The organism is Yersinia sp. 1252 StPb PI (assembly GCF_048593885.1).
GTDB lineage: Bacteria > Pseudomonadota > Gammaproteobacteria > Enterobacterales > Enterobacteriaceae > Yersinia > Yersinia enterocolitica_E.
Window position 1 is genome coordinate 1 of sequence record NZ_JAZGQE010000021.1, and the last position, 42,114, is coordinate 42,114.

Sequence of the window (42,114 nt, forward strand, 5' to 3'; positions counted from 1 at the left end):
GGTTATGAATTATAATGAGGTCTTTGTTATTGATTTGGTGAATGTGTTATTACCCCAATGCCACCAGCAAAGCACCGGCGGTAATCAGTGCGACGCCCAAACTCGCCACCAGCGAGATTTTTTCACCAAACAGGATAACCGCCAGAATCACCGCAAAAACTACACTGAGTTTATCAATCGGGGCCACTTGAGAGACATTGCCATGCTTGATAGCCATAAAGTAAAACAGCCAGGATAACGCACCTGCAACACCACTGAGAATAATGAATAGCAGGGCTTTTTTATCTGCCAATACCCCACCGATCAGATTGAATTTCCCTTGAGCTAGCACCACGCCGACCAGGAACAGCGCCATCACGACAGCACGAACGGCGGTCGCAGTATTGGCATCCAACTGCTGCAAGCCGATTTTACCGAAGATAGCGACCAGAGAGGCAGTGAAGGCAGATAACAGGGCGTAAATCAACCAAGTACTCATGAATAATAAGACCTATTAGCATTTAAAAGTTTGATGCTACGCCGCTGACAGCTATTTTCCTAGTATCAATGTAAATTTTTATATCACACAAGATGTTACGGGATAAAGCGATAGCCGACGCCGGTTTCAGTTAGCAGATGCTTAGGGCGGGTCGGGTCTGTTTCTAATTTCTGCCGTAAATGGCCCATATAAATACGCAGATAGTGGCTGTGTTCGACATAATTTGGCCCCCAGACTTGGCTTAATAACTGGCGCTGGGTAATGACTTTACCGGCATTCGTCAACAATGCAGAGAGCAGGCGAAACTCAATCGGTGTCAGGTGCAGATTTTCGCCGGCACGGGTAACCTGACGATTAATCAGATCAACGCTGATATCGGCAAAGCCCACCAGCGGGCTTTCCTGACTACCACCGCTATGGCGGCGCAAAGCAACCCGCACTCTAGCCAATAACTCACTGATTCCAAATGGTTTGCTTAGGTAGTCATCGGCTCCGGCATCCAACGCGGCCACTTTATCTTCTTCATTGTTACGAGCCGATAAGACGATAATAGGAATGGCACTCCACTGGCGCAGGTCTTGAATATAAGTCAGCCCATCGCCGTCTGGTAACCCCAGATCCAAAATAATCAGGTCCGGTTTGCGGGTACCGGCTTCAATTAGCCCCCGTTGCAAGGTATCACTCTCGAATACTCGCCAGCCCTCACTCTCCAGCGCAATACGAACAAAGCGCCGGATCTCTTTTTCATCTTCTACGATTAGAATGTTAGTCGGGGATATAGTCACTTCTCCTCATACCCGTCATACTTCAAGCTGCTTGCAGCGGCCCCGGTCACTGACTTATGTAAGCTCCCGGGGACTTACTCAGTTGCCGCCTTCCTGCAACACGAATTATTTAGGGTATATCATTTTTCAGCATCAAGGTGTTCACTATCAATGTTTTCACCATCAATATCTGGCGCGCGCTCTAGTGGTAGCGTGAAGCGGAAGCTAGCACCGCCATCTTTATTGTTCTCAACCCAGATGCGCCCACCGTGTACATCAATAATGGCACGACAAATGGCTAAACCCAAGCCGACACCGGGAATGGCTGACTCTTTGTTGCCTCGGGAGAATTTATCAAAGATTAGCTGTTCTTGCCCAAGGGTCACTCCTGGGCCATTATCCCATACTTCTACATTTAGCCACTCACCTTGTACTGCGGCCCGAATCCCCAGCAATGCCCCCTGACCGGCATATTTATGCGCATTTTCCAACAAATTGATAAATACCCGTTCCAGTAAGCTGCCGTCACAGTTGATCAACACCATTTCATCCGGTAACTCGACGTTGATGTGATGATGATTGAGGGCGGTTTCTAGCATATGCAGGGCGCTACCCACGATCTCTTCCAGTGATTGCCACTCTTTACGTAGATTAAACCCACCCGATTGAATACGCGCCATATCCAATAAGTTATTCACCAGTCGGGTGGTACTCAGCACTTGTTGGCGGATTTGATTGGCTTGCGGCGCATGGCGTGAACCTTCCGCTGCCAGATCCAGCGTCAAAATTTCGGCCTGACCGAATAGCACCGTCAATGGGGTACGTAAATCATGAGATAGTGCCGCCAGCAGTGAGTTACGCAGTTGCTCGCGTTCGGCATCCAGTTTTGCCAATTCGGCACTGCGGGCCAGATGTAGCCTTTCCAGAGCATTGGCGATCAGACTGGTAAAGGTTTGCAGCAAGCGCTGCTGCTCCGGCACCATTAATTGGCGCAGGTTGGCAGGTTCGATTGCCAGCACGCCAAAAGTTTGCCTGGAGGCGGTCAACGGTAATAACTGATAGGGGACACCGGGCAGGGTGTCGGTACCGGCACCTGCTGGTGCGCCTTTGTCAAAACTCCAGCGGGCAATAGCCACATCAACAGAAAGTGCGCCGCCTTCGTCAGTGGCGACTTGCTGCAAGCGTCCATCTTCTTGTGGCAGTAACAGGTCAGTTTTCGCTTGAAAACTGCTGGAGAGAAAATGACGACTGGTTTTGACAATATCCGCAGGCGTTAGGGCACGGCTTAATCCGCGCGACATCTCATACAAATGTCTGGCGCGCTGCTCGCGATAACGGGCAATTCTGGCTTGATAGCGCACCCCGGCGGTAAGATTACCCACCACGATACCGACAATCAGCATCACGCCAAACGTCACCAGATACTGCACATCAGTGACCGCCAGTGACCAATGTGGTTGAACAAAAAACAGATCGAAACTGGCGACATTAATCACTGCCGCCAAGACTGACGGCCAGCGGCCATAGAACAGTGCAATAATCACAACACCCAGTAAGTAGACCATCACCAGGTTGGCTTGATCGAAACCGGGGATGAGCCACTGCGATAACACCGTAATCAGGGCACACAAGCCGATGGCTGCCGCACAGCCACGCAGTTGCATCCGCCACTTTTCAGTAAAGGTACGAGAATCACTCTCTTTCACCACATTGGGGGGGGTATCGCCCTCCAGTGCAATAATCACCAAATCCAGATCTGGCCCCAGCTTGCCCAAGCGATCTGCAAAGCTACCACGCAGTTTCCACTGTTTTTCCGTGCGGCGACCAATGATGATTTTCCCCAGATTATGTTCTCGGGCGTAACGCAGGATGGCCTGTTCTTCACGGGGTTCTGACAGCGTAGCGGTTTCTGCTCCTAACTCTTGCGCCAATTTTAATGTGCGTAAAATGGCCCGGCGCTTCGCTTCTGGCAGGCCATGCAGACGGGGGGTTTCCACATAGACTGCATGCCAGATACACCCCAATCGGGCTGCCAGCCGGGCAGCAGTTCGGACCAGTTTTTCGTTACCGCTGTTATGACCAATACACAATAAGATGGCATCACGGGTATGCCAGACACGTTCGCGCCCCTGAGTGTCACGGAAAGCACGCATCTGATCATCAACCCGATCCGCGGTACGGCGCAGTGCCAGTTCGCGCAGGGCGATTAAATTGCCCTTACGGAAGAAGTGCTCGATGGCTCGCTCCGCCTGACCCGAAATATAGACTTTACCTTCATTCAGCCGCTGGCGCAGGTCATCGGGGGGGAGGTCGACCAAAACCACTTCAGTGGCTTCATCAAACATATGGTCGGGCACGGTTTCCCGCACCCGGATACCGGTCACGCCGCCGACCACATCATTCAGGCTTTCCAGATGCTGTACATTGACGGTGGTCAGCACATCAATGCCCGCATCCAGCAGTTCTTCAACATCCTGCCAGCGTTTCGGATGGCGCGAGCCATAGGCATTACTGTGCGCCAGCTCATCCATCAGGATCAGGGCCGGGTGGCGTGCCAGGGCCGCATCCAAATCAAATTCACGTACCTGACGATTGCGGTGATGAATTCGCTTTTGCGGTAGGATGGTCAGCCCTTCGAGCAGCGCTGCGGTTTCGCTACGCCCGTGTGTTTCCACTACACCAACCAATACATCCAGCCCTTGGGTCCGCAGGCGCTGAGCCTCTTGCAGCATGGCGTAAGTTTTGCCCACCCCCGCGCAGGCCCCGAAAAACACTTTCAGCCGGCCACGGGTCTTCTCATTGGCTGCTGCGAGCAGGCTGTCGGGGTCGGGGCGGGTTGGTTCTGCATCCACCATGTTATGTCCTTAAGATTTTGCCGGGTTGATCGGTACTTTTACCGGGCTTTGGGCATCCAACGCCATATTCAGATTCAGCACATTCACCACTGATTCACCGAAGAAGTTCGGTGTCGCTTTTTGCACACTACTATCAATCAACTGCTTCACTTCAGACAATGGCATCTGGCGCACGCTGGCGATGCGGGGAGCCTGATAATAGGCCGCTTCCAATGAAATACTGGGATCCAGACCACTGCCTGATGCTGTCACCAAATCAACCGGGACTGGGCCAGTTTGTGTCGGGTTAGCCTGACGCAGTAATGTTACTCGCTCACTGATAACCTGATCCAGTGCGGGATTGCTGATGGACAGATTACTCCCACCAGAGGCCATTGGATTATAAGGCATATCTGCTGTTACCGATGGGCGGCCGGCAAAATAGCCTGGCTGAGTAAAGTTTTGGCCTAGCAAGGTAGAACCGACAACTTCATCACCCAGCATCGCCAGTGAACCACGCGCTTGCTCGGCAAACATCAATTTTGCCAATCCGGTAGTCAGCAGAGGATAAGCTATCCCGGTGATAAGTGTCAGTAATATCAGTAGAACCAATGAAGGTCGCAGGTATGACATGGATATTGCCTCTCTATTCGGTCTTAATAGCGGCCACCAGCAAAACACGCCGTGGCCATTGCAAACATTAATTACTGAGTTTTCAGCCCATCATTAGGGCGGTCAGTACCAGATCGATCAGTTTGATACCGACAAACGGCACCAATAGGCCACCCAGCCCATAGATCCACAAGTTACGACGCAGCAGCGCCGCTGCACTCATCGCCTTGTAACTCACCCCTTTCAGTGCTAACGGGATCAGGAACATAATCACCAGCGCGTTAAAAATAACCGCCGACAGTATGGCCGACGCCGGGGAGTGCAACTGCATGACATTCAGGGCATTAAGCTGCGGATAGGTAGCTGCAAATGCAGCCGGGATAATGGCGAAATATTTAGCAACGTCGTTGGCGATACTGAAGGTGGTCAGCGAGCCACGGGTCATCAGCATCTGTTTACCGATATGCACCACCTCAATCAACTTGGTTGGGTTAGAATCCAAATCCACCATGTTGCCAGCTTCTTTCGCCGCTTGTGTTCCCGAGTTCATCGCCACGGCGACGTCAGCCTGCGCCAGTGCCGGGGCGTCGTTGGTACCGTCACCGGTCATTGCCACCAATCGGCCTTCGGCCTGATACTGGCGAATCAATGCCAGTTTGGCCTCTGGCGTGGCTTCCGCCAGAAAATCATCCACACCCGCTTCGGCGGCAATGGCGGCTGCTGTCAGGCGGTTATCACCGGTGATCATCACTGTTTTGATGCCCATTTTGCGCAACTCGGCAAAACGTTCTTTGATGCCACCTTTGACGATATCTTTCAGCGCCACTACACCCAGCACCCGTGGCCCATCGGCCACTACCAGTGGCGTACCACCGGTGCGGGCGACACTTTCCACCGCGTCTTCCACTGCCCGCGGGAAATGGCCCTGATTGGACTCGACATGGCGGCGAATAGCATCCACAGCACCTTTACGGATCATTCTGTCCTGCACGTTCACACCACTCATCCGTGTTTGTGCCGAGAAAGGCACAAAGGTGGCATTCAGACTGTGCAAGTCACGTTCGCGCAGGTTAAAGCGCTGTTTCGCTAACACTACGATACTGCGGCCTTCTGGCGTTTCATCCGCCAAAGACGAGAGCTGCGCGGCATCGGCCAGTTGTTGCTCGGTGACACCCGGTGCAGGTAAAAACTCAGACGCCTGGCGGTTACCCAGTGTGATAGTGCCGGTTTTATCCAACAACAGCACATCAACGTCACCGGCAGCTTCCACCGCGCGCCCGCTGGTGGCGATCACGTTAGCGCCCAGCATCCGGCTCATCCCGGCAACCCCGATGGCTGATAGCAGGCCACCGATGGTGGTTGGGATCAGACAAACCAGCAGCGCCACCAGTACCGTAATTGTCACCGGTGAACCGGCATGATTGGCCTCAACACTGAACACCGAGAACGGATAGAGAGTCGCCGTCGCCAGTAAGAAGACAATGGTCAGAGCCACCAGCAAAATGGTCAACGCCACTTCGTTAGGGGTTTTACGCCGTTTCGCGCCTTCAACCATGGCGATCATCCGGTCAAGGAAGGTTTCGCCGGGGTTAACGCTGCACTCAACTACCAACCAGTCGGACAACACGCGGGTACCGCCGGTCACGGAAGAGAAGTCACCACCGGATTCACGGATAACCGGAGCAGATTCGCCGGTAATGGCGCTTTCATCAACGGATGCACCACCTTCCAGCACTTCGCCGTCACAGGGCACGGTATCGCCAGCTTCAATTAACACCACATCGCCTTTGCGCAAGCTATCGGCGGAGACTTTCTCCTGTGGCGCATCAAAGCGGGCTTCTGACAGTTTTTTGGCCCAACTGGTTTTTTTCACCCCACGCAGACTTTCTGCCTGCGCTTTACTGCGCCCCTCGGCCAAAGCTTCGGCGAAGTTGGCAAACAGCACGGTAAACCACAGCCACAGAGCCACATTGCCGGTAAACATGGCACTACCGGTGGTTTGGCCGCTTAATATCGCCAGCCAAATCAGAGTGGTCAGCCAACTCCCCAGATAGACCACGAACATCACTGGGTTACGCCATTGGACGCGTGGGTCCAGTTTCTTCACGGCATCAATAAGCGCAGTACGAACCAGTGCTGGCTCAAAAATCGCGCGTTGTTTGCGTGTCATAGTAGTTCTCTCATCAATGTGCTAACCAAACTTGCAGATGCTCAGCAACCGGACCTAAGGCCAGCGCTGGGATAAAGGTCAATGCGCCGACCAACAGCACCGTACCTACCAGCAAACCGATAAATAGTGGTCCAGCGGTTGGCAGCGTGCCATTACCCGCGGGTTGCCGCTTCTTCGTCACCAATGAGCTGGCAATGGCCAATACCGGCAGAATCACGCCAAAGCGGCCGAAGAACATGGCGGCAGCCAGCAGCAGGTTATAAAACGGCGTATTGACACTCAGGCCAGCAAAGGCGCTGCCGTTATTGTTGGCCGCAGAGGAGAGGGCGTAGAGAACTTCGCTAAAACCATGCGCACCGGGGTTAAGAATCCCCGCCCGCCCGGCATCAGTGCAGAGTGCCAGTGCGGTACCCAGCAGCACGATAGCCGGGGTGACCAGAATGGCCAGCGCGGTCATTTTCATATCAAATACGTCAATTTTCTTGCCAAGATATTCAGGGGTACGACCAATCATCAACCCGGCAATAAAGACGGTCAGCAGCACGAATAGCAGCATGCCGTATAACCCAGAACCGACCCCACCAAACACCACCTCGCCAATCTGCATTAACCACATCGGTACCATGCCACCTAAGGCGGTAAAGGAGTCATGCATGGCGTTAACGGCCCCACAAGAGGCTGCGGTAGTGACCACGGCATACATACTGGTTGCCAGAATGCCGAAGCGGGATTCTTTACCTTCCATATTGATATTGCTGTCGGCACCTAACTGAGTTAAGTGCGGGTTACCGGCCAGTTCTGCATACATCACCACGACTACGGCCACCACAAAAATCAGTGACATAGCCCAGATCAGCGCATGGCCCTGACGGCTATCACCCACCACCTGACCGAAGGCAAAACAGAGTGAACAGGGTATGAGGAAAATCGCCAGCATCTGCACAAAGTTACTAAAAGCAGTTGGGTTTTCAAATGGATGTGCGGAGTTAGCGCCAAAGAAACCGCCGCCGTTGGTCCCCAACATTTTTATGGCTTCCTGCGAGGCTACCGGCCCCATTGGTAGGGTCTGTTTTACCCCTTCAAGGGTGGTGATATGCAGGTAGCCATCCAGGTTTTGTAATACCCCCTGACTGACGAAAATTAGTGCGATAATCAGCGCAATCGGCAGCAACACATATAAGGTGATGCGCACCAGATCGACCCAGGCATTTCCCAATGTGTGGGCCGAATGGCGGGCAAAGGCACGGATCAGAGCAAAAGCGACGGCAATGCCGGTTGCGGCAGAGAGGAAGTTTTGTACCGTCAGACCGGCCATTTGACTGAGATAACTGAGGGTGTTTTCGCCGCTATAGGCTTGCCAGTTGGTGTTAGTGACAAAGCTGACCGCGGTATTTAAGGCCAGATGCCATGACATACCCGGCATGTGTTCAGGATTTAGCGGTAACGAACCTTGCGCCATCAACAGCGTGAACAGCAAGGCAATACCCAGTAAGTTAAAGCAGAGAATGGCGAGCGCATATTGCCAGCCGTTCATCTCTTCATTTTTTACACCGCTACAACGCCATAAACCGGCCTCGACTTGGCGCAATGGCGCAAAGGGTTCGCCTTCGATTATGCGAGCCAAAAAGCTCCCCAACGGGCGGGACAGCACCAACAACACCAGCATGAAGCTGGCGATAAGCAGAAATCCTGACGCTGCCATTTAAAAATCCTCCGCATTAAACAAGGCATAAACCAGATAGCCAAGAAGCAGTAAGACCAACAGCGCACCACTAATGATGCTGAAACTCACGATACACCTCCACAACGCTTATTTTTGATAACAACAGCTTATGAAGTCGGGCGAAAAGTTCCTGATAAAAAATGGCCGTGAGGTGTAAAAAAAGTATAAAGACGGTCAAAAAACAGACATGAAATGGGTGTAAATTAACCAGTGGCAGCGCAGTATCGCCAATTCTGGCCCTTGAAGGGTTAGGCACTAAGTCAATACATATAATTTGCCAATTACTAAAGAGTACATAACTGTAATGTAACCAATGATTGGTTTTAAATTAACCTTACTGTAACAAAATTACAGAATTGACAATTTTTTTCGGCTTTTGATGCAATTGAGTGGTCGGATGAGTGGTAAAATTTCAACCGATACGGTAAAATTTTGTCCAGTTTCCAATTTTGTTTATTTTATTTTCAACGCCAAGTTGTAAATCGACTCTCTGTTTAACCGAGTTGGCTGTTACACAAAGGCGTTTTAAAGGAGGATCGTTATGACCATGTACAACGCATACCCATTGCATCAGGTTCTCTTGCGCCGGAGCGCAGTGATTCTGGTCGGTTTACTGGCACTGCCGGTGATGTTTTTCCGCAAAGACCGTGCCCGCTTTTACAGTTACCTGCACCGGGTTTGGGCTAAAACCAGTGATAAGCCGGTGTGGTTGGCACAGTCTGAATCGGCAATACAGGATTTTTACTGAGATAAATCAGTAAGTTGCTCGCAGATAAAAACGGCGTAAAATTAATGGCCCGTGGGTTAACACTCGCGGGCTTTTTACTGCCTGCGATATCTGCCCCAGATATAAAGGTATCAAGCAATAGCGTGGTTCTCGGGCAACAACTGTTATGCTGTGATGAGAAAAGCTGCCAAGGCCAAGGGAGAATAGAATGCTGGAGAGTAATCAGGTAACCCACAGTATTGAGTACTGCCATGCGCGAGACGAGCTTGATGCGTTATATGCAGCAGGCATAACGCGTGGCCAATTGATGGATTTTCATAGCCGGTATAAGTTAGTGCTGTTGGCGCATTCGCAGCCTGAATACCGCGAAATTGGTCCTTTTATTGCCTCAATGGATAGATGGTCATCATTAATTGAGTTTACTGATGAGTATCGCCAGCGTTTACTGCATTTGTTGTCTCATCAGCCAACGTCCGCCAATCACACCAACGTATTAATGCATGTACAGGGCTATTTTCGGCCTTACCTTACGTCAACACAACGTCAGGCATTGGCACAGCTTATCGAGCAGTATCGGGTAGGTGAGTTGCCTTTGAGTGTCCCTATCGGCCAAATAAATGCTTACTTGGTTGAATTCCCGAATGAGTATCTGGCCGGACAACGCTATTTTACATTTTACTCGGCACAAGGATAAGGCATGGCGACGCATCTGGTCTGGTTTCGTAATGATTTACGCGTAACGGATAATCTGGCGCTGCATGCCGCTTGTCAGGACCCACAAGCCACTGTGATTGCGCTATTTATCGCCACGCCGGCACAATGGGCGGCACATGATATGGCTCCCCGGCAGGCCACCTTCCTGCTGCAAAACCTACAACAGTTACAGCACGCACTGGCTATACGGGCGATACCGCTACACTATCATCAGTGTGATAATTTTCAGGATTCCATTATCTGGCTGGATGATTTTTGTCAGCAGCAGCAAGTGGATGCGCTATTTTATAACCAACAGTATGAGTTAAATGAACAACTGCGAGATGGGGCGCTAGTGACGCGGCTCAATCATCGGCAAGAAGCCGGTCACACCATTACCTGTCACCGTTTCGATGACAGTGTGTTATTGCCGCCGGGCAGTGTCCTGACGGGTAATAATGAGATGTACAAAGTATTTACCCCGTTTCGCCGCGCTTTTATTCAGCGTTTAATGATGAGTGAATGCCGCTGTGTCCCTGCGCCAAAAACGCGCGATAACGTGGTAGCTGCCATGCCATTACCACTGCTCCCGTTTGACTATCCGCAACAACCGGTAGATAGCCAATTATTTCCGGCAGGCGAAGAGGCGGCATTACACCGCCTGCGCAGTTTTTGTCGCGAGCAGGTTCAGGACTACCAGCAACAACGTGATTTGCCTGCTGTGGCAGGGACCAGTTGTTTGTCACCTTATCTGGCGTTGGGGATACTTTCGCCCCGTCAATGCTTTAACCGCTTGTTGGCAGAATGCCCCGCGTTGCTGGAAAACTCCGACGGTGGTGCTTTTACTTGGCTTAATGAGTTGATCTGGCGTGAATTTTATCGCCATTTGTTAGTGGCCTATCCGCGTTTATGCCAGCATCGTCCCTTTATTGACTGGGCTGATGGCGTAATATGGCATCACTCAGAACAGCAACTGCTTGCCTGGCAGCAGGGGCAAACAGGTTACCCTATTGTTGATGCAGCTATGCGGCAGTTGAATGAAACCGGCTGGATGCATAACCGCCTGCGGATGATCAGCGCCAGTTTTCTGGTTAAAGATCTGTTGATCGATTGGCGACACGGCGAACGCTATTTTATGTCCCAGCTATTGGATGGGGATTTGGCTGCCAATAATGGCGGCTGGCAGTGGGCTGCCTCCACGGGTACTGATGCTGCACCCTATTTTCGTATTTTTAATCCCACCACCCAGGGCGAGCGTTTTGACCCGAGCGGCGTTTTTATCCGCCGTTGGTTACCTGAGCTGGCGAGGGTGCCAGACAGTGATATCCATCAGCCATGGCGCTGGGCGCAGCGGCAACAGCAACATCTGGATTACCCACTACCGCTGGTGGATCATAAGCTGGCCAGATTGGCTACACTCGCGGCATTTGAAGCCGCTAAGCGGGATGGCCGCAAGGATCCCTAATCACCAGGAGCCTGCATGTTTTTGACATATATTTCGACTAAATTCTGTGTTTCAACTAAAACCCATGTTTTAACGAAACCCACGTTATGTACCAATAAGATAACCCACATGGTGCTTAACGCCGGGCTGATTTTATCGTTTAGCCTATATAGTTCGCTGGCAGCGGCCGGTTTTGAGGTGGTGGCACTGGGGGTGGATGGGGGTGTCAGCGATGGCAATCTGACATCTTATCTGATTCGTGATGATAGCCAGCCGGTCTATTTAGCTCTGGATGCCGGTTCGGTGTTACCGGGTATTGCCAAAGCTCTGGAGAAGGGCGCTTTCCCCGAGATTACCGATGAAACCGCCGCCCCGCTGACACGTCAGGGTTATATCTTCCGCCAGCGCATCAACAGCTATTTTCTTAGTCATGCCCATCTTGACCATGTTTCCGGCCTGATTATCGGTTCGCCGGAAGACAGCAAAAAGACCCTTTATGCCTCGGCAGACACGATTGATGTATTGCGAAACTACTATTTTAACTGGCGTGTCTGGCCTAACTTTACTGACAGCGGCAGCGGTACCCGGCTGGGAACCTATCGCATGCAGATGGTGCGGCCAAATCAACCTCTAAGCCTGGGCTTAACCCGTTTGACGGGGGAATTGTATCCACTGAGCCATGATAAGTCCCCCTCTGCTATGTTATTGATCAGCAGTAATAATCAGTCATTTGCCTATTTTGGTGATACTGGCCCGGATGAGATGGAAAAGTCGAAAAATCTGGATACGGTGTGGCGCAACCTGGCCGAAAAGGTTAAACAGCAGCAATTGAAAGGGATGATAATCGAAGTTTCTTTCCCCAATGACGTTGCTGATAGCAAGTTGTACGGCCATATGACGCCTAAGTGGTTGCTGAAGGAATTGAAAAATCTGGAGAAATACAGCGGTGAAGGCCAACCATTAAAGGGGCTACCGGTGGTTATCAGTCATATAAAACCTTCATTTAAACAGGGGCAAGATGTGCGTAAAACCATTGCCACTGAGTTGCAACAAGGCAATGATATGGGGGTTAATTTTATCCTGATGGAGCAAGGCGATAGCCAGCGTTTTTAACTACCCATTTATATTTTTTAAGGCTGATGAAATGCGCAATACCGAACTGGAAACTCTACTCAATAACCAACTGAATATCTCGGCTTTTCAAGACTATGCACCCAATGGTTTGCAAGTTGAGGGGCGCGAAGAGATCAAGCGCATTGTCACCGGCGTGACCGCCAGCCAGGCACTATTGGATGCTGCGGTTGGGCAACAGGCTGATGCTATTTTGGTTCATCACGGTTATTTCTGGAAAAATGAACCGGTCGTGGTGCGTGGAATGAAACGTAACCGGCTGAAAACATTGCTTACCAACGATATTAATTTGTATGGCTACCATTTGCCACTGGATGCTCATCCTGAATTAGGCAATAACGCGCAATTGGCTAAATTACTGGGTATTCGGGGGGTGGGTGAAATTGAATCTTTCTTACCTTATGGTGAGTTTGATGCACCGTTAAATGCGGTAATTTTACGTGAACGACTGGAAAAGTTGTTGGGCCGTGAGGTATTACATTGTGGTGATCGAGCGCCAGTAGATGTGCGTCGTCTTGCCTGGTGTACCGGCGGCGGGCAGGGTTTTATCCAACAAGCGGCTGATTTTGGTGTTGATGCATTTATCACTGGTGAAGTTTCAGAGCAAACAATTCATATTGCCCGGGAGATGGGCGTGAATTTTTATGCTGCGGGGCATCACGCCACTGAGCGCTACGGCATCAAGGCGTTAGGCGAATGGTTGGCTAGCAAGCATCAATTTGAAGTTATCTTTATCGATATCCCCAATCCCGCCTGACCATTATGCAACATTATGCACTGGTAATAAGTATCGGTGCATAACCTACTGTAGATATCTCCTTGTTTATGTGCAATTAAACCATACTTTAAAAAAGGTTTTATCCTCTCTCTGGCTATTTAAAATCACCATCTGGTCATAGTTGGATGATAAACCGACAGTTTTTAAGAATATTTGCTCTCTATAGCCTGATTCTAAATAAGAAAAGAATCGATTATTTACCTCTTTCCTTCGTAAAAAACTTCAAAATACGCGGTTTCCAGCGGTTAATTTCATTATTTACATTGAATCTAGTGATTGCTGATATCTATTGGTTGATTCAGTTCTATTGACAGCAGTTAGGTGCTAACGCATAAATATGTCCTTATAAAAGCTATTTATCTAATGAAAATAAAAACTATACATGTCTTAGGGGGACGGGAGTGCAAAGAGCACGATGCTATTTATTGGGAGAGAGTGCGGTGGTTCTGGAATTGGAACCGCCGGTAACATTAGCAAGCCAGCAACGGATCTGGGGCTTGGCTGATCGTCTGATTCATCATCCTGATGTCCTTGAAGCGATTCCGGGTATGAATAATCTGACTCTATTATTGTCAGATCCACAAAATACGGCGCTGGACGCCATTGAACGCCTCCAACGCTGGTGGGAAGAGAGCGAATCATTAGTGCCTGAATCACGTGATATCACCATTCCAGTGATTTATGGCGGTGAGGCAGGCCCAGACCTGGCTGAAGTGGCTCGTCACACCGGTATGACAGAGCGTCAGGTGGTGGAGTGCCACGCTGGCGCGAGCTATATCGTCTATTTTTTGGGGTTCCAGCCGGGCTTCTCATATCTGGGGGGGATGCCGGAAAAGCTCGCCACGCCACGGCGTGCTGAACCACGTTTAGTGGTAGCACCCGGTTCTGTCGGTATTGGCGGTAGCCAAACCGGTATCTATCCACTGGCAACGCCCGGTGGCTGGCAACTTATTGGCCGCACATCATTGGCACTGTTTAACCCGCTGGAGATGCCGCCAACCTTGTTACGGCCCGGCGATAATGTGCGCTTCCTGCCCTTAAAGGAGGGCGTATGCTGAATATTATTCGTTCAGGTATTTATACCACAGTCCAAGACAGTGGCCGTGGCGGTTTTCGCCGTTTGGGAATCAGTCAGGGGGGGGCACTCGATTTACCGGCGCTCAGCATGGCAAATATGCTGGTAGGTAATGAGCCTGATGCTGCCGGGCTGGAAATTACCCTGGGTCAGTTTACGGCACAATTTACGCAACCAGGCTGGATAGCGGTGACAGGAGCCGGTTGCGATGCCCGACTTGATAATCAGTTGCTGTGGACCGGCTGGCGTTATCCGGTCAAGCCGGGGCAGCAGCTAAAACTCAGTGTGCCACATCGGGGAATGCGCAGCTATTTAGCCATCTCTGGAGGGATTGCAGTACCGGAGATGTTGGGTTCACGCAGCACCGACCTGAAAGCCGGTTTTGGCGGTTATCAGGGGCGACTGATCAAAGATGGCGACACCCTGCCATTAGGCCAAGCTACGCGTTTACCACGTGAATCAGTCGGTATCAAACAACTGTTATTTGGTAACCGTGTCCGGGCTGTTCCTGGCCCGGAATATCATGAGTTCGACGATATCGCACAGGGTGCTTTTTGGCGTGAAGCCTGGCAACTCAGCCCACAGAGCAACCGTATGGGATATCGCCTGACCGGGCGCGAATTAGCGCGCACCACGGACCGCGAGATGTTATCCCACGGATTATTACCCGGCGTGGTGCAAGTGCCGCACAACGGCCAACCGATTGTGCTGATGGCTGACGCGCAAACAACCGGCGGTTATCCGCGCATTGCCTGTGTTATCGAAGCAGATCTTTACCATTTAGCTCAGCTTAGGCTCGGCGAACCGGTGCATTTTGTGCCATGCACAGTTGAGGAGGCGCTGCGGGCCAAAGCGGAGCAACAGCATTTCTTAAAACAGATCGCATGGGGTTTACAGCAAGGATTCGATGCGACGGAGGCCAAATGAAGATTGATTTAAACGCCGACTTAGGTGAAGGCTGCGCTAATGATCAAGCACTGCTGCAATTGGTCAGTTCAGCCAATATTGCCTGTGGCTTTCATGCCGGTGATGCGCAGACCATGCGCCAGTCGGTGCGCTGGGCTATGGAATATGGCGTTGCTATCGGTGCGCATCCGAGTTTCCCTGATCGCGAGAATTTTGGTCGAACCGCGATGCAGTTACCCCCTGAGACGGTGTATGCCCAAGTGGTTTATCAATTAGGTGCCTTGGCAGCCATCGTGAAGGCGGAGGGCGGCGTGATGCAACATGTGAAACCTCATGGCATGTTGTATAACCAGGCGGCGGTTGATCCTCTGCTGGCGGATGCAATAGCGAAAGCGGTGAAAGCCGTGGACACGTCGTTACGGCTGGTTGGATTGGCGGGAAGCGAATTGGTCCGTGCCGGTGAGCGCGCAGGTTTGGTGACCCGACAAGAGGTATTCGCTGATCGCCGCTATCAGCCTGATGGCACTCTAGTGCCGCGCAGCCAGCCAGATGCCTTAATTGAAAGTGACGAGTTGGCGTTGTCACAAACGTTGGCAATGGTGCAGCGTCAGCAGGTTCAGGCTCGTGATAGCAGTTGGGTAGCGGTACAGGCGGATACAGTATGCGTCCACGGTGATGGCGCCCATGCCTTGGATTTTGCCCGCCGTTTACGCCACAGTTTTCAGCAGCAAAATATCACGGTAACCGCGCAGTAAGATGGACGTTGGGCAGTAAAAATTATAACCGCCTGGCCCGGGTGGAATGGCTTCATCAATTAGATACATATCACACTTTATAACAACACTTTAGGACAGGAGAGTCACCTTGGAACAAACGGTAAACCTTTGGCCGCTAATTGGTATTGCGGCGATCGTAATTGGATTTTTACTGCGCATCAACGCAGTACTGGTGGTGATTACCGCCGGCATCATCACTGGTCTGGCGGCGCTAATGCCAATGGCCACTATTTTGGAAAAACTGGGTGAAGGTTTTCTCAATACCCGCAACCTACCTCTGATTCTGTTACTGCCACTGGCTGTTATCGGCTTGCTGGAGCGCCACGGCTTGAAAGAGCGAGCGCAGGCGTGGATTTCACAAATTAAAAGTGCCACCTCTGGCCGTTTATTGATTGTGTATCTGTTTGTGCGTGAAGCGACAGCCGCGCTGGGTTTAACCAGTCTGGGTGGTCATCCGCAAATGGTACGGCCATTACTGGCACCGATGGCAGAAGGGGCGGCTGAAACCCGTTATGGTGAGTTACCGGAGAAAGTGCGTTATCGCCTGCGTGCAATGTCTGCCGCGACCGATAACGTTGGGTTGTTCTTCGGTGAAGATATTTTTGTCGCTTTCGGTGCGATTATTTTTATGCACAACTTTATGCTGGAATCCGGTGGCATTCAGACCGAGCCGTTACACATTGCGTTGTGGGGTATCCCGACTGCGATTTGTGCTTTCCTGATCCACGCCTACCGTTTGCAACGTTTGGATAAACATCTCGCCGCTGAGTTAACCGCACTGAGTCAGTCTGCTTTGGCTACCAAGGGAGACGCAAAATGATTTTCCAACAACAATATCTTTATTGGCTGGCTGGCGTAGTGCTGTTGATTGTCGCGTTAATGTCATTTCGTGATAAGGCCAACCCACGTCGTATCACCACCGGCTTATTTTGGGGGTTATACGGGCTGATTTTCCTGGTGGGCGATTGGACCTATCGTCTGGCCAATACTTTGGCGGGCGAGGGGCCGGATGAGAAGCGCATTCTGAATATTACTGTCGGTGTGGTGGTGGTGATTATGGCGCTGATTGCCGGTTTTGGTGGGGTAAAACTGGGTAGCTATCATCAACGCACTCCAGAACAGCGCGAAGTGAGTGCCAAGCGTTTGGGGAATCGGCTGTTCATCCCGGCATTGGCTATCCCGGTGGTGACGGTTATTGGTGTGCTGCTGTTTAACAATATCCCCGCGCTGGATCAATGGCTGTTTGGTACCGGCAACCACGCCACCTTAGTCACCTTATTCTCGATGACTGTTGGTTGTGTTCTCGGTTTGATTATTGCGGTCGTCATGACCCACGAAACCGCGGCACAACCGGTGCAGGAAGCTCGGCGTTTGCTCGATTCCATCGGCTGGGCATTTATCTTGCCACAGATATTGGCCACCCTTGGCCTGCTGTTTACCACCGCCGGGGTCGGAACCGCTATTGCCCATCTGACACAGGAATATCTGGCAGTCGATCATCGCTTTGTCGCCGTGGCGGTCTATGCTATTGGCATGGCACTGTTAACCATGATCATGGGTAATGCCTTTGCTGCCTTCCCCATCGTTACTGCCGGTATCGGTATTCCAATTTTAGTATTGCAACACGGCGGTAATCCCGCAGTGATGGCAGCTATTGGTATGTTCTCAGGTTACTGCGGTACCTTAATGACCCCGATGGCAGCCAACTTTAATATCGTTCCTGCTGCGTTACTGGAGTTGCCGGATAAGAATGCGGTGATTAAAGCCCAGATTCCAACCGGGGTGACTCTTTTGATTGTTAACGTATTCTTGCTGTATTTCCTGATGTTCCTCTAGGAGTGGTGATGAGAAGTGTATTAATTACCGGGTTTGAGCCATTTGGTGGGGAGCGAGTAAATCCTTCTTGGGAAGTGGTCAAACAATTGAATGATTTAATGCTGGGTGGGGTCAGAGTGGTGGCTCGCCAGTTGCCTTGCGCCTTTGGTGAAGCATTAACTGCGTTGAATGCCGCGATAGATGAGATTCAGCCAGTATTGGTGTTGGCTGTCGGTCAGGCCGGGGGACGCGCCGATATTACTATCGAACGGGTAGCTATTAACGTTGATGATGCCCGTATTCCTGACAATTTGGGGAATCAACCGGTAGATCAGCCGATAGTTGAGGATGGCCCGGCGGCGTACTTTACCCGTTTGCCCATCAAGGCGATGGTGCAGGGTATCCGTGAGGCGGGCATTCCGGCCTCGGTCTCCCAGACGGCCGGAACCTATGTCTGTAACCATGTGATGTACGGGTTATTGCATCGATTAAATCAGCTCAATAGTGAGGTGAAGGGTGGTTTCATTCATATCCCTTATCTGCCGGAACAGGCGGTAGCTCACCCCGGAGCACCCAGTATGTCAACACATTCAGTGCTGGTAGCCTTAGAACTGGCTATCTCTATTGCCATGCAAATTGAACACGATCTGCACATATCAGGCGGCGCGATCCACTGATTTTCCTATAAAAAAACGCCACCTTCACAGGTGGCGCTCTCGTCATAAACAGCCTAACTACTCTGCTTATTTCTTCAGTTGACTATTGAAGTCACGTTCGGCATAACCGGTATAAAGCTGACGCGGACGGGCAATTTTAAGGCCCTCATCGTGCATTTCATTCCAGTGAGCAATCCAGCCAATGGTACGGGCTATCGCGAACATCACGGTAAACATTGAAGACGGGATCCCCATGGCTTTCAGGATGATACCTGAATAGAAGTCCACGTTTGGATATAGCTTTTTCTCAACGAAGTAGGGGTCTTCCAGTGCGATACGTTCCAGCTCTTTCGCGACAGCAAATAGGCTGTCATTTTCCAGTTTGAGTTCTTTCAATACCTCATCACAGGTTTCTTTCATCACCGTAGCGCGCGGATCGTAATTCTTATACACGCGGTGACCGAAGCCCATCAGGCGGAACGAGTCGTTTTTATCCTTCGCGCGTTTGATAAATTCTGGAATGTGCTCGACAGATTTAATCTCTTCCAGCATTTTCAGGCAGGCTTCGTTCGCGCCGCCGTGAGCTGGCCCCCACAGAGATGCTATCCCCGCGGCGATACAGGCAAACGGGTTAGCGCCCGAAGAACCGGCGGTGCGCACGGTAGAGGTAGAGGCGTTCTGTTCGTGGTCGGCATGTAGGATAAAAATACGATCCATCGCGCGTTCCAGCACCGGGTTGACTTCATACTCTTCGCACGGTGTGGAGAACATCATACGCAGGAAGTTACCGGCATAGGACAGGTCGTTACGTGGATAAACGAAGGGCTGGCCGATGGAATATTTGTAACACATGGCAGCCACTGTTGGCATTTTAGACAGCAGACGGAAGGCGGTAATTTCACGATGGCGCTCGTTGTTTACATCCAGTGCGTCATGGTAGAACGCGGCCAGTGCACCGGTCACTCCGCATAATACAGCCATCGGATGTGAGTCGCGACGGAACCCACGGAACAAGCTGGTGATTTGCTCGTGGATCATGGTGTGGCGGGTTACTGTCGCTTTGAAGGTTTCATACTCTTCTGTTGTGGGTGTTTCGCCGTACAGCAGAATGTAGCAAACTTCCAAATAAGTAGAGTTTTTTGCCAATTGATCAATAGGGTATCCACGATGCAGTAGGATCCCTTTATCACCATCGATAAACGTGATTTTTGATTCGCAGGACGCGGTAGAGGTAAACCCAGGGTCATAGGTAAAATACCCTTTAGAACCTAAAGTGCTGACGTCGATCACGTCAGTGCCGAGGGTTGGGGATAGAACCTTCAGTTCAATCGCAGCTTCGCCTGCCAGATTCAGCGTCGCTTTTTTATCAGCCATTTACAGTCTCCTTCGCGCTTATTTTAAAAACCGCTAACAACTGGAATGTCTTAGATGCCTGTAGGGCATTATCTTATCGGCACTGCTCTGTTTGATTCACGATTAAACGTTTTATTCACGATTAAAACATGATTTAGGGTACAGAGTGTCTTACCAATGCGGCCAGCGATCCGAGAGGCTGGATCGATAGCGACGTTACAAAGTTGTTAACGATTTGTCGGATGCTTATCGTTTATAGTTCATTGCCTACGATATCTATGGGGATATTCACTTAATACACTGTTGCATAACTTAGGCTTATGGGGAAGTGTATCCGCAGACCTTTAGTGCATCATAGGGCTTATTTCTACCCTAGTTGTAATGGAAATGTTTATTCTTTGTCAAATCAGATAATTAATTTTATATAAATTGTGTAAATCGTGATCCTAATCACTGTTCAGGGGAAATGTTACCAATCGGTTTGTGTGGGAATTGTAATAAGAATGTGAACCCCCTATACTGCCGCCAGGTCTCCGGATTACCCTGAAGTAGGAGCACCCAGCGTTATATAGAACACGTCATCTAGGCATGCAGGATGTTATGTTTAAATGTGCGATGTGAAGGGTTTCGGCTCTTAACGCTGTCTGATCCCAACAAGGCCCGGAGGAAGGAAAATAATAAGAGCTGTGTGGGCAAAACCGTGAAAAAACAAAGACCTGTCAACTTGGATCTGCAAACGATTCGATTTCCCGTTACTGCGATAGCGTCCATTTTACACCGAGTCTCTGGCGTAATTACTTTCGTTGCCGTTGGTATCCTCCTTTGGCTGTTAGGTTTGTCTGTTTCCTCGCAAGAGGGATTCATGCAAGCAGCGGCTGTCATGAATAGTTTTATTGTTAAATTCATCTTCTGGGGAATACTTACTGCACTGGCCTATCACGTTTGCTGTGGCATCCGTCACTTGCTTATGGATTTTGGCTACATCGAAGAGAGCTTGGCTGCGGGGACCCGCTCCGCCCAAGTAACAATGGTGTTAACCTTGGTGCTGTCAGTTTTAGCTGGAGTCCTCGTATGGTAAGCAATGCTTCTGCGTTAGGGCGTAATGGAGTACACGACTGGCTGTTACTGCGTGCTTCTGCAATCGTCATCACTCTTTATATTCTTTATATCCTGGGCTTCGTCGTTATTGTCCCGGACATCACCTATGAAATCTGGCGCGGCTTTTTTGCCTCGCACATCACAAAAGTATTTACCCTGCTGACCTTACTGTCGATTCTGGCTCACGCTTGGATTGGTCTGTGGCAGGTATTAACGGACTATATAAAGCCGCTAGCGGTACGACTGGTGTTACAACTGGCCGTCGTGGTTACGCTGCTGGTCTATCTATTGTATGGAACAATTGTGGTGTGGGGTGCTTAAATGAAACTGCCGGTCAGAGAGTTTGACGCTGTTGTCGTCGGTGCAGGTGGTGCAGGTATGCGCGCCGCACTGCAAATTTCACAAATGGGGCTGTCTTGTGCCCTGATATCTAAAGTTTTCCCTACCCGTTCCCATACGGTATCTGCGCAGGGCGGTATTACCGTGGCGCTGGGTAATACCCATGAAGATAACTGGGAATGGCATATGTATGACACGGTAAAAGGTTCCGATTATATCGGTGACCAGGATGCCATTGAATATATGTGTAAAACCGGTCCAGAGGCGGTACTCGAACTGGAACATATGGGGTTACCTTTCTCCCGTTTAGAAGATGGCAGCATTTACCAGCGGCCATTTGGTGGGCAATCGCGCAACTTTGGCGGTGAGCAGGCGGCGCGAACTGCGGCAGCCGCTGACCGTACCGGCCATGCGCTATTACACACCCTTTATCAGCAAAACCTGAAAAACCACACCACTATCTTCTCTGAGTGGTATGCACTGGATCTGGTGAAAAATCAGGATGGCGCCTTTGTTGGCTGTACGGCTATCTGTATTGAAACCGGTGAAGTGGTCTATTTCAAAGCGCGGGCCACGGTGCTGGCCACCGGTGGTGCGGGTCGTATCTATCAATCAACCACCAATGCGCACATTAATACCGGTGACGGCGTGGGGATGGCACTGCGTGCCGGTGTACCGGTGCAGGATATGGAAATGTGGCAGTTCCACCCGACGGGTATCGCTGGGGCGGGGGTGCTGGTTACCGAGGGTTGCCGTGGTGAAGGCGGTTATCTGCTGAATAAGCACGGTGAACGCTTTATGGAACGTTATGCCCCGAACGCCAAAGATTTGGCGGGTCGTGACGTGGTTGCACGTTCCATTATGATTGAAATCCGTGAAGGTCGTGGCTGTGATGGTCCTTGGGGCCCACATGCCAAACTGAAGTTAGATCATTTAGGTAAAGATGTGCTGGAATCCCGTCTGCCGGGCATCCTTGAGTTATCTCGCACCTTTGCTCACGTTGACCCGATTAAAGAGCCTATTCCGGTTATTCCAACCTGTCATTACATGATGGGCGGTATTCCGACCAAAGTGACCGGCCAGGCAATTACAGTAAATGAAAAGGGTGAAGATGTTGTCATCCCTGGTTTGTTTGCGGTCGGTGAAATCGCCTGTGTTTCCGTCCACGGTGCCAACCGCCTGGGGGGCAACTCATTGCTGGACCTGGTGGTGTTTGGTCGTGCCGCCGGTATGCATCTGCAAGAGTCATTACTGGAGCAGGGTGCTAGCCGCGATGCCAGCGAATCAGATATTGAAGCCTCACTGGAACGAATGAACCGTTGGAACAACACCCGTTCAGGTGAAGATCCAGTTGAGATCCGCAAAGCACTGCAATCTTGCATGCAGCATAACTTCTCGGTATTCCGCGAAGGTGATGCGATGGCGAAAGGGTTGGAAGAGTTAAGAACTATCCGCGAACGTCTGCAAAATGCCCGTCTGGATGACACTTCCAGCGAGTTCAATACCCAGCGTATTGAATGTCTGGAATTGGATAACCTGATGGAAACTGCGTTTTCCACTGCCGTATCAGCAAACTTCCGTACCGAAAGTCGTGGTGCTCATAGCCGCTTCGACTTCCCGGACCGTGATGATGCTAACTGGCTGTGCCATTCGCTCTATTTGCCAGACACTGAGAGCATGACCCGCCGTGAGGTAAACATGCAGCCTAAGCTACGCGCGGCATTCCCGCCGAAAGTGCGTTCTTATTAATGCATGTGTTGTGTTGATAGGGTTAAACCTAACCCGTTGCGGAGGAAAAGGTCATGAAACTTGAGTTCTCAATTTATCGTTATAACCCGGACATCGATAACGCGCCGCACATGCAGGATTATGAGCTGGAAGCGGAAGAAGGCCGGGATATGATGTTGCTGGATGCGCTCATCCAGTTGAAAGAAAAAGATCCTACCCTGTCGTTTCGCCGTTCATGCCGTGAAGGTGTGTGTGGTTCAGACGGTTTGAATATGAATGGCAAAAACGGTCTGGCTTGTATTACGCCAGTCTCGGCATTGCAAAAGGGTAATAAAAAGATTGTGATTCGCCCATTGCCGGGGTTACCGGTGGTGCGGGATTTAGTGGTCGATATGGGGCAGTTTTATACTCAGTACGAGAAAATTAAACCTTACCTGTTGAATGATGGCAAAAATCCGCCGGCACGTGAGCATCTGCAATCCCCGGAACAGCGCGAAAAACTGGATGGTTTGTATGAATGCATCCTGTGCGCCTGTTGCTCGACATCTTGTCCGTCATTCTGGTGGAATCCAGATAAGTTTGTCGGCCCGGCAGGGTTACTGGCTGCTTATCGCTTCCTGATTGACAGCCGTGATACCGAAACAGCAGCACGGTTGGATGACCTGGACGACGCTTTTAGTGTTTTCCGCTGCCATAGCATCATGAATTGTGTCAGTGTTTGTCCTAAAGGCCTTAACCCGACCAAAGCAATTGGTCACATTAAGTCTATGTTGTTACAGCGTAGCGCATGATAGTTACAGCGTAGCGCAGGTATAGCTACAGTGTAGTGATTGATAGCTACAGGGTAGCGAATGATAGTTGCAACGTAGTGCATGATGTGAGTTTATTAACCCGGGGAATGTATTTCCCGGGTTGCTTCAAGGTAGGGAATCTCTAAAAGCCGGCATGCAGTCAGTTTTTAGAGGTTCCTTGAACGGGACCGTTAAGGTCCATAACAGAACGTGCATTGAGCACGTCGAGTGAACCGTTTTTACGGCAAACCGTTGATACTACGGTGTATATGTTAACCACGGCGAAAACTGAAGCTTCAAAGCTTAAGGGATCATGATGCAGAACGGCGCAATGAAGGCCTGGCTGGATTCCTCCTATCTGGCGGGCGCGAACCAGTCCTACATAGAGCAGCTCTATGAAGACTTTTTAACCGATCCTGGTTCCGTTGATGATAGTTGGCGTTCAATTTTTCAACAGCTACCAACAACGGGTGTAAAACCTGATCAGTTCCACTCTCAAACACGTGAGTATTTCCGTCGCCTGGCGAAGGATTCCTCTCGTTATAACTCATCCATCAGCGATCCTGAAAATGATGCCAAGCAAGTTAAGGTGTTGCAGTTAATCAACGCCTTCCGCTTCCGTGGTCATCAACATGCCAACCTTGATCCACTCGGTTTGTGGAAGCAGGAGTCTGTTCCAGACCTCGAGCCTTCCTACCACCACCTGACCGAAGCCGATTTCCAAAACACCTTCAATGTGGGTTCTTTTGCTATTGGCAAAGAAACCATGAAGTTGTCTGACCTGTATGCAGCACTGAAACAGACCTATTGCGGCTCTATCGGCGCTGAATACATGCACATTACCAACACCGAAGAAAAACGCTGGCTTCAGCAGCGTATTGAGTCGGTGGTTGGGAAACCGACATTCAGTGATGAAGAAAAACGTCGCTTCCTGAGCGAATTGACTGCCGCTGAAGGTCTGGAACGTTATTTAGGGGCTAAATTCCCGGGCGCGAAGCGTTTCTCGCTGGAGGGCGGCGATTCGCTGGTCACCATGCTGAAAGAGATGATTCGCCATGCGGGGAAAAATGGTACCCGCGAAGTGGTTCTGGGGATGGCTCACCGTGGCCGCCTCAACGTATTGATCAACGTTTTGGGTAAGAAGCCGGAAGATTTGTTTGACGAATTTGCCGGTAAGCATAAAGAGCATCTGGGGACCGGTGACGTTAAATATCACCAAGGCTTCTCATCCGATGTGGAAACTGAAGGCGGCCTGGTTCACCTGGCACTGGCCTTTAACCCATCCCATCTGGAAATTGTCAGCCCGGTGGTTATCGGTTCGGTACGTGCACGCCGTGATCGTCTGGATGAAGCACGCAGTAATATGGTTCTGCCAATCACTATTCATGGTGATGCGGCGATTACCGGCCAGGGCGTGGTGCAAGAAACACTGAATATGTCACAGGCACGTGGCTATGAAGTGGGCGGGACGGTGCGCATTGTTATCAACAACCAGATTGGTTTCACTACGTCGAACCCACTGGATGCGCGTTCTACCCAGTACTGTACCGATATCGCCAAAATGGTACAGGCTCCGATTTTCCACGTGAATGCTGATGATCCTGAAGCTGTGGCGTTTGTTACCCGTCTGGCGTTGGATTTCCGTAACACCTTTAAACGTGACGTGATGATCGATCTGGTTTGCTACCGCCGCCATGGGCATAACGAAGCCGATGAGCCAAGTGCAACGCAGCCCGTGATGTATCAGAAGATCAAAAAACACCCGACGCCGCGCAAGATTTATGCTGACAAGCTGACCGAGCAAAATATCGCCAGCCTGGAAGATGCCACGGAAATGGTCAACCTGTATCGTGATGCGCTGGATGGTGGTGACTGTGTGGTGGAAGAGTGGCGTCCGATGAATCTGCAATCCTTCACCTGGTCGCCGTATCTGAACCATGAGTGGGACGAAGAATATCCAAGCAAAGTTGAGATGAAACGCCTGCAAGATCTGGCGCGTCGCATCAGCCATGCACCGGAAGCCATTGAAATGCAATCCCGTGTTGCCAAGATTTATGGCGATCGTGCTTTGATGGCAAGTGGTGAGAAGCCGTTTGACTGGGGGGGGGCTGAAACACTGGCTTACGCAACGCTGGTAGATGAAGGGATTCCGATTCGTTTATCTGGTGAAGATGCGGGTCGCGGTACCTTCTTCCATCGTCATGCGGTGATTCATAACCAGAAAAATGGCTCGGTTTATGTGCCGCTGGCGAATGTACACAGCGGGCAGGGTGACTTCCAGGTCTGGGACTCCGTGCTGTCAGAAGAAGCGGTGTTGGCATTTGAATATGGCTATGCCACCGCAGAACCACGCACCCTGACTATTTGGGAAGCGCAGTTTGGTGACTTTGCCAACGGTGCGCAAGTGGTTATCGACCAGTTCATCAGCTCCGGTGAGCAGAAATGGGGCCGGATGTGTGGCCTGGTGATGTTGCTGCCACATGGTTATGAAGGGCAGGGACCAGAGCACTCCTCCGCACGATTGGAGCGTTATCTGCAACTTTGTGCCGAACAAAATATGCAGGTGTGTATCCCCTCTACGCCGGCGCAGGTTTACCACATGATCCGCCGCCAGGCATTACGTGGTATGCGTCGCCCGCTGGTGGTAATGTCACCTAAGTCATTGTTGCGTCATCCGTTGGCCATATCATCGCTTGATGAATTGGCAAATGGCAGCTTCTTGCCAGCGATTGGTGAAGTTGACGAGCTGGATGCGAAAGGCGTCAAACGTGTCGTCATGTGTTCAGGCAAAGTGTATTACGACCTGCTGGAACAACGCCGTAAGAATGGGCAAACCGATGTTGCTATCGTGCGTATCGAGCAGCTTTATCCGTTCCCGCATCATGCTGTACAAGCGGTGTTGGAACAGTTCGCTCATGTGCATGATTTCGTCTGGTGCCAGGAAGAGCCGCTGAACCAGGGTGCCTGGTATTGTAGTCAGCACAACTTCCGCGAAGTGATTCCATTTGGCGCTTCCTTGCGTTATGCAGGTCGCCCGGCATCAGCTTCACCGGCAGTTGGATACATTTCCGTACACCAGAAACAACAACAAGCTCTGGTTAATGACGCGCTGACCGTCGAGTAGCGAGCCGGTTAACATATAAAGGATAGAGAATGAGTAGCGTAGATATTAATGTTCCTGACCTCCCTGAGTCTGTCGCTGATGGCTCTGTAGCAACTTGGCACAAGAAACCGGGCGACAGCGTTAAACGCGATGAAGTGCTGGTTGAGATTGAAACGGACAAAGTGATTCTGGAAGTTCCGGCCAGTCAGGACGGTATTTTAGACGCCATTTTGGAAGACGAAGGCGCGACTGTGACCTCACGTCAGGTACTGGGCCGTATTCGTCCAAGTGACAGCTCAGGTAAGCCGACGGAAGAAAAAAGTCAAAGCACTGAGTCCACTCCGGCGCAGCGCCAGACCGCTAGCCTGGAAGAAGAGAGTAACGATACTCTCAGCCCGGCAATTCGTCGTCTGATTGCAGAACATGACCTTGATGCTACTGCCATTAAAGGCAGTGGCGTGGGTGGCCGTATTACCCGTGAAGATGTCGATAGTCATTTGGCAAACCGTAAAACGGCACCGGCAGTGGCTGAAACCAAAGTAGCCGCCGCCGCACCTGCGGCACTGGCTAGCCGTAGCGAAAAACGCGTACCTATGACCCGCTTGCGTAAACGTGTTGCTGAGCGTTTGTTGGAAGCGAAAAATAGTACAGCAATGCTGACCACGTTTAACGAAATCAATATGAAGCCGATCATGGACCTGCGTAAGCAGTACGGTGAAGCTTTCGAGAAGCGCCACGGTGTCCGTCTGGGCTTTATGTCCTTCTATATCAAAGCGGTAGTTGAAGCTTTGAAACGTTATCCTGAAGTGAATGCTTCTATTGATGGCGAAGATGTGGTCTATCACAACTACTTTGATGTCAGTATTGCGGTTTCTACCCCGCGCGGTCTGGTGACTCCAGTGTTGCGTGATGTAGATACACTGGGTATGGCTGATATCGAGAAGAAAATCAAAGAACTGGCTGTAAAAGGCCGTGACGGCAAACTGAAAGTAGAAGAGCTGACTGGCGGTAATTTCACCATTACCAATGGCGGCGTATTCGGCTCCCTGATGTCGACTCCGATCATTAACCCACCACAAAGCGCGATCCTTGGTATGCATGCTATCAAAGACCGGCCAATGGCGGTAAATGGTCAGGTAGTGATTCTGCCAATGATGTATTTGGCACTGTCCTACGATCACCGTTTGATTGATGGCCGCGAGTCCGTGGGTTATCTGGTGACGGTGAAAGAGATGCTGGAAGATCCAGCTCGCTTACTGCTCGACGTATAAAAAAGATAAATGACGAGGTCAGTCTGATTGCAAGGTGTTGATTAACCTGCCTCCGTGCAATCAGGCTACCTAGTAGGCTTCGGCCCATCTCAGACCTTATATGGATAGAACATCATGAATTTACACGAATATCAGGCAAAACAACTGTTTGCTCGGTATGGCATGCCAGCGCCAACTGGCTACGCTTGTACTACACCGCGTGAAGCAGAAGAAGCCGCATCTAAAATCGGTGCTGGCCCGTGGGTGGTTAAATGTCAGGTGCATGCGGGTGGTCGCGGTAAAGCGGGCGGCGTGAAACTGGTTAACAGCAAAGAAGATATTCGTGCTTTCGCTGAACAGTGGTTGGGTAAAAACCTGGTGACCTACCAGACAGATGCCCACGGTCAGCCGGTTCACCAAATTCTGGTTGAAGCTGCGACTGATATCGATAAAGAGCTGTATCTGGGCGCGGTTATTGACCGTAGCTCCCGTCGCGTGGTGTTTATGGCATCCACTGAAGGCGGTGTTGAAATTGAGAAAGTTGCCGAAGAAACGCCTGAACTGATCCACAAAATTGCATTGGATCCGTTGACGGGGCCGCAGCCTTATCAGGGCCGCGAGTTAGCCTTTAAACTGGGCCTGAGCGGTAAGCAAGTCACTCAGTTCACCAAGATCTTTATGGGCCTGGCAACATTGTTCCTGGAACGTGACCTGGCGATGGTTGAGATCAACCCGCTGGTGATTACCAAACAAGGTGATCTGATCTGTCTGGATGGCAAGCTGGGTGCTGATGGTAACGCCTTGTTCCGTCAACCAGAACTGCGTGAAATGCGTGATAAGTCGCAGGAAGATAAACGTGAAGCTGATGCGGCGCAGTGGGAACTGAACTACGTGGCGTTGGATGGCAACATTGGTTGCATGGTTAACGGTGCCGGTTTGGCAATGGGAACCATGGACATCGTGAAACTTCACGGTGGTGAACCGGCTAACTTCCTCGATGTTGGCGGTGGTGCAACCAAAGAGCGCGTGACTGAAGCATTCAAAATCATTCTGTCTGATGACAAAGTGAAAGCGGTTCTGGTTAACATTTTCGGCGGCATTGTGCGCTGTGACCTGATCGCTGACGGCATCATTGGTGCGGTTGAAGAAGTGGGCGTAAACGTGCCAGTGGTGGTTCGTCTGGAAGGAAATAACGCTGAACTGGGTGCCAAAAAATTGGCAGACAGCGGTTTGAATATCATTGCTGCGACCAGCCTGACAGATGCGGCTCAGCAAGTTGTAGCGGCAGTGGGGGCTAAATAATGTCTATTTTAATTGATAAAAACACCAAAGTTATTTGCCAGGGTTTTACCGGTAGCCAGGGGACTTTCCACTCCGAACAAGCTATTGCCTATGGTACAAAAATGGTTGGCGGCGTAACGCCAGGTAAAGGCGGCACCCAGCATCTGGGCCTGCCAGTATTCAATACCGTACGTGAAGCAGTAGAAACTACCGGTGCTACGGCATCTGTTATCTACGTGCCAGCACCGTTCTGTAAAGACTCCATTCTGGAAGCTATTGATGCCGGTATCAAACTGATCATCTGTATTACTGAAGGTATCCCAACACTGGATATGCTGGTAGTAAAAGTCAGATTAGAACAGTCTGATGCACGGATGATCGGCCCGAACTGCCCAGGTGTTATCACCCCAGGTGAATGTAAGATTGGCATCATGCCGGGCCACATTCATTTACCGGGCAAAGTGGGTATTGTTTCTCGTTCCGGTACTTTGACCTATGAAGCGGTAAAACAAACCACGGATATCGGCTTCGGTCAGTCAACTTGTGTTGGCATCGGTGGCGACCCGATCCCAGGCTCTAACTTCATTGATATTCTGAAGTTGTTCCAGGAAGACCCGCAGACTGAAGTTATTGTGATGATCGGTGAAATTGGTGGTAACGCTGAAGAAGAAGCCGCAGCTTATATTAAAGATCACGTGACCAAACCTGTTGTGGGTTACATCGCCGGTGTAACTGCACCAAAAGGTAAGCGTATGGGCCACGCAGGCGCCATCATTGCGGGTGGTAAAGGAACTGCGGATGATAAGTTCGCGGCGCTGGAAGCTGCCGGTGTGAAAACAGTCCGTAGCCTGGCTGAAATTGGTAATGCCGTGAAAGCTGTTTACCAAAGTAATAAATAACATCGAGTGCACTGGTTTCAGTGTTAGTTCGACACCTGAGGCCACCTTGCGGTGGCCTTTTTTGTGGCTAATCAGAACGTATTCAGGGCGGTGATTAAGATAATATCTGTTTGCGCTTGTTGCTTAGCCTGCTCAGTGCTGGCACTGGCAGTTTGTTGCTGCAACGCAGCCAATGCAGCATCATAACTGGCTCTATCCTTAAACAACTTATCTTTGACATTGATAGACGCGATGTTGGTATAGCGGCCATCAGCCGTCACGGGCACAGCAAGTGTGCCGTTATTAATCAGCTGTTTAACAATCTGCCGCTCTTTCTCGTAGCCTTCCAACCCGATTAAATGCCAGCGCTGCTGAGCTTTACCCTCATACTTCCCGGCCTTAATATCAGTCAAATAGCGAATGGTCAGATTACGTATTGTGCCGTCTTCCTCACCGTACTGTGCTTTACTGTCTGATAACACTTGGAATTTCTGTCCTTCCAATGCGCCACCTTTTTGCGTCAAATGCCCCATCCGGTAACTGTTCATGCCCAGATGAATAGGGGTGCTATCGGTAACAGGCGTGCCGTCATTGAGGCGCAGGTCGGTGATACGTGAGCCGACTGGCTGACGTAAATCAATGGTGTAAGTCACACCGTCAAAGAAATCATTAGTGGAATATTTAGAGGCGCGACGTTGTGGATTAAAACTGTAGGTGACATCACCCGCTTTAACCTGATTAAAGTAATCAGCCGACCACTCCATGTACTGTTTTAACGCTTTACCGGTCAGAGCATAAACGGTGATTTCACCGCCGGCATATTGATAGTTAAATGCAATGTCTTTAGCGGTGATATCCCCGACATCCAGTTTAGGATGGTCGTTATCAATCTGTAAGGCAATAACCTGCGCCTGAGGAGCATAATAATGTGCCGCCTCCTGATACAACGCGCTGATACCGGTATCCTGAATATGAACCTGAGGAATACCTTTAATCTCATCGACCGGTACCAGATTACTGCCGCTCAAGGTTGCAATCACCCGATTAGCATTGGCGCGCAAAATATCATGATAAGGCTGGTAAATCGCTTCCAGCTTTTTATCAGACTCGACTCCCTTGATCGGATAGGTATAGCTGTCTTTATCCACCAGATGATATTTACCCTCACGTTGCTCGAATTTCAGGTCAATGCGGGAGAGCGCGCGGCCATACTTATCCGGCTCAGTGATAATGACACCGTTAACCACTGCTTTATCAATCTTCACATGCATATGGCCTGCGACAATGGCTGCCAGCTCTGGATTGGCCTTGGCGATATCGCCAACCCCGGTGCCAGGGCGCTGATTCTCATTATCGACTCCCATATGGGCAACCAGCACGATGGCATCTACTTGTGGCTGGATTTGCTGAATAACCTTTTTCACTTCTTGTACTGGATCGGTGAAATGAATGCCATTGATACGGTCGGTGCCTTGTGCAAACTCCGCAGTCATTGGGGTATCCATGCCAATAATGCCGATTTTCACCCCCTGACGTTCGATGATTTTATAAGAGGGGAGGTAAGGTTTACCTGAATCCCAGAAGATATTCCCCGCCAGTGCCGTGCCATCAAATTGTTTTAGTGAAGTGGAAAGGGCTTTCAGGCCAAAATCAAATTCGTGGTTGCCCATCACCCAGGCATCATATTTCAAGGCATTGAAGCCGAGAATCATCGGGCTTATCGGCTCATTTTTAAAGGTTTCAACAAAGTTGCCCTGAAGGGTATCACCGGCATCGACCAGAATCACATTCGGCTGTTCAGCCCGTATTTTTTGCACTTTCGTGGCTATCTGGCTCAGACTGCCGGCTAAGTTTTCACTGTCGCTGGCATAGTCCCACGGCACAAAAGTACCATGTAAATCAGAGGTGCCTAAAATAGTGATATCAACTTGTTGCGCGGCGATGGAAGCGGTACTGACACAGAGTAATGTGGTGAGCGCTATTTTTTTCATTGTAGAGGATTCAATATTTTATCAAGAAATAGCATTTCATCATGCAACAAAATGGCAACACTTGCGAACGCTTCCCTCAAGTTAGACTAATATATTTATATAAAAATCGGAATTGTGATTTAACTCACCCTGAGTGTAATAAATTTAAACGTTAATCTGGATCGCATAATAACGCAGTAATAAAGCATTAGATAAACCATAAAATTACATTTCATTAACAGTTCGGGGTTATATAAAAACAATCAAACTTTTAATTAACATGAAAAAGAATTAATTGTCCTAAATCAAGTTTTGAATATAGCAATAATGTTCATATGAGCTTAAATTGTTCTAGATCAAACTACGGCGGGATGGGCAAATGGCCTGTTTGTTGACCTGTATCCAGAACTCAACGCTGGGTCACGTAAAATCCTATTTATTGTGTGGGATTAGAAGCGTACTATTACCGCGGTGTAATACTGGGTAGTTGATATTGTTATTTTTGTTGTGTTTTTTTGGGCATTCACTGCGGGGTAATTTCAGGGCTTCCAATTTAGTTAGCGGAGGCTCGGTTGCCGCAAGTCGGAGTCTTCCTGCGAGGAGCAAGGAGTCAAGATGTTTGATATTGTCGAACTGTCACGGTTACAGTTTGCCTTAACGGCAATGTACCATTTCTTATTTGTCCCACTAACGCTGGGTATGGCGTTTATGTTGGCAATTATGGAATCGGTTTATGTGCTGTCTGGTAAACAAATCTATAAAGATATGACCAAATTCTGGGGCAAGTTATTTGCTATTAACTTTGCTCTGGGGGTTGCTACTGGTTTGACTATGGAGTTCCAGTTCGGGACTAACTGGTCATATTTCTCACATTACGTCGGTGATATCTTCGGTGCCCCTCTGGCAATCGAAGGTTTGATGGCGTTCTTCCTGGAGTCTACTTTCGTCGGTCTGTTCTTCTTCGGATGGGATCGCCTGAGTAAACATCAGCATTTGGCTGTAACCTGGCTGGTTGCATTAGGCTCTAACTTCTCTGCGTTGTGGATCTTGGTTGCCAACGGTTGGATGCAAAACCCGATTGCATCTGATTTCAACTTTGAAACTATGCGTATGGAAATGCTGAGCTTCTCTGAACTGGTTCTCAACCCGGTTGCACAGGTGAAATTCGTTCACACTGTAGCGGCAGGGTATGTGACTGGCGCGATGTTTGTGCTGGGTATCAGCTCTTACTATCTGTTGAAAGGCCGTGATATTCCGTTTGCCAAGCGTTCCTTTGCCATTGCGGCGAGCTTTGGTTTGGCTGCCGTATTGTCGGTTATCGTGCTGGGTGATGAATCTGGTTACGAAATGGGCGATGTGCAGAAAACCAAATTGGCTGCAATTGAAGCTGAATGGGAAACCCAACCGCCTCCGGCAGCCTTTACGCTGTTTGCTATCCCGAATCAAGAAACCATGGAGAACCGATTTGCGGTTCAGATTCCATTTGCCTTGGGGATAATAGCGACCCGTTCATTGGATACACCGGTTATCGGCTTGCGTGATTTGATGTCTCAACATGAAGTCCGTATCCGTAATGGTATCCATGCTTACAGTCTGCTAGAAAAATTACGTTCGGGTAACACTGACCCTGCGGTGCGTGAAGCCTTTAGTAAGGCGAAACAAGATCTGGGCTACGGTCTGTTACTGAAGCGTTATACCCAAAACGTTACCGATGCGACTGAAGAACAAATTCAGTTGGCGGCTAAAGACTCAATCCCACGTGTTCTGCCACTGTATTTCGCTTTCCGCATCATGGTTGCCTGTGGTTTCCTGATGTTGCTGATTATCGGTCTGTCCTTCTATAACGTAGTTCGTGGCCGGATTGGTGAGAAAAAATGGTTACTGCGCGCAGCATTGTTTGGTATTCCGTTGCCGTGGATTGCAGTAGAAGCAGGTTGGTTTGTGGCGGAATATGGTCGTCAGCCATGGGCTATCGGTGAAGTGCTGCCGACAGCAATTGCAAACTCGTCAGTCACCGCTGGGGATATTCTATTCTCCATGGGGTTGATCTGTGGTCTGTACACGCTGTTCCTGGTGGCAGAAATGTACCTGATGTTCAAATTCGCGCGCCTTGGGCCAAGTAGCCTGAAAACCGGCCGCTATCATTTTGAACAGCCGACTGCCCCAGTGCAGGAAGCACGGTAAACAGGAGTCCACTTATGTTTGATTATGAAGTATTACGATTTATCTGGTGGCTGCTGATCGGTGTGCTGCTGATTGGGTTCGCAGTAACCGATGGTTTCGATATGGGTGTCGGTATCCTGCTGCGTATCATCGGTAAGAATGATACAGAACGTCGTATTATGATTAACTCGATTGCCCCTCACTGGGATGGTAATCAGGTTTGGTTGATCACTGCGGGTGGGGCGCTGTTTGCTGCCTGGCCAATGGTGTATGCAGCCGCATTCTCCGGCTTCTATATTGCGATGATTCTGGTATTGGCTGCGTTATTCTTCCGTCCGGTCGGTTTTGATTACCGTTCTAAGGTGGAAGATAACCGTTGGCGCAATATGTGGGACTGGGGCATTTTTGCTGGTAGCTTCGTGCCAGCGGTAGTCTTCGGTGTGGCATTCGGTAACTTGCTGCAAGGGGTACCGTTCCACATGGATAGCTACATGCGCCTGTTCTACACCGGTAACTTCTTCCAGTTGCTGAACCCGTTTGGGTTACTGGCGGGTGTTGTCAGCTTGACCATGCTGGTAACGCAAGGTGCTACTTACCTGCAAATGCGTACCCGTGGTGAGTTGCATCTGCGCTCTCGTACTGCGGCTCAGATCTCTGCGTTGGTGATGAGTGTGGCCTTCCTGTTGGCCGGTATCTGGTTAGTTAAAGGTATTGATGGCTTCGTTATAACTTCAGCTTTGGATACGGCGGCTGAATCTAACCCGATGCGCAAAGAAGTTGCACATCAGGCGGGTGCATGGTTGATTAACTTCAATAAGTACCCAAGCCTGTGGGCGCTGCCTGCTCTTGGGGTTATTCTGCCACTGTTCACCATTTTGCTGTCGCGCTTTGAAAAAGGGGCTTGGGCCTTCCTGTTCTCATCACTGACTATTGCCTGTGTGATTCTGACTGCCGGGGTAACTATGTTTCCATTCGTCATGCCGTCAAGCACAGTGCCAAATGTCAGTCTGACAATGTGGGATGCCACCTCTAGCCTGTTGACGCTGAAAGTGATGACCGTTGTTGCGATAATCTTTGTTCCTATCATCCTGCTGTACACCAGTTGGTGTTACTACAAGATGTTCGGGCGCATTGATAAAGACTTTATCGAAAACAATAAGCACTCACTGTACTAAGGAGCATAAAGCATGTGGTATTTTGCCTGGATTCTAGGGACACTTCTGGCCTGCTCCTTTGGTATCATTACTGCTCTGGCGCTGGAGCAGAGTGAAGCCAATGCAGCAGCGAAAGCCGCTAATAATGGCAATGATGATGTTGTCCGATAAGTTATACGATTTACTGGATAAGGGCCCGCTGCGGGCCCTTTCACTGGTGCTCGCCTTTGCTGTGGCATTCTGTGTGTTTTGGGACCCTTCGCGTTTTGCGGCGGCAACCAGTTCACTTGAGGTCTGGCAAGAGGTGTTTATCGTGTGGGCGGTTTGTACCGGTGTGATTCATGGGGTAGGTTTTCGCCCTAAGCGGATATGGTTGCGTGCTTTTTTCTCACCACTTCCCGCAATTGTGATCTTGGCCGCGGGATTATTCTACTTTTTTGTCTAATCTGTACACGTTTCGCCTAATCTGAACACAATCTATCCTTATGGGCCATTCGGCCCATAATTATTTTCGTTCTATTCCCTCAAGTGATTCCAAAGCTTAGCGCTCTTCAGTATAGTGTGTCCGTTAACTGCATTACTGGGAAGTAGAGTGAGTAATACGTTGTTTCGATGGCCGGTACGTGTCTATTTTGAAGACACCGATGCTGGCGGCGTGGTATACCACGCACGCTACGTTGCCTTTTATGAAAGGGCGCGCACTGAATTGTTGCGCCAACGCAATTTTCACCAGCAGCAATTGCTCAGTGAGCATGTCGCTTTCGCTGTCCGCCGCATGACGGTAGAATACCTGGCACCGGCACGTCTTGATGATATGCTGGAAGTACAGAGTGAAATTACCGCAATGCGTGGGGCTTCTCTCACGTTTGCTCAACGAATTCTCGACACACATGGCAATCTTCTGAGTAGTGCAGAAGTATTGATCGCATGTATCGATCCACACCAAATGAAGCCAAGAGCGCTTCCTAAGTCTATTGTCGCGGAGTTTAAGTAGTGGCTGACATGAACATTCTGGATTTATTCCTGCAGGCAAGCCTATTCGTTAAGCTTATCATGCTGGTATTAATGGGCTTTTCTATTGCTTCATGGGCGATCATCATTCAACGAACGCGTATTCTGAATGCTGCCACCCGCGATGCAGAAGCCTTTGAAGATAAGTTTTGGTCCGGTATTGAGCTGTCTCGCTTGTATCAGGAAAGCCAGGCTCGTCGCGAGACTCTCGGGGGCTCCGAGCAGATCTTCCATTCTGGATTTAAAGAGTTTGCCCGTTTACATCGCGCAAACAGCCATGCACCAGAGGCGGTGATTGACGGTGCCTCCCGTGCGATGCGCATCTCAATGAACCGTGAATTAGAAGCTCTGGAAACTCATATTCCATTCCTCGGTACTGTTGGTTCCATCAGCCCGTATATTGGCCTGTTTGGTACAGTATGGGGGATTATGCATGCCTTTATTTCTCTGGGTGCAGTAAAGCAGGCGACGTTACAAATGGTCGCACCAGGTATTGCCGAAGCACTGATTGCTACCGCGATCGGTCTGTTCGCTGCGATCCCTGCTGTTATGGCCTATAACCGCCTGAACCAGCGCGTGAATAAACTTGAACAAAACTATGACAACTTCATGGAAGAGTTCATTGCTATTCTGCATCGTCAGGCTTTTGCCAGCGCCGAGAGCAAATAAGTAGGGGGTTGTATGGCGCGAGTACGTGGTCGTAAACGTCGCGAGCTTAAGTCTGAAATTAACATTGTTCCCTTACTGGACGTGTTGCTGGTGCTATTGCTGATCTTTATGGCGACCGCGCCGATCATTACGCAAAGCGTTGAGGTGGATCTACCCGACGCGACGGACTCAAAAACCGTCTCAAGTGATGATAATCCACCAGTGATTGTGGAAGTGTCAGGGGTGGGTCAATACTCGTTGGTGGTAGATCACCAGCGGATGGAGCAACTGCCTTCAGAACAAGTTGTGGCAGAGGCTCAGGCCAGATTGAAATCGAATCCGAAAACCGTGTTCCTGATAGGTGGTGCTAAAGAGGTGCCTTATGATGAAATTATCAAGGCTCTGAATATGCTGCATCAGGCGGGTGTGACGTCGGTGGGCTTAATGACTCAACCGATATAAATTTGCGTTGATATTGGTTGGATTGAGAGTCACTCCAGCCAGTAGATACCTTGTTTTTAGCAGTTCCGTTTTTTAGCAATAGATGCGGACATCGAGTGTGGAAATCGAGCGTGGGTAAGGCAACCGAGCAAAATGATAAGCTGAATCGCGCCGTTATCGTGTCGGTGGTTCTGCACATCATATTGATTGCCCTGTTGATTTGGGGCTCTCTGACGCAGAAGACTGAAATGGGCGGCGGTGGTGCTGGCGGCGAAGTTATTGACGCTGTCATGGTCGATCCGGGCGCAGTAACAGAACAGTATAACCGTCAGCAGCAACAGCAGACTGACGCTAAACGCGCAGAACAACAGCGCCAGAAAAAAGCCGATCAGCAAGCAGAAGAATTGCAGCAAAAGCAGGCTGCTGAGCAACAACGGCTGAAAGAATTGGAAAAAGAGCGTCTGCAAGCGCAAGAAGATGCCAAGCAGGCGGCTGAAGAACAGAAAAAACAAGCCGCTGAGCAGCAAAAAGAGGCCGCTGAGCAACAGAAAGTTGCTGCTGCCGCTGCTGCAAAAGCGAAAGAAGAGCAGAAACAGGCAGAGGCCGCAGCTGCACAAGCAAAAGCAGAAGCTGATAAAATCGTGAAAGCACAAGCTGACGCGCAGAAAAAAGCAGAAGCCGAAGCCAAAAAAGAGGCGGCTGTAGCAGCAGCAGCGAAGAAACAAGCTGATGCTGAGGCGAAGAAAGCGGCTGATGCTGCCGAGAAAGCAGCAACTGCCGCCGCTGAGAAGAAAGCTGCGGCTGATGCTGAGAAAAAAGCGGCCGCAGAGGCTAAAAAAACCGCTGCTGCTGATGCCAAGAAAAAAGCGGCCGCAGAAGCGGCGGCAACAACCGATGTTGATGATTTATTTGGTGGTTTAGCTAACTCCAAAAATGCACCGAAAAGTGGGGCCGGCGCGGGCGCTGCTGCTGCGGGTAAAGGTGGTGGCAAGAAGAGCGGGGCATCAGCGGGTGATGTCAGCGGCTATTTGGGCCAGATCACTGCCGCGATCCAGAGTAAATTTTATGATGCAGATCTTTACAAAGGCCGTACCTGTGATCTGCGAATTAAATTAGCACCAGATGGTCTATTAATTGATGTTAAAGCAGAAGGGGGTGACCCGGCACTGTGCCAGGCTGCTATCGCTGCTGCAAAACAAGCGAAGATTCCTAAGCCTCCAAGCTCGGATGTTTATGAAGTGTTTAAGAATGCTCCGCTTGTATTTAAACCTCAATAAGGGTTGATTAACAGGGGTATAACTTTGTTGATCAACCGTGGATTATGTAGTTTTGTTTGCGTTGGTTTGTTAAAATTCTGCTAATTATCGCGGGCATCCCGCTCGGATAAGGGAGATAAGATGAAGCAGGCATTTCGAGTTGCGCTAGGCTTTTTAGTTTTGTGGGCTTCTGTGTTACATGCAGAAGTTCGAATTGAGATTACCCAAGGGGTAGACTCTGCTCGTCCAATTGGTGTTGTTCCGTTTAAATGGATGGGGCCGGGTACACCACCTGAAGAGATCGGTGCTATTGTTGGCGCAGATTTACGTAACAGTGGCAAATTTAACCCAATTGATGCGGCTCGCATGCCACAACAGCCTTCAACTGCGGCAGAAGTAACGCCAGCAGCCTGGACTGCGTTGGGTATTGATGCTGTTGTTGTTGGTCAGGTTCAACCGAGTGCTGATGGTAGCTATGTGGTTTCTTACCAGTTAGTCGATACTTCTGGTGCAGCCGGTAGCGTTTTAGCGCAAAATCAGTATAAAGTAACTAAACAATGGTTACGTTATTCAGCGCATACTGCCAGTGATGAAGTATTTGAAAAGCTGACAGGGATCAAAGGTGCTTTCCGTACCCGTATTGCTTATGTTGTGCAAACCAACGGCGGCAAATTCCCACACGAATTGCGGGTTTCTGATTACGACGGCTACAACCAGTTTGTCGTTCACCGTTCGCCACAACCTTTGATGTCACCAGCCTGGTCTTCAGATGGTAGCAAAATTGCTTATGTCACTTTCGAGAGTGGTAAGTCAGCACTGGTTATTCAGACGCTGGCTAATGGTGCAATCAGACAAGTGGCTTCATTCCCTCGTCATAACGGTGCGCCTTCTTTCTCACCGGACGGGACTAAACTGGCTTTCGCGTTATCTAAAAGCGGTAGTTTGAACTTGTATGTTATGGACTTAGGATCTGGTCAAATCAGCCAGGTTACTGATGGCCGTAGCAATAACACTGAACCAAGCTGGTTCCCGGATAGCCAGAATCTGGCCTATACCTCGGATCAGGGCGGTCGTCCACAAGTGTATAAAGTGAATATTAATGGTGGTGCACCACAGCGAATCACGTGGGAAGGTTCTCAGAACCAGAACGCAGATGTGAGTCCTGATGGTAAGTTCCTGGCATTGGTTAGTTCTAATGGTGGGGCACAACACATCGCCAAACAGGATCTAGAAACGGGAGCCGTTCAAGTATTAACGGACACGTTCCTGGATGAAACGCCTAGTATCGCGCCTAACGGCACCATGGTTATCTATAGCTCGACACAAGGGCTGGGAGCTGTGTTACAGCTGGTCTCGACTGATGGGCGTTTCAAAGCGCGTCTTCCGGCAACTGATGGACAGGTCAAATTTCCTGCCTGGTCGCCGTATCTGTGATGCATGTGTAAATACGTATGTATGGCAAACTATAAAAGGATCAAAGAGATGCAACTGAACAAAGTGCTAAAAGGGCTAATGTTGGCTTTGCCAGTTCTGGCAATCGCTGCGTGTAGTTCTAACAAAAGCGCAAATAATGACCAATCTGGCATGGGCGCTGGCACTGGTACAGAAAATGGCAGCAACTTGTCTTCAGAAGAGCAAGCTCGTCTTCAGATGCAAGAACTGCAAAAGAACAATATCGTTTACTTCGGTTTCGATAAATACGATATCGGTTCTGACTTCGCTCAAATGCTGGATGCACATGCTGCATTCCTGCGTAGCAACCCATCTTACAAAGTTGTTGTTGAAGGCCACGCGGATGAACGCGGTACGCCAGAATACAACATCGCGTTGGGCGAGCGTCGTGCAAATGCTGTGAAAATGTATCTGCAAGGTAAAGGCGTTTCGGCTGACCAGATCTCTATCGTTTCTTACGGTAAAGAGAAACCAGCAGTACTGGGCCATGACGAAGCAGCGTTCGCTAAAAACCGTCGTGCAGTTCTGGTTTACTAAGAGAATCGCATGAACAGTAACTTCAGACGTCACTTAGTGGGTCTGTCGTTACTGGTTGGCGTAGCGGTCCCATGGGCCGCTACTGCCCAAGCGCCAATCAGTAATGTCGGCTCCGGCTCGGTAGAAGATCGGGTCACTCAACTTGAGCGTATTTCCAACGCTCACAGCCAACTATTAACTCAACTTCAGCAACAGCTATCCGATTCGCAACGCGATGTAGATAGTTTACGCGGTCAGATCCAAGAAAATCAGTACCAGCTCAATCAAATTGTTGAGCGGCAAAAACAGATCTACCAGCAGATGGAGAGTCTGAGCGGTGGTCAGGGGGCGCAGGGTTCAGCTTCTGCGGCTACTGGTGCTGCGACAGATAATTCTGCGGCTGGAAGTTCCGATACTGCTGCCGCAGGCGCAGCGGCTGCTACAGCGGCACCTGCAGCAAGTACTGGTGATGAAAACAGCGATTATAATGCAGCCGTTTCTTTGGCTCTTGAGAAAAAGCAATTTGATCAAGCGATCACTGCTTTCCAAGGTTTTGTGAAACAGTATCCAAAGTCGACTTACCAGCCTAATGCCAACTATTGGTTAGGGCAGTTGTATTACAACAAAGGTAAGAAAGACGACGCTGCATATTATTATGCTGTTGTAGTAAAAAATTATCCAAAGTCTCCAAAAAGTTCAGAAGCGATGTTTAAAGTTGGGGTGATCATGCAGGATAAAGGCCAAAGCGATAAAGCGAAGGCGGTTTATCAACAAGTGATCAAGCAATATCCTAATACTGATGCTGCTAAACAGGCACAGAAACGTTTATCTGCTCTTTAGCCATTTTCGAGTCCAGGAATTGGTCATATTGACTAATTTCTGGACTTTGGCGAGTGAAGAACAAGCAGTTAAACGCTTCAACAGAAATTTAAGTTGCACTGTGAAGAGAAATTAGTAATATATGCCGCCGTTGCCAAGACAACTTGTAAAACGTTAAAGCAGCAGGAAATTATAGTAAGCAGCACACATAATGGGTCGTTAGCTCAGTTGGTAGAGCAGTTGACTTTTAATCAATTGGTCGCAGGTTCGAATCCCGCACG

The 42,114-nt window shown here is 49.9% G+C and carries 39 protein-coding genes; 30 read left to right on the plus strand and 9 right to left on the minus strand.

The window, feature by feature from the left end:
- Nucleotides 1–49: 49 nt before the first annotated feature.
- The 7 genes from V2A85_RS05315 to V2A85_RS05345 all read right to left on the minus strand — a co-directional run bounded on the left by V2A85_RS05315 (nucleotide 50) and on the right by V2A85_RS05345 (nucleotide 8,650).
- Complete coding sequence (locus tag V2A85_RS05315) at nucleotides 50–478, minus strand: EamA family transporter (protein ID WP_372558348.1); 429 nt, start codon at nucleotides 476–478, stop codon at nucleotides 50–52.
- 95 nt (nucleotides 479–573) lie between these two features.
- On the minus strand, nucleotides 574–1,263 hold the full coding sequence (gene kdpE, locus V2A85_RS05320; protein ID WP_420071012.1) for a two-component system response regulator KdpE: 690 nt from the start codon (nucleotides 1,261–1,263) through the stop codon (nucleotides 574–576).
- 119 nt (nucleotides 1,264–1,382) lie between these two features.
- Nucleotides 1,383–4,097, minus strand: a complete 2,715-nt coding sequence (kdpD, locus tag V2A85_RS05325; RefSeq protein ID WP_420071013.1) for a two-component system sensor histidine kinase KdpD — start codon at nucleotides 4,095–4,097, stop codon at nucleotides 1,383–1,385.
- 9 nt (nucleotides 4,098–4,106) lie between these two features.
- Nucleotides 4,107–4,709, minus strand: coding sequence for a potassium-transporting ATPase subunit KdpC (gene kdpC, locus V2A85_RS05330; protein ID WP_083159620.1), 603 nt, complete (start codon nucleotides 4,707–4,709; stop codon nucleotides 4,107–4,109).
- Between the two features lie 82 nt (nucleotides 4,710–4,791).
- Complete coding sequence (gene kdpB / locus V2A85_RS05335) at nucleotides 4,792–6,858, minus strand: potassium-transporting ATPase subunit KdpB (protein WP_372558350.1); 2,067 nt, start codon at nucleotides 6,856–6,858, stop codon at nucleotides 4,792–4,794.
- Nucleotides 6,859–6,871: 13 nt separating this feature from the next.
- Nucleotides 6,872–8,560: a potassium-transporting ATPase subunit KdpA gene (kdpA, locus tag V2A85_RS05340; protein WP_420071014.1), complete on the minus strand. Its 1,689-nt coding sequence runs from the start codon at nucleotides 8,558–8,560 to the stop codon at nucleotides 6,872–6,874.
- Entirely contained in the window at nucleotides 8,561–8,650 is a 90-nt protein-coding gene (locus V2A85_RS05345; RefSeq protein ID WP_032907040.1) for a K(+)-transporting ATPase subunit F, read from the minus strand.
- 472 nt (nucleotides 8,651–9,122) lie between these two features.
- Between V2A85_RS05345 and V2A85_RS05350 the strand changes: the two genes are divergently transcribed.
- The 11 genes from V2A85_RS05350 (at nucleotide 9,123) to pcp (ending at nucleotide 18,603) form a co-directional block, all read left to right on the plus strand.
- Complete coding sequence (locus V2A85_RS05350; protein ID WP_420071015.1) at nucleotides 9,123–9,329, plus strand: YbfA family protein; 207 nt, start codon at nucleotides 9,123–9,125, stop codon at nucleotides 9,327–9,329.
- A gap of 187 nt (nucleotides 9,330–9,516) precedes the next feature.
- Nucleotides 9,517–10,002, plus strand: coding sequence for a YbgA family protein (locus V2A85_RS05355; protein WP_083159615.1), 486 nt, complete (start codon nucleotides 9,517–9,519; stop codon nucleotides 10,000–10,002).
- Nucleotides 10,003–10,005: 3 nt separating this feature from the next.
- Entirely contained in the window at nucleotides 10,006–11,466 is a 1,461-nt protein-coding gene (gene phrB, locus V2A85_RS05360; RefSeq protein ID WP_372558353.1) for a deoxyribodipyrimidine photo-lyase, read from the plus strand.
- Between the two features lie 108 nt (nucleotides 11,467–11,574).
- Complete coding sequence (locus V2A85_RS05365; RefSeq protein WP_372559846.1) at nucleotides 11,575–12,558, plus strand: MBL fold metallo-hydrolase; 984 nt, start codon at nucleotides 11,575–11,577, stop codon at nucleotides 12,556–12,558.
- A 31-nt stretch (nucleotides 12,559–12,589) separates the two neighbouring features.
- Entirely contained in the window at nucleotides 12,590–13,333 is a 744-nt protein-coding gene (locus V2A85_RS05370; RefSeq protein WP_372558354.1) for a type 2 GTP cyclohydrolase I, read from the plus strand.
- A gap of 422 nt (nucleotides 13,334–13,755) precedes the next feature.
- Nucleotides 13,756–14,412 (plus strand): 5-oxoprolinase subunit PxpB, encoded by a 657-nt coding sequence (gene pxpB, locus V2A85_RS05375; protein WP_050086195.1) that lies wholly within the window; start codon nucleotides 13,756–13,758, stop codon nucleotides 14,410–14,412.
- Nucleotides 14,406–15,356: a 5-oxoprolinase subunit PxpC gene (gene pxpC / locus V2A85_RS05380; protein WP_372558355.1), complete on the plus strand. Its 951-nt coding sequence runs from the start codon at nucleotides 14,406–14,408 to the stop codon at nucleotides 15,354–15,356. Before pxpB ends, pxpC begins: the two co-directional genes overlap by 7 nt.
- Nucleotides 15,353–16,090: a 5-oxoprolinase subunit PxpA gene (pxpA, locus tag V2A85_RS05385; protein ID WP_420071016.1), complete on the plus strand. Its 738-nt coding sequence runs from the start codon at nucleotides 15,353–15,355 to the stop codon at nucleotides 16,088–16,090. Before pxpC ends, pxpA begins: the two co-directional genes overlap by 4 nt.
- A 109-nt stretch (nucleotides 16,091–16,199) precedes the next feature.
- Nucleotides 16,200–16,931, plus strand: coding sequence for a DUF969 domain-containing protein (locus tag V2A85_RS05390; protein WP_372558356.1), 732 nt, complete (start codon nucleotides 16,200–16,202; stop codon nucleotides 16,929–16,931).
- Nucleotides 16,928–17,947 (plus strand): DUF979 domain-containing protein, encoded by a 1,020-nt coding sequence (locus tag V2A85_RS05395; RefSeq protein WP_372558357.1) that lies wholly within the window; start codon nucleotides 16,928–16,930, stop codon nucleotides 17,945–17,947. The genes V2A85_RS05390 and V2A85_RS05395 overlap by 4 nt, the downstream gene beginning before the upstream one ends.
- 8 nt (nucleotides 17,948–17,955) lie before the next feature.
- Complete coding sequence (gene pcp / locus V2A85_RS05400) at nucleotides 17,956–18,603, plus strand: pyroglutamyl-peptidase I (RefSeq protein ID WP_420071017.1); 648 nt, start codon at nucleotides 17,956–17,958, stop codon at nucleotides 18,601–18,603.
- Between the two features lie 66 nt (nucleotides 18,604–18,669).
- Here the strand turns inward: pcp and V2A85_RS05405 are convergent, their stop codons facing one another.
- A complete protein-coding gene (locus V2A85_RS05405; RefSeq protein WP_372558359.1) occupies nucleotides 18,670–19,956 on the minus strand; it encodes a citrate synthase in 1,287 nt (428 codons plus the stop codon).
- 667 nt (nucleotides 19,957–20,623) lie between these two features.
- Here V2A85_RS05405 and sdhC point away from each other — a divergent pair.
- From sdhC to sucD, 8 genes are all read left to right on the plus strand, one after another.
- A complete protein-coding gene (sdhC, locus tag V2A85_RS05410; RefSeq protein WP_372558360.1) occupies nucleotides 20,624–21,013 on the plus strand; it encodes a succinate dehydrogenase cytochrome b556 subunit in 390 nt (129 codons plus the stop codon).
- Entirely contained in the window at nucleotides 21,007–21,354 is a 348-nt protein-coding gene (gene sdhD, locus V2A85_RS05415) for a succinate dehydrogenase membrane anchor subunit (protein WP_050098880.1), read from the plus strand. Before sdhC ends, sdhD begins: the two co-directional genes overlap by 7 nt.
- The gene (gene sdhA / locus V2A85_RS05420) at nucleotides 21,355–23,121 is read left to right on the plus strand and encodes a succinate dehydrogenase flavoprotein subunit (RefSeq protein ID WP_083159603.1); all 1,767 of its coding nucleotides are present in this window, start codon (nucleotides 21,355–21,357) and stop codon (nucleotides 23,119–23,121) included.
- Between the two features lie 53 nt (nucleotides 23,122–23,174).
- Complete coding sequence (locus V2A85_RS05425) at nucleotides 23,175–23,891, plus strand: succinate dehydrogenase iron-sulfur subunit (protein WP_083159601.1); 717 nt, start codon at nucleotides 23,175–23,177, stop codon at nucleotides 23,889–23,891.
- A gap of 316 nt (nucleotides 23,892–24,207) precedes the next feature.
- Nucleotides 24,208–27,015 carry a 2-oxoglutarate dehydrogenase E1 component gene (gene sucA, locus V2A85_RS05430; protein ID WP_083159599.1) on the plus strand — a complete coding sequence of 936 codons (2,808 nt, stop codon included), beginning with the start codon at nucleotides 24,208–24,210 and terminating at the stop codon, nucleotides 27,013–27,015.
- 29 nt (nucleotides 27,016–27,044) lie between these two features.
- Nucleotides 27,045–28,265 carry a 2-oxoglutarate dehydrogenase complex dihydrolipoyllysine-residue succinyltransferase gene (gene odhB, locus V2A85_RS05435; RefSeq protein WP_083159597.1) on the plus strand — a complete coding sequence of 407 codons (1,221 nt, stop codon included), beginning with the start codon at nucleotides 27,045–27,047 and terminating at the stop codon, nucleotides 28,263–28,265.
- 114 nt (nucleotides 28,266–28,379) lie between these two features.
- Entirely contained in the window at nucleotides 28,380–29,546 is a 1,167-nt protein-coding gene (sucC, locus tag V2A85_RS05440; protein ID WP_372558361.1) for an ADP-forming succinate--CoA ligase subunit beta, read from the plus strand.
- Nucleotides 29,546–30,424, plus strand: coding sequence for a succinate--CoA ligase subunit alpha (sucD, locus tag V2A85_RS05445; RefSeq protein ID WP_372558362.1), 879 nt, complete (start codon nucleotides 29,546–29,548; stop codon nucleotides 30,422–30,424). The genes sucC and sucD overlap by 1 nt, the downstream gene beginning before the upstream one ends.
- 71 nt (nucleotides 30,425–30,495) lie before the next feature.
- Here the strand turns inward: sucD and V2A85_RS05450 are convergent, their stop codons facing one another.
- A complete protein-coding gene (locus tag V2A85_RS05450) occupies nucleotides 30,496–32,394 on the minus strand; it encodes a bifunctional metallophosphatase/5'-nucleotidase (protein WP_420071018.1) in 1,899 nt (632 codons plus the stop codon).
- 594 nt (nucleotides 32,395–32,988) lie between these two features.
- On the opposite strand from V2A85_RS05450, the gene cydA reads away from it, so the two are divergent.
- The 11 genes from cydA (at nucleotide 32,989) to cpoB (ending at nucleotide 41,854) form a co-directional block, all read left to right on the plus strand.
- Nucleotides 32,989–34,557: a cytochrome ubiquinol oxidase subunit I gene (gene cydA / locus V2A85_RS05455; protein ID WP_372558364.1), complete on the plus strand. Its 1,569-nt coding sequence runs from the start codon at nucleotides 32,989–32,991 to the stop codon at nucleotides 34,555–34,557.
- Between the two features lie 14 nt (nucleotides 34,558–34,571).
- Nucleotides 34,572–35,711: a cytochrome d ubiquinol oxidase subunit II gene (gene cydB / locus V2A85_RS05460; RefSeq protein WP_083159589.1), complete on the plus strand. Its 1,140-nt coding sequence runs from the start codon at nucleotides 34,572–34,574 to the stop codon at nucleotides 35,709–35,711.
- 12 nt (nucleotides 35,712–35,723) lie between these two features.
- Nucleotides 35,724–35,861: a cytochrome bd-I oxidase subunit CydX gene (gene cydX / locus V2A85_RS05465; protein WP_004712290.1), complete on the plus strand. Its 138-nt coding sequence runs from the start codon at nucleotides 35,724–35,726 to the stop codon at nucleotides 35,859–35,861.
- Complete coding sequence (gene ybgE / locus V2A85_RS05470) at nucleotides 35,848–36,135, plus strand: cyd operon protein YbgE (RefSeq protein WP_372559847.1); 288 nt, start codon at nucleotides 35,848–35,850, stop codon at nucleotides 36,133–36,135. Before cydX ends, ybgE begins: the two co-directional genes overlap by 14 nt.
- 147 nt (nucleotides 36,136–36,282) lie before the next feature.
- Complete coding sequence (gene ybgC / locus V2A85_RS05475) at nucleotides 36,283–36,684, plus strand: tol-pal system-associated acyl-CoA thioesterase (RefSeq protein ID WP_420071019.1); 402 nt, start codon at nucleotides 36,283–36,285, stop codon at nucleotides 36,682–36,684.
- Complete coding sequence (gene tolQ, locus V2A85_RS05480; protein ID WP_005188971.1) at nucleotides 36,684–37,370, plus strand: Tol-Pal system protein TolQ; 687 nt, start codon at nucleotides 36,684–36,686, stop codon at nucleotides 37,368–37,370. Before ybgC ends, tolQ begins: the two co-directional genes overlap by 1 nt.
- A 12-nt stretch (nucleotides 37,371–37,382) precedes the next feature.
- Nucleotides 37,383–37,811, plus strand: coding sequence for a colicin uptake protein TolR (tolR, locus tag V2A85_RS05485; protein ID WP_083159585.1), 429 nt, complete (start codon nucleotides 37,383–37,385; stop codon nucleotides 37,809–37,811).
- A gap of 110 nt (nucleotides 37,812–37,921) precedes the next feature.
- The gene (gene tolA, locus V2A85_RS05490) at nucleotides 37,922–39,067 is read left to right on the plus strand and encodes a cell envelope integrity protein TolA (protein WP_193784696.1); all 1,146 of its coding nucleotides are present in this window, start codon (nucleotides 37,922–37,924) and stop codon (nucleotides 39,065–39,067) included.
- Between the two features lie 120 nt (nucleotides 39,068–39,187).
- Nucleotides 39,188–40,480: a Tol-Pal system beta propeller repeat protein TolB gene (tolB, locus tag V2A85_RS05495; protein WP_372558366.1), complete on the plus strand. Its 1,293-nt coding sequence runs from the start codon at nucleotides 39,188–39,190 to the stop codon at nucleotides 40,478–40,480.
- A gap of 48 nt (nucleotides 40,481–40,528) precedes the next feature.
- Nucleotides 40,529–41,035: a peptidoglycan-associated lipoprotein Pal gene (pal, locus tag V2A85_RS05500; protein WP_004393299.1), complete on the plus strand. Its 507-nt coding sequence runs from the start codon at nucleotides 40,529–40,531 to the stop codon at nucleotides 41,033–41,035.
- Nucleotides 41,036–41,044: 9 nt separating this feature from the next.
- Entirely contained in the window at nucleotides 41,045–41,854 is an 810-nt protein-coding gene (gene cpoB, locus V2A85_RS05505) for a cell division protein CpoB (RefSeq protein ID WP_032907063.1), read from the plus strand.
- The last annotated feature ends 260 nt before the right edge of the window (nucleotides 41,855–42,114 follow it).

What these genes read in the sequence shown, in the direction of transcription:
- V2A85_RS05315 (WP_372558348.1), bottom strand. Translation starts at nt 478, where the DNA reads ATGAGTACTTGGTTGATTTACGCCCTGTTATCTGCCTTCACTGCCTCT.
- kdpD (WP_420071013.1), bottom strand. Translation starts at nt 4,097, where the DNA reads ATGGTGGATGCAGAACCAACCCGCCCCGACCCCGACAGCCTGCTCGCA.
- kdpC (WP_083159620.1), bottom strand. Translation starts at nt 4,709, where the DNA reads ATGTCATACCTGCGACCTTCATTGGTTCTACTGATATTACTGACACTT.
- kdpB (WP_372558350.1), bottom strand. Translation starts at nt 6,858, where the DNA reads ATGACACGCAAACAACGCGCGATTTTTGAGCCAGCACTGGTTCGTACT.
- kdpA (WP_420071014.1), bottom strand. Translation starts at nt 8,560, where the DNA reads ATGGCAGCGTCAGGATTTCTGCTTATCGCCAGCTTCATGCTGGTGTTG.
- V2A85_RS05350 (WP_420071015.1), top strand. Translation starts at nt 9,123, where the DNA reads ATGACCATGTACAACGCATACCCATTGCATCAGGTTCTCTTGCGCCGG.
- V2A85_RS05355 (WP_083159615.1), top strand. Translation starts at nt 9,517, where the DNA reads ATGCTGGAGAGTAATCAGGTAACCCACAGTATTGAGTACTGCCATGCG.
- phrB (WP_372558353.1), top strand. Translation starts at nt 10,006, where the DNA reads ATGGCGACGCATCTGGTCTGGTTTCGTAATGATTTACGCGTAACGGAT.
- V2A85_RS05365 (WP_372559846.1), top strand. Translation starts at nt 11,575, where the DNA reads ATGGTGCTTAACGCCGGGCTGATTTTATCGTTTAGCCTATATAGTTCG.
- V2A85_RS05370 (WP_372558354.1), top strand. Translation starts at nt 12,590, where the DNA reads ATGCGCAATACCGAACTGGAAACTCTACTCAATAACCAACTGAATATC.
- pxpC (WP_372558355.1), top strand. Translation starts at nt 14,406, where the DNA reads ATGCTGAATATTATTCGTTCAGGTATTTATACCACAGTCCAAGACAGT.
- pxpA (WP_420071016.1), top strand. Translation starts at nt 15,353, where the DNA reads ATGAAGATTGATTTAAACGCCGACTTAGGTGAAGGCTGCGCTAATGAT.
- V2A85_RS05395 (WP_372558357.1), top strand. Translation starts at nt 16,928, where the DNA reads ATGATTTTCCAACAACAATATCTTTATTGGCTGGCTGGCGTAGTGCTG.
- pcp (WP_420071017.1), top strand. Translation starts at nt 17,956, where the DNA reads ATGAGAAGTGTATTAATTACCGGGTTTGAGCCATTTGGTGGGGAGCGA.
- V2A85_RS05405 (WP_372558359.1), bottom strand. Translation starts at nt 19,956, where the DNA reads ATGGCTGATAAAAAAGCGACGCTGAATCTGGCAGGCGAAGCTGCGATT.
- sdhD (WP_050098880.1), top strand. Translation starts at nt 21,007, where the DNA reads ATGGTAAGCAATGCTTCTGCGTTAGGGCGTAATGGAGTACACGACTGG.
- sdhA (WP_083159603.1), top strand. Translation starts at nt 21,355, where the DNA reads ATGAAACTGCCGGTCAGAGAGTTTGACGCTGTTGTCGTCGGTGCAGGT.
- V2A85_RS05425 (WP_083159601.1), top strand. Translation starts at nt 23,175, where the DNA reads ATGAAACTTGAGTTCTCAATTTATCGTTATAACCCGGACATCGATAAC.
- sucA (WP_083159599.1), top strand. Translation starts at nt 24,208, where the DNA reads ATGCAGAACGGCGCAATGAAGGCCTGGCTGGATTCCTCCTATCTGGCG.
- odhB (WP_083159597.1), top strand. Translation starts at nt 27,045, where the DNA reads ATGAGTAGCGTAGATATTAATGTTCCTGACCTCCCTGAGTCTGTCGCT.
- sucC (WP_372558361.1), top strand. Translation starts at nt 28,380, where the DNA reads ATGAATTTACACGAATATCAGGCAAAACAACTGTTTGCTCGGTATGGC.
- sucD (WP_372558362.1), top strand. Translation starts at nt 29,546, where the DNA reads ATGTCTATTTTAATTGATAAAAACACCAAAGTTATTTGCCAGGGTTTT.
- V2A85_RS05450 (WP_420071018.1), bottom strand. Translation starts at nt 32,394, where the DNA reads ATGAAAAAAATAGCGCTCACCACATTACTCTGTGTCAGTACCGCTTCC.
- cydA (WP_372558364.1), top strand. Translation starts at nt 32,989, where the DNA reads ATGTTTGATATTGTCGAACTGTCACGGTTACAGTTTGCCTTAACGGCA.
- cydB (WP_083159589.1), top strand. Translation starts at nt 34,572, where the DNA reads ATGTTTGATTATGAAGTATTACGATTTATCTGGTGGCTGCTGATCGGT.
- cydX (WP_004712290.1), top strand. Translation starts at nt 35,724, where the DNA reads ATGTGGTATTTTGCCTGGATTCTAGGGACACTTCTGGCCTGCTCCTTT.
- ybgE (WP_372559847.1), top strand. Translation starts at nt 35,848, where the DNA reads ATGTTGTCCGATAAGTTATACGATTTACTGGATAAGGGCCCGCTGCGG.
- tolR (WP_083159585.1), top strand. Translation starts at nt 37,383, where the DNA reads ATGGCGCGAGTACGTGGTCGTAAACGTCGCGAGCTTAAGTCTGAAATT.
- tolB (WP_372558366.1), top strand. Translation starts at nt 39,188, where the DNA reads ATGAAGCAGGCATTTCGAGTTGCGCTAGGCTTTTTAGTTTTGTGGGCT.
- pal (WP_004393299.1), top strand. Translation starts at nt 40,529, where the DNA reads ATGCAACTGAACAAAGTGCTAAAAGGGCTAATGTTGGCTTTGCCAGTT.
- cpoB (WP_032907063.1), top strand. Translation starts at nt 41,045, where the DNA reads ATGAACAGTAACTTCAGACGTCACTTAGTGGGTCTGTCGTTACTGGTT.